This window comes from Alistipes sp. Marseille-P5061 (assembly GCF_900290115.1).
In the GTDB taxonomy this organism is placed as follows: domain Bacteria; phylum Bacteroidota; class Bacteroidia; order Bacteroidales; family Rikenellaceae; genus Alistipes; species Alistipes excrementigallinarum.
In genome coordinates this window covers 576717-634387 of record NZ_LT985748.1, presented here as the reverse complement: position 1 = coordinate 634387, position 57671 = coordinate 576717, and the positions used below count along the sequence as shown (strand labels likewise).

46 protein-coding genes (2 of these 46 cut by a window edge) are annotated in these 57671 nt (G+C 62.6%); 20 read left to right on the top strand and 26 right to left on the bottom strand.

Annotated features, from left to right (window positions below; all coding sequences use genetic code 11):
- The 5 genes from C8267_RS02520 to C8267_RS02500 form a co-directional block, all read right to left on the bottom strand.
- Positions 1 to 537 carry the 5' portion of a hypothetical protein gene (locus tag C8267_RS02520; RefSeq protein WP_106633515.1) on the bottom strand. 1293 nt of this gene lie to the left of the window's left edge, so the window shows 537 of its 1830 coding nt (coding positions 1-537); its start codon is at positions 535 to 537; its stop codon lies beyond the left edge, outside the window.
- Positions 538 to 1206: 669 nt separating this feature from the next.
- On the bottom strand, positions 1207 to 1587 hold the full coding sequence (locus tag C8267_RS02515; protein WP_087360893.1) for a TraR/DksA family transcriptional regulator: 381 nt from the start codon (positions 1585 to 1587) through the stop codon (positions 1207 to 1209).
- A gap of 185 nt (positions 1588 to 1772) precedes the next feature.
- On the bottom strand, positions 1773 to 5264 hold the full coding sequence (ileS, locus tag C8267_RS02510; protein WP_106633514.1) for an isoleucine--tRNA ligase: 3492 nt from the start codon (positions 5262 to 5264) through the stop codon (positions 1773 to 1775).
- A 260-nt stretch (positions 5265 to 5524) separates the two neighbouring features.
- On the bottom strand, positions 5525 to 6079 hold the full coding sequence (locus C8267_RS02505) for a sugar O-acetyltransferase (RefSeq protein WP_087360889.1): 555 nt from the start codon (positions 6077 to 6079) through the stop codon (positions 5525 to 5527).
- Positions 6080 to 6100: 21 nt separating this feature from the next.
- A complete protein-coding gene (locus tag C8267_RS02500) occupies positions 6101 to 7936 on the bottom strand; it encodes an ABC transporter ATP-binding protein (protein ID WP_106633513.1) in 1836 nt (611 codons plus the stop codon).
- A gap of 124 nt (positions 7937 to 8060) precedes the next feature.
- Between C8267_RS02500 and C8267_RS02495 the strand changes: the two genes are divergently transcribed.
- Positions 8061 to 8579 (top strand): flavin reductase family protein, encoded by a 519-nt coding sequence (locus C8267_RS02495; RefSeq protein WP_106633512.1) that lies wholly within the window; start codon positions 8061 to 8063, stop codon positions 8577 to 8579.
- 311 nt (positions 8580 to 8890) lie between these two features.
- Here the strand turns inward: C8267_RS02495 and rnhA are convergent, their stop codons facing one another.
- Both rnhA and C8267_RS02485 read right to left on the bottom strand, forming a co-directional pair.
- On the bottom strand, positions 8891 to 9349 hold the full coding sequence (gene rnhA / locus C8267_RS02490) for a ribonuclease HI (protein ID WP_087360883.1): 459 nt from the start codon (positions 9347 to 9349) through the stop codon (positions 8891 to 8893).
- Between the two features lie 284 nt (positions 9350 to 9633).
- Entirely contained in the window at positions 9634 to 12267 is a 2634-nt protein-coding gene (locus C8267_RS02485; protein ID WP_106633511.1) for a valine--tRNA ligase, read from the bottom strand.
- A gap of 114 nt (positions 12268 to 12381) precedes the next feature.
- On the opposite strand from C8267_RS02485, the gene lon reads away from it, so the two are divergent.
- The 5 genes from lon to C8267_RS02460 all read left to right on the top strand — a co-directional run bounded on the left by lon (position 12382) and on the right by C8267_RS02460 (position 20190).
- Positions 12382 to 14877, top strand: coding sequence for an endopeptidase La (gene lon, locus C8267_RS02480; protein ID WP_234025660.1), 2496 nt, complete (start codon positions 12382 to 12384; stop codon positions 14875 to 14877).
- A gap of 132 nt (positions 14878 to 15009) precedes the next feature.
- A complete protein-coding gene (gene kdsB, locus C8267_RS02475; RefSeq protein ID WP_106633510.1) occupies positions 15010 to 15780 on the top strand; it encodes a 3-deoxy-manno-octulosonate cytidylyltransferase in 771 nt (256 codons plus the stop codon).
- 514 nt (positions 15781 to 16294) lie between these two features.
- Positions 16295 to 17047, top strand: coding sequence for a 3-deoxy-8-phosphooctulonate synthase (gene kdsA / locus C8267_RS02470; protein ID WP_087360877.1), 753 nt, complete (start codon positions 16295 to 16297; stop codon positions 17045 to 17047).
- A gap of 2 nt (positions 17048 to 17049) precedes the next feature.
- Positions 17050 to 18015 (top strand): KpsF/GutQ family sugar-phosphate isomerase, encoded by a 966-nt coding sequence (locus tag C8267_RS02465; protein WP_087360875.1) that lies wholly within the window; start codon positions 17050 to 17052, stop codon positions 18013 to 18015.
- 171 nt (positions 18016 to 18186) lie between these two features.
- On the top strand, positions 18187 to 20190 hold the full coding sequence (locus C8267_RS02460) for a glycoside hydrolase family 97 protein (RefSeq protein WP_106633509.1): 2004 nt from the start codon (positions 18187 to 18189) through the stop codon (positions 20188 to 20190).
- 157 nt (positions 20191 to 20347) lie between these two features.
- Here the strand turns inward: C8267_RS02460 and C8267_RS02455 are convergent, their stop codons facing one another.
- From C8267_RS02455 to trpS, 6 genes are all read right to left on the bottom strand, one after another.
- Complete coding sequence (locus tag C8267_RS02455) at positions 20348 to 20548, bottom strand: helix-turn-helix transcriptional regulator (RefSeq protein WP_087360871.1); 201 nt, start codon at positions 20546 to 20548, stop codon at positions 20348 to 20350.
- Positions 20538 to 20984 carry a hypothetical protein gene (locus C8267_RS02450; RefSeq protein ID WP_087360869.1) on the bottom strand — a complete coding sequence of 149 codons (447 nt, stop codon included), beginning with the start codon at positions 20982 to 20984 and terminating at the stop codon, positions 20538 to 20540. The genes C8267_RS02455 and C8267_RS02450 overlap by 11 nt, the downstream gene beginning before the upstream one ends.
- Positions 20985 to 21170: 186 nt before the next feature.
- The gene (locus tag C8267_RS02445; RefSeq protein WP_106633508.1) at positions 21171 to 22193 is read right to left on the bottom strand and encodes a threonine aldolase family protein; all 1023 of its coding nucleotides are present in this window, start codon (positions 22191 to 22193) and stop codon (positions 21171 to 21173) included.
- 27 nt (positions 22194 to 22220) lie between these two features.
- The gene (locus tag C8267_RS02440) at positions 22221 to 22559 is read right to left on the bottom strand and encodes a PAS sensor protein (RefSeq protein WP_087360865.1); all 339 of its coding nucleotides are present in this window, start codon (positions 22557 to 22559) and stop codon (positions 22221 to 22223) included.
- Between the two features lie 201 nt (positions 22560 to 22760).
- The gene (locus C8267_RS02435; RefSeq protein WP_087360862.1) at positions 22761 to 24545 is read right to left on the bottom strand and encodes a chloride channel protein; all 1785 of its coding nucleotides are present in this window, start codon (positions 24543 to 24545) and stop codon (positions 22761 to 22763) included.
- A 30-nt stretch (positions 24546 to 24575) separates the two neighbouring features.
- Positions 24576 to 25700 (bottom strand): tryptophan--tRNA ligase, encoded by a 1125-nt coding sequence (gene trpS, locus C8267_RS02430; RefSeq protein ID WP_106633507.1) that lies wholly within the window; start codon positions 25698 to 25700, stop codon positions 24576 to 24578.
- 302 nt (positions 25701 to 26002) lie between these two features.
- On the opposite strand from trpS, the gene C8267_RS02425 reads away from it, so the two are divergent.
- The 8 genes from C8267_RS02425 (at position 26003) to ahcY (ending at position 34327) form a co-directional block, all read left to right on the top strand.
- Positions 26003 to 26896: a hydrogen peroxide-inducible genes activator gene (locus C8267_RS02425; RefSeq protein WP_106633506.1), complete on the top strand. Its 894-nt coding sequence runs from the start codon at positions 26003 to 26005 to the stop codon at positions 26894 to 26896.
- Between the two features lie 255 nt (positions 26897 to 27151).
- Positions 27152 to 27502 (top strand): ribosome silencing factor, encoded by a 351-nt coding sequence (gene rsfS / locus C8267_RS02420; protein ID WP_087360856.1) that lies wholly within the window; start codon positions 27152 to 27154, stop codon positions 27500 to 27502.
- A gap of 9 nt (positions 27503 to 27511) precedes the next feature.
- Complete coding sequence (gene ftsH / locus C8267_RS02415) at positions 27512 to 29626, top strand: ATP-dependent zinc metalloprotease FtsH (RefSeq protein ID WP_199792060.1); 2115 nt, start codon at positions 27512 to 27514, stop codon at positions 29624 to 29626.
- Between the two features lie 18 nt (positions 29627 to 29644).
- Positions 29645 to 30478 carry a phosphatidate cytidylyltransferase gene (locus C8267_RS02410; RefSeq protein ID WP_234025658.1) on the top strand — a complete coding sequence of 278 codons (834 nt, stop codon included), beginning with the start codon at positions 29645 to 29647 and terminating at the stop codon, positions 30476 to 30478.
- 31 nt (positions 30479 to 30509) lie between these two features.
- Positions 30510 to 31193 carry a phosphatidylserine decarboxylase family protein gene (locus tag C8267_RS02405; RefSeq protein WP_087360849.1) on the top strand — a complete coding sequence of 228 codons (684 nt, stop codon included), beginning with the start codon at positions 30510 to 30512 and terminating at the stop codon, positions 31191 to 31193.
- 35 nt (positions 31194 to 31228) lie between these two features.
- A complete protein-coding gene (locus tag C8267_RS02400; protein ID WP_106633505.1) occupies positions 31229 to 32335 on the top strand; it encodes an AI-2E family transporter in 1107 nt (368 codons plus the stop codon).
- The gene (locus C8267_RS02395) at positions 32332 to 32721 is read left to right on the top strand and encodes a riboflavin kinase (RefSeq protein WP_106633504.1); all 390 of its coding nucleotides are present in this window, start codon (positions 32332 to 32334) and stop codon (positions 32719 to 32721) included. The genes C8267_RS02400 and C8267_RS02395 overlap by 4 nt, the downstream gene beginning before the upstream one ends.
- Before the next feature lie 196 nt (positions 32722 to 32917).
- Positions 32918 to 34327, top strand: a complete 1410-nt coding sequence (ahcY, locus tag C8267_RS02390; protein WP_087360843.1) for an adenosylhomocysteinase — start codon at positions 32918 to 32920, stop codon at positions 34325 to 34327.
- A gap of 239 nt (positions 34328 to 34566) precedes the next feature.
- Here the strand turns inward: ahcY and C8267_RS02385 are convergent, their stop codons facing one another.
- The 4 genes from C8267_RS02385 to panC form a co-directional block, all read right to left on the bottom strand.
- A complete protein-coding gene (locus C8267_RS02385) occupies positions 34567 to 37467 on the bottom strand; it encodes a M16 family metallopeptidase (RefSeq protein ID WP_199792059.1) in 2901 nt (966 codons plus the stop codon).
- Between the two features lie 12 nt (positions 37468 to 37479).
- Positions 37480 to 37992 (bottom strand): DUF456 domain-containing protein, encoded by a 513-nt coding sequence (locus C8267_RS02380; RefSeq protein ID WP_087360841.1) that lies wholly within the window; start codon positions 37990 to 37992, stop codon positions 37480 to 37482.
- Between the two features lie 159 nt (positions 37993 to 38151).
- On the bottom strand, positions 38152 to 38511 hold the full coding sequence (gene panD, locus C8267_RS02375; RefSeq protein WP_087360839.1) for an aspartate 1-decarboxylase: 360 nt from the start codon (positions 38509 to 38511) through the stop codon (positions 38152 to 38154).
- Positions 38511 to 39347, bottom strand: a complete 837-nt coding sequence (panC, locus tag C8267_RS02370) for a pantoate--beta-alanine ligase (RefSeq protein WP_106633502.1) — start codon at positions 39345 to 39347, stop codon at positions 38511 to 38513. Before panC ends, panD begins: the two co-directional genes overlap by 1 nt.
- Positions 39348 to 39615: 268 nt before the next feature.
- Between panC and C8267_RS02365 the strand changes: the two genes are divergently transcribed.
- Positions 39616 to 40239 (top strand): porin family protein, encoded by a 624-nt coding sequence (locus C8267_RS02365; protein ID WP_158699670.1) that lies wholly within the window; start codon positions 39616 to 39618, stop codon positions 40237 to 40239.
- Positions 40240 to 40382: 143 nt separating this feature from the next.
- Complete coding sequence (locus C8267_RS02360) at positions 40383 to 42401, top strand: dipeptidyl-peptidase 3 family protein (RefSeq protein WP_199792058.1); 2019 nt, start codon at positions 40383 to 40385, stop codon at positions 42399 to 42401.
- A 474-nt stretch (positions 42402 to 42875) separates the two neighbouring features.
- On the opposite strand, the gene rd is transcribed toward C8267_RS02360, so the two are convergent.
- The 4 genes from rd to C8267_RS02340 all read right to left on the bottom strand — a co-directional run bounded on the left by rd (position 42876) and on the right by C8267_RS02340 (position 45952).
- Complete coding sequence (gene rd, locus C8267_RS02355) at positions 42876 to 43040, bottom strand: rubredoxin (protein WP_087360831.1); 165 nt, start codon at positions 43038 to 43040, stop codon at positions 42876 to 42878.
- Positions 43041 to 43105: 65 nt separating this feature from the next.
- Positions 43106 to 43690 carry a PH domain-containing protein gene (locus C8267_RS02350; protein WP_087360829.1) on the bottom strand — a complete coding sequence of 195 codons (585 nt, stop codon included), beginning with the start codon at positions 43688 to 43690 and terminating at the stop codon, positions 43106 to 43108.
- Positions 43691 to 43762: 72 nt separating this feature from the next.
- Positions 43763 to 44521, bottom strand: coding sequence for a 2-C-methyl-D-erythritol 4-phosphate cytidylyltransferase (locus C8267_RS02345; RefSeq protein ID WP_106633499.1), 759 nt, complete (start codon positions 44519 to 44521; stop codon positions 43763 to 43765).
- A gap of 78 nt (positions 44522 to 44599) precedes the next feature.
- Positions 44600 to 45952, bottom strand: coding sequence for a peptidoglycan DD-metalloendopeptidase family protein (locus C8267_RS02340; protein WP_087360825.1), 1353 nt, complete (start codon positions 45950 to 45952; stop codon positions 44600 to 44602).
- 155 nt (positions 45953 to 46107) lie between these two features.
- On the opposite strand from C8267_RS02340, the gene lpxK reads away from it, so the two are divergent.
- From lpxK to C8267_RS02325, 3 genes are read left to right on the top strand one after another with little or no spacing between them, the layout of a single operon-like run.
- Positions 46108 to 47151: a tetraacyldisaccharide 4'-kinase gene (gene lpxK / locus C8267_RS02335; protein ID WP_087360823.1), complete on the top strand. Its 1044-nt coding sequence runs from the start codon at positions 46108 to 46110 to the stop codon at positions 47149 to 47151.
- Positions 47135 to 47941: a purine-nucleoside phosphorylase gene (locus C8267_RS02330; RefSeq protein ID WP_106633498.1), complete on the top strand. Its 807-nt coding sequence runs from the start codon at positions 47135 to 47137 to the stop codon at positions 47939 to 47941. The genes lpxK and C8267_RS02330 overlap by 17 nt, the downstream gene beginning before the upstream one ends.
- A gap of 37 nt (positions 47942 to 47978) precedes the next feature.
- Positions 47979 to 48491, top strand: a complete 513-nt coding sequence (locus C8267_RS02325) for a single-stranded DNA-binding protein (RefSeq protein WP_106633497.1) — start codon at positions 47979 to 47981, stop codon at positions 48489 to 48491.
- A 213-nt stretch (positions 48492 to 48704) separates the two neighbouring features.
- On the opposite strand, the gene C8267_RS02320 is transcribed toward C8267_RS02325, so the two are convergent.
- Entirely contained in the window at positions 48705 to 49724 is a 1020-nt protein-coding gene (locus tag C8267_RS02320; protein ID WP_106633496.1) for a helix-turn-helix domain-containing protein, read from the bottom strand.
- 132 nt (positions 49725 to 49856) lie between these two features.
- Here C8267_RS02320 and C8267_RS02315 point away from each other — a divergent pair, with 132 nt between their 5' ends.
- Entirely contained in the window at positions 49857 to 51173 is a 1317-nt protein-coding gene (locus tag C8267_RS02315) for a cytidylate kinase family protein (RefSeq protein WP_106633495.1), read from the top strand.
- A 111-nt stretch (positions 51174 to 51284) separates the two neighbouring features.
- Here C8267_RS02315 and C8267_RS02310 read toward each other — a convergent pair whose 3' ends face one another.
- The 4 genes from C8267_RS02310 to secA form a co-directional block, all read right to left on the bottom strand.
- Positions 51285 to 53774 carry a DUF4982 domain-containing protein gene (locus tag C8267_RS02310; protein WP_106633494.1) on the bottom strand — a complete coding sequence of 830 codons (2490 nt, stop codon included), beginning with the start codon at positions 53772 to 53774 and terminating at the stop codon, positions 51285 to 51287.
- A 53-nt stretch (positions 53775 to 53827) separates the two neighbouring features.
- On the bottom strand, positions 53828 to 54562 hold the full coding sequence (locus C8267_RS02305; RefSeq protein ID WP_106633493.1) for an SDR family NAD(P)-dependent oxidoreductase: 735 nt from the start codon (positions 54560 to 54562) through the stop codon (positions 53828 to 53830).
- Positions 54563 to 54733: 171 nt separating this feature from the next.
- Positions 54734 to 55171, bottom strand: a complete 438-nt coding sequence (locus C8267_RS02300) for a deoxycytidylate deaminase (protein WP_087360808.1) — start codon at positions 55169 to 55171, stop codon at positions 54734 to 54736.
- Between the two features lie 99 nt (positions 55172 to 55270).
- Positions 55271 to 57671, bottom strand: partial view of a preprotein translocase subunit SecA gene (gene secA / locus C8267_RS02295; RefSeq protein ID WP_106633492.1) — the 3' portion only. It continues 902 nt past the right edge of the window; only the last 2401 of its 3303 coding nucleotides appear in the window; its start codon lies off the right edge, out of view; the stop codon is at positions 55271 to 55273.

Genomic DNA, 57671 nt, shown 5'->3' with positions numbered 1-57671 from the left:
CGAGTCGAGCGAGTCGGGGCGAATCTCCAGCTCGGCGTCCGACACGTAGCTGCGCGAGCGCAGCAGCTGCTGGTTGCGGACCAGCTGCTCGGCATCGAGCGTGTCGCCCGGTCCGAAGAGCAGGTCGCGGCGCAGCACCCGTTCGCGCGTGAGGATGTGGAGGTTGTTGCCGGTCCGTTCGAGCCAGTTGCCGTCGGGGTCGAATACCTGGTTGCGTTCGATGGTGACCGAACCGATGGTCCGTCCCTCGTAGGGGAGGAAGCGCTGGCTTTCGTCCTCGACCGCGCCGCTGCGGGTGGTGTCGATGCGGCTGCGGGTGAAGAGGAGTCCGTAGAGCATGCGGGGCACGGCCCGGCGGCTGGTTTTCGAGCGGATGCTGTCGTAGAGGCGTTCGGTCCGCTCCGAGGGGGAGGTGCGCATGCGGGCCGAGTCGGGCGTAAAGAACTCGGCGCGTGGAGGTTCCGGCCGCTTCATCTGGGGCAAAGCGGTCTGCATCGCCAGCAGTGCTGCGGCGAGGATGAATAACCTCCGGACCATGACCTCAAAGATAACGTTTTTTCGGGTGAAAAAGTATGGTGAATGGGTGCCATTTGGCTTCTTCGACGTTTTGCCCATGCCTTTTTGTGAAGCCGTAAGTCGGGGGCGGTGACGGACCTTCTTCGGTTTTTTGCCTCCGTGTTATGCCGCTCCGGTCCCGCGAGTGGCTCTGAAGAGGGCGTGATTCCCGCAATGAGCCCTCGGTTGCGGCATTTTCCGCAAGGCGGGAATGCAAAAAGCCATTTCCAATGGTGGAAATGGCTTATGAGATGGTTTGCAGTTGTTTCCGTGGCTGCGGGGCTTACGGGTCTTGCTGGTTTTCGGGGCGTGCTTTTGGCGCGACAAGGTCCTCAGTACTCCGAACTTCCACGCCTCAGGCTACAAGAAGTCCGGCTCCTTTCCGTACCTGCTCCAACCCCTCGTCTTCTTGGTCCTCCGGTTCTCCGGTTCTCCGGTTCTTCGGCTTCCGGCTTCCGGCTTCCGGCTCTTGCTACCTGTCCCTCGATTCTTCAGTTCTCCGGTCCTCCGGCTTCTCGGCCTTTTGCCCTTGGTTCCCGGTTCCCCGTTCTCTTGGACCCCTTGGCTCCGGCTCCTTGGCTCCGGCTCCCTAGGACCCTCTTGGCTCTCTTTGCTCCCCCGTTTAGCTCCGCACCGGCACCCGGCCGCAGACTATTTGCGGGCCTCCTTGGCTTCGATGCACTCCGTGGCGTGGGGCACCTTCATCAGACGCTCCTTCGGAATGAGCTTGCCGGTGGTCTTGCAGATGCCGTAGGTCTTGTTCTCGATGCGGACGAGCGCCATCTCGAGGTTGCGGATGAACTTCATCTGATGGGCTGCCAGACGGCCGCTCTCCTCCTTCGAAAGGGTCGTGGCGCCCTCTTCGAGCACCTTGAAGGTCGGCGACGTATCCTCCGTATCGTTGTCGGCCGTATGGGTGATGGTCGCACGCAGAAGCTCATAGTCGGCGCGCGCATTCTCCAGCTTTTTCAGGATGAGCTGCTTGAACTCTTCGAGTTCGGCGTCGCTGTATCTTGTTCTTTCGTCTGCCATGGTTGTTGCTTTTGGTTTTATGTAAAAGTAAAGAATTATTTTCAGAAAACCAAATTTTCCGGTCAATAATGAACCCTTCGTTCCGCCCTGTTTACAGCAGCGGGAGCCGCTCGCTGCGGCCCCCGCTGTACTGTGCAGTTCCGTATGCGGACCGGACGCCCCGGGGGCGCGGCCGCAGCAGCACCCTATCGGATGCGGGTTACGGCGATGCGGAGCGGCTCCTCGTCGATATCGGTTGCGACAACCACCTCGCCCTGAGGCTCGGCCGAGCTCTTCACCTCGACGGCCAGCGTCTGCGAGCCGATGTAGTCGGCGTAGCGGGCCACGGCATCGGCCACGAGCTCCTTCTGCTCGATTTCGACGCGGATTTTGTCCGTCACTTCGAATCCCGAATCCTTGCGGATGTTCTGGATGCGGTTAATCAACTCGCGTGCCACACCTTCGGCGCGCAGCTCGTCCGTAAGGGTGATGTCGAGCGCCACGGTCAGCTTGCCCTCCGATGCCACAAGCCATCCGGGCATGTCCTCCGAGGTGATTTCGAAGTCGGCGGGTGTTACGACAATCTGCTGCCCGTCGATTTCGAGCACGCTCTCGGGGGCCGACTCGATTTCGGCGATGCGCTCCTGCGAGAACTGGGCCGTGAGGGCGGCAATCTGCTTCATGTATTTGCCGTACTTCGGGCCGAGCGTCTTGAAGTTGGGCTTGATGCGCTTGGTGATGATGCCCGTCGTCTGCTCGATGAGCTCCAGCTCCTTGACGTTCACCTCGTTCAGAATCAGGTTGCGCACGGCGTCGATGTGGCGCGCCATGGCGGGGTCGAGCACCGGAATGAGAATCTTGGTCAGCGGCTGGCGCACCTTGATGGAGACCTTGCGGCGCAGGGCCAGCACCATCGACGAGACGCGCTGTGCCAGCGACATCATCTCCTCGAGCGACGAGTCGATGAGCCGCTCGTCGGCCTTCGGATAGGTCGACAGGTGAACCGACGACTCCGTATGGCGTCCGCTCACGGCGTTCAGGTCGCGGAAGATGCGGTCCATCATGAAGGGTGCGAAGGGCGCCGCGAGCTTCGAGACGGTCTCCAGGCAGGTGTAGAGCGTCTGGTAGGCGGCCAGCTTGTCCTCGGTCATTCCGCCGCCCCAGAAACGCTTGCGGTTCAGACGCACGTACCAGTTCGAGAGGTTCTCGCCCACGAACTCCTGGATGGCGCGGGCGGCCGGCGTCGGGTCGTAGTTCTCGAGCGACTCGGTCACGTTCTTGACCAGCGTGTTGAGCAGCGAGATAATCCAGCGGTCGATTTCCGGACGGCGCTCGACGGGCACCTCCTCCTCGCGGCCGGTGAAGCCGTCGACGTTGGCGTAGAGGGCGAAGAAGGAGTAGGTGTTGTAGAGCGTGCCGAAGAACTTGCGGCGCACCTCGTCCACGCCGTCGCGGTCGAACTTGAGGTTGTCCCACGGCTGCGAGTTCGAAATCATGTACCACCGCGTGGCGTCGGGGCCGTAGGTAGAGAGGATGTCGAAGGGGTCGACGGCATTGCCCAGACGTTTCGACATCTTGTTGCCGTTCTTGTCGAGCACCAGACCGTTCGAGATGATGTTGCGGAAGGCCACCGAGTCGAAGAGCATCGTGGCGATGGCGTGCAGCGTGAAGAACCAGCCGCGCGTCTGGTCGACACCCTCGGCGATGAAGTCGGCCGGGTAGACCGTGCGGAAGTAGTCGCCTCCGTGTTCGAAGGGGTAGTGCAGCTGGGCATAGGGCATGGCACCCGAGTCGAACCATACGTCGATGAGGTCCGGTTCGCGGCGCATCGGCTCGCCCTTCGACGAGACGAGCACAATTGAATCGACGTAGGGACGGTGCAGGTCGATGTTTTGGGTCGAGTAGTTCTCGGCCGACATGTCGCCCACCTTGAAGTGGGGGAAGGGGTTCTCCTTCATCACGCCGGCGGCAATCGAACGCTCGATTTCCTGCATGAGCTCCTCAATCGAACCGATGCACTTCATCTCGGAGCGGTCCTCGGTGGCCCAGATGGGTAGTGGCGTGCCCCAGAAGCGCGAACGCGAGAGGTTCCAGTCGTTGAGGTTCTCGAGCCACTTGCCGAAACGGCCCGTGCCGGTCGACTCGGGCTTCCAGCGGATGGTGCGGTTGAGCTCAATCATGCGCTCCTTGGCGGCCGTCGAGCGGATGAACCACGAGTCGAGCGGGTAGTAGAGCACCGGCTTGTCCGTGCGCCAGCAGTGGGGATAGTTGTGGACATGCTTCTCGATTTTGAAGGCCTTGCCCGCCGTCTTGAGCCGCATGCAGATGTAGATGTCCAGCGACTCGGCCGCCTGGGCAGCCTTCTCGTCGTATCGGCCGTCGACGGTGAACTGCGGGTCGTAGGCGTTCTTGACCCAGCGGCCCTCGTACTCGCGGTAGGCCTCCACGTCGACGCACTCGCGGACGAACTGCTCGTCCAGCTCGTCGAGCAGGAAGAACTTGCCCGTGAGGTCGACCATCGGGCGGGTCTCACCCTTGCGCGTGAGCATGAAGAGCGACGGAATGCCTGCTGCGCGGGCCACGTTGGCGTCGTCGGCACCGAACGTCGGGGCGATGTGGACGATACCCGTACCGTCTTCGGTGGTTACGTAGTCACCCGGAATCACGCGGAAGGCCTTGGCCGAGGCGTCGTGCCAGGTGCCCTGCTCGTCCACCTCGATGGGCTTCACCCACGGGAGCAGCTGCTCGTACTCCATGCCGACCAGCTCCGGACCCTTGTACTCGCCCACCACCTCGAAGGGGACGAGCTTGTCGCCCGGCTTGTAGGCGTCGAGCGCCAGCCCTTCGGCCTTGCGGTTGAAGTGGGCGTAGAGCAGCGCCTTGGCCAGCACGACGGTCTGCTTCTCACCGGTATAGGGGTTGTAGGTGCGCACGGCCACGTAGTCGATTTTCGGACCCACGCAGAGGGCCGTGTTCGAGGGCAGCGTCCAGGGTGTGGTGGTCCATGCCAGGAAGTAGGGCGTGCCCCAGCCCGTCATCTCGGGTTTGGGGTTGCGGATGCGGAACTGCGCCACGACGGTGGTATCCTTCACGTCGCGGTAGCAGCCCGGCTGGTTCAGCTCGTGGGTCGAGAGGCCCGTTCCGGCGGCCGGCGAGTAGGGCTGGATGGTGTAGCCCTTGTAGAGCAGCCCCTTCTCGTAGAGCTGCTTCAGAAGCCACCACAGCGACTCGATGTACTTGTTGTCGTAGGTGATGTAAGGGTCGTCCATGTTGACCCAGTAGCCCATCTGGCGGGTGAGCTTCTCCCACACGCCCTTGAACTCCATCACCGCCTCGCGGCAGGTGCGGTTGTACTCCTCGATGGAAATCTTCTTGCCGATGTCCTCTTTGGTGATGCCGAGCTTCTTCTCGACGCCCAGCTCGACGGGGAGTCCGTGGGTGTCCCAGCCCGCCTTGCGGTGGACCAGATAGCCCTGCTGGGTTTTATAGCGGCAGAATACGTCCTTGATGGTACGGGCCATGACGTGGTGGATGCCGGGCATGCCGTTGGCCGAGGGGGGACCCTCGTAGAAGACGAAGGTCGGATGTCCCTCACGCGTGGAGATGCTTTTGTGGAAGGTGTCGTCGGAGTCCCACTCCGCGAGCACGTCGGCGGCCAGACCCGCCAGGTCGAGGCCTTTATACTCCTTGAATTTCATATGGCGTGTTTATGATTGTCGTTGAAACACGCAAAGATAGGAAAAAGAATCGGAAAACGGGGCCTCCGGGGCTCGAAATCGTACTTCGCGGGGCCGAAACGTCGCCTTCGGGGGCATCCCGTGCATGATTGGGGTGTCGGACGGCAGGTGCGGAGCGGGCAGGTGCATGCGCCGCTGTTTCTGTCTCTGGCTTTGTTTCCGCCTCTGTTCCCGCCTCTGTTCTTCCTCTGTTTCCGTCCCTGCTCTTCCTGCCCCTCGGATTATTTGCCCTGGGTGCGGATGACGCGGGCGGGGTTGCCCACGGCCACCGAATCGTCGGGAATGTCGCGCGTGACCACGGCGCCGGCGCCGATGATGACCCGGTTGCCGATGCGGACGCCCGGGCAGACAATCACCCCGCCGCCCAGCCAGCAGTCGTCGCCGATTTCAATCGGACGTCCGGCCTCCAGCCCCGCCGCGCGCTGCTGTACATCGAAGGGGTGGTGCGCCGTGAGCAGCTGCACCTTGGGGCCGATGAGCGTGCGGCACCCGATGCGGACGGAGGCCAGGTCGAGGATGACGCAGTCGAAGTTGAGAAACGTCCCACGGCCCAGCGAGATGTTGTAGCCGTAGTCGCAGTAGAAGGGGGCGCGGATGAAGCCCTCGGAGCCTGGTGCGAGCAGCTCGCGCAGCGTGGTGCGGTAGGCCTCGTCGTCGGCCGTCAGTTCGACGTTGAGGCGGCGCAGCAGGCGCTCCGTGCGCCGGCGTTCGACGGTGAGCTCCTCGTCGGGCGACGAGAACCACTCGCCGGCAAGCATCTTCTCCTTTTCGGTCATGGTCTTCCGCGGGTGTTTGGGTCAGTCGAACGACTGCATCTCGATGAGCTTGGCATAGATGCCGTTGCGGGCCATCAGCTCGGCGTGGGTCCCCTCCTCGGCGATGCGGCCGTGTTCGACGACGATAATCTTGTCGGCGTTGTGGATGGTGCTCAGCCGGTGGGCGATGACCACCGACGTACGGCCTACGAGCAGGTTGTTCAGCGCATCCTGCACCAGCTTCTCGCTCTCGGTGTCGAGGGCCGAGGTGGCCTCGTCGAGAATCAGAATCTCGGGGTTCTTCAGCACGGCGCGGGCAATCGAGAGGCGCTGGCGCTGTCCGCCCGAGAGTTTCGAGCCGCGGTCACCGATGTTGGTGGCATAGCCTTCGGGCGCCTCGCGGATGAAGCTGTCGGCGTTGGCCACCTTGGCCGCCGCGACAATCTCCTCGTGCGTGGCGCCGGGGCGGCCCATGGCGATGTTGTTCTCGATGGTGTCGTTGAAGAGAATCGTATCCTGCGCTACGACGCTCATGTGGGCGCGCAGACTCTCCTGGTCGTAGTCGCGCAGCGAGATGCCGTCGATGAGAATCTCGCCCGCCGTGGGGTCGTAGAAGCGGGGGATAAGTTCGCTGAGCGTCGATTTGCCGCCGCCCGAGGGGCCCACGAGGGCTACGGTCTGGCCGCGGCGAATCTCGAACGATACGCCGTCGATAACCTCGCGGCTGCCGTCGTAGGAGAAGTGCACGTTGCGGAACTCGATTTTGTCGCGCAGCCCCTTCATCTGGATGGCGTCGGGCTTGTCCTCGACCTCGCTGCGGGCGTCGAGCAGCGTGAAGATGCGCTCGCCGGCGGCGATACCCTGGTTGATGGTGGCGAACTGGTCGATGAAGGTGCGGACCGGCCGCGTAATCTGCGAGAACATGGCCAGGAAGGCGACGAAGCCTCCCGCATCGAGCGAGCCGCGCACCACGAGCATGCCGCCGAAGATGAGGATGACGCCGGCGGCCGAGATGCCCAGGAATTCGCTCATGGGCGATGCCAGCTGCTGGCGGCGCACCATCGAGAGCAGCAGCCGCGAGAAATCGGCGTTGATGGCGTGGAACTTCTCCTTGATGTATTCGGTGGCGTTGTAGCTCTTGATGACCTTGATGCCCGAGAGCGACTCGTCGAGCGTGCTCACCATGTCGCCCATGCGCTTCTGGCTGGTCTTGGCCGGGTGGCGCAGCTTCTTGACAATCCGCCCGATGAGCAGCGCCACGACGGGCAGGAAGAGAATCGAGAAGAGAGCCAGCTCCCACGAGATGAGAATCATCGCCACCAGATAGCCGATGATGAGCAGCGGCTCGCGGAAGGCCACCTGCAGCGTGTTGGTGATGCAGAACTGCACGACCGAGACGTCGTTGGTGATTTTCGAGATGACGTCGCCCTTGCGCTGGTCGCTGAAGAAGCCCACGTGCATGTTCATCACGTTGTCGAATACCTCGTTGCGGATACGCTGCAGCGTGCGGGTGCGCATGTTTTCGATGGTCCACGAGCTCAGATAGCGGAACGTGTTGCTCAGCAGGCTGGTGACTATCACCGTGAGGGCCAGCAGCACGAGGATGCGGAAGACGCTGAAGTCGGTGCCGAAGAGCTTCGTGTAGAGGTAGCCGATGAGCTGGGCGAAGGTCTCCTGGTTGATGCCCAGATGGTGGGGCAGTTCGTAGACGGGCTGGAATTCGTATTCGGGGTCGAACAGCGTCGTGAGAATCGGGATAATCAGGACGAAGTTGATGGTGTTGAACAGGGCGTAGAATGCGGCATAGAAGAAGTAGGGGATGGCATATTTCTCGATGGGCTTGGCGAAGCCCAGCAGCCGCAGGTAGGTCTTGAACATCGGGCGATGGGATTATGTTTTTCTAAACGTCTACAAAGATAGGAAGAATAATGTGATTTTCGGAATTCCGGCACATGTTTCCCGATTTTATTCTACTTTTATGGAGTAAAAAAACGAAAAAAACATGCAACACTTTCATGAAATTTCGCCCCTGGACATCACCGACAACTTCATCCGCGCCATCGGACAGGAGTGGATGCTCATCACGGCGGGTGATGCCTCGCGGTGCAACACGATGACCGCCAGCTGGGGCTTCGTGGGTCAGATATGGGGCCATCCGGCCGCCATGGTCGTCATCCGTCCGACGCGCTACACGCGTCAGTTCGTCGAGGCGAACGAGCGGCTGACGCTCTCGTTCTTCGACGAGCGCTACCGCGATGCGCTGCGTTACTGCGGCAGCCATTCGGGGCGCGAGGGGGACAAGTTCGCCGCTTCGGGACTCACCGTCGTGCGGACCGATGCCGGAACGCCGGCCGTGGGCGAGGCGCGTCTGGTGCTGGAGTGCCGCAAGATGTATGTCGGGCGGTTCGAGGCCGAGGGCTTCCTGCAGAAGGAGCTGCTCGAGCGCATGTATCCCGACCACGACCTGCACTACTGCTACATCGTCCAGATTGAGCACGTCTTCGTGCGCGACGGGGAGTAACCCTCAGGTCCGGCGGGGCAATGAAAACCGGAGAGCCCGGGAGGTGAGTCGTAACGGCTCCTCCCGGGCTCTCCGATTCTTGTGCAGCAGGGCCTGGCCTGCTCCTCTGCCTCTTCCTTCTTCTCCGGGGACTCCGCCTTCTCCGTTCCGCCGGGTCTCTTCATTTCCGGAAAATTTCCCCGCTTTACCCGGCAGCCTCCTCCCTCCGGACTTGGGTTGCCCGGCCGTTCGTTGCAAGGTCCCTTCCGGAGCAGGGACCTCTCTTCGAAACTGCACGGTGGATGCAGAACTCCGCCCGACGAGGGCGGCCGTCAGGCGCCGGGCGTGTAGCCCGTATCCTCGAGCAGACGGAGCCGGTCGTTGGCCGCCGCGACGGCCAGCTGGTCGCAGCGGTTGTTCTCGACCGTCTCGGCATGCCCCTTCACCCAGACGAAGCGGACATGGTGGCGGCGGTAGATGCGCAGGAAGCGCATCCAGAGGTCGGGGTTCTTCTTGCCGGCGAAGCCCTTGCGCTCCCAGCCGAAGACCCACCCTTTGGTCACGGCGTCGACCACGTATTTCGAGTCGGAGTAGAGCGTCACGTCGGAGCCCTCGAAGCGGAGCGTCTCGAGCGCCACGCAGACCGCCATGAGCTCCATGCGGTTGTTCGTCGTCAGACGGTAGCCCTGCGAGAGCTCCTTGCGGAAGCGGCCGGCGAGCATCACCACGCCGTAGCCTCCCGGCCCCGGGTTGCCCAGCGCCGAACCGTCGGTATAGATTGTGATTTCCAAAGTCGTGCGGTTGTCTTTTGCTGTTTCGTCGTCTGTCTGTCCAGACAGTCTGTTCTTCGGCCCCGTCTGCCCGTCCGTTGTCTGTCCGGTTGTCTGTCGGACCTTCAGTCCTTCTGTCTTTCAGCCCTTCTGTTTGTCCGTCCGGTTGAGCCCTGTCGCCCCCCCCATGCGGCCAGCCTTTCGCTGTCCCGGGCAAACCAATGCTCCCCGTCCCTTCGGGGGCGAGGAGCATCCGGTTCTGCGGGCCCGCAGGCGGCATCGGCTGTCGCCCGTTGGTGGGGACCCTATTTCGTCAGTGCGGCGAGCTGTTCGCGCAGCGCGACGATTTTCGCCTCGGCGTCGGCCTGCTTGGCCCGCTCGTTGGCCACCACCTTCTCGGGGGCCGACTGCACGAAGCGCTCGTTCGAGAGCTTCTTCATCACCGAGGCGAGGAAGCCTTCGTAGTATTCGAGGTCATGCTGCAGCTTCGCACGCTCGGCCTCCACGTCGATGCGCCCCTCCATCGGGACGAAGTAGCGCGTCGTCTTGACGATGAATGCCGCGGCCGTGTCGTCCTTCTCGGTGACGCACTTTACCTCGCTCAGGTTGAGCATCTTGACCAGCACCGGAGCATACTCTGCGGGGTAGTTCTCGTCGGCCATCACCTCGAGTCGCAGCGCCTCCTTCTGGGGAATGTTCCGCTGCTTGCGGATGTTGCGGACGGCCGTGATGACCTCCTGCACCAGCTCGAAGCGCGCCAGCAACTGCTCGTCCGCCGCCTCGCCGGCTGCGGGCTGCTGTGCCAGCATGATAGTCTCATCCTCGCGGCGCGGTGCGAGGTGCTGCCAGAGCTCCTCGGTGACGAAGGGCATGAAGGGGTGGAGCAGGCGGAGCAGTTCGTCGAAGAACTCCTTCGTGCGGGCGAGCGTCTCGGCGTCGATGGGACACTGGTAGGCGGGCTTCACCAGCTCGAGGTACCAGCCGCTGAAGTCGTCCCAGAAGAGCTTGTAGAGCCGCTTGAAGGCCTCCGAGATGCGGTAGCTGCGGAAGTCGGCCTCCAGCTCGGTGATGTTGCGGCGCATGATGTTGCGGAACCACTCGACGGCAGCGGCGTTCACCTCGTTCTGTGCGAGCTTCTCGTCGACCTGCCAGCCGTTGACCAGCCGGTATGCGTTCCAGATTTTGTTGCCGAAGTTGCGGCCCTGCTCGCAGAGCGCCTCGTCGAACATCACGTCGTTGCCGGCCGACGAGGACATGAGCATCGCCACACGCATGCCGTCGGCGCCGTACTGCGCGATGAGGTCCAGCGGGTCGGGCGAGTTGCCGAGCTGCTTGGACATCTTGCGGCCGATTTTGTCGCGCACGATGCCCGTGAAGTAGACGTTGCCGAAGGGCTTCTCGTGGCGGTATTCATACCCCGCCATAATCATGCGGGCCACCCAGAAGAAGATGATGTCGGGGCCCGTCACCAGGTCGTTGGTGGGGTAGTAGTATTCGATTTCGGGGTTGTGCGGGTGCAGGATGCCGTCGAAGACCGAGATGGGCCAGAGCCACGACGAGAACCACGTGTCGAGCACGTCGTCGTCCTGGCGCAGGTCGCTGGCCTGGAGCGTGGCGTCGCCCGTCTTGGCGCGGGCCTTTTCGAGGGCCTCCTCGGCCGTCTCGGCCACCACGTAGCCTCCCTTCGGAAGGTAGTAGGCCGGGATGCGCTGACCCCACCACAGCTGGCGCGAGATGCACCAGTCCTTGATGTTCTCCATCCAGTGGCGGTAGGTGTTCTTGTACTTTTCGGGGACGAAGCGGATGGCATCCTCCATGACGGCCTTCGTCGCCGGCTCCGCGAGCTCCTGCATCGAGAGGAACCACTGCATCGAGAGCTTGGGCTCGATGGCCACGCCCGTGCGCTCCGAGTAGCCGACGTTGTTCGTATAGTCCTCGGTCTTCTCGAGCAGCCCGGCCGCGTCGAGGTCCTTCTCAATCTGGCGGCGCACGTCGAAGCGGTCCTGGCCCACGTACATGCCCACCTTGTCGTTCACCGTGCCGTCGTCGTTGAAGATGTCAATCGTCTCGAGGTTGTACTTCTCGCCCAGCATGTAGTCGTTCACGTCGTGGGCAGGGGTGACCTTCAGCGCGCCGGTTCCGAAGTCGATGTCGACATACTCGTCGCGGATGACCGGAATAGAGCGGCCGACCAGCGGCACGATGACGCGTGCGTCGGCCGGCAGCGAGGCGTAGCGCGGGTCGTTGGGGTTGACGCAGAGCGCAGTATCGCCCAGAATGGTCTCGGGACGCGTCGTGGCCACGACGATGTACTGCTCCGTGCCCTCAATCTTGTAGCGCAGGTAGTATAGCTTGCCGTGCGACTCCTTGAAGACCACCTCCTCGTCCGAGAGGGCCGTCTTGGCTGCGGGGTCCCAGTTGACCATCCGCACGCCGCGGTAGATTTTGCCCTTTTCGTAGAGGTCGCAGAAGACGTGGATGACGCTGCGCGTGCGCACCTCGTCCATCGTGAAGCAGGTGCGCTCCCAGTCGCACGAGGCGCCCAGCTTGCGCAGCTGGCGGAGAATCATGCCGCCGTACTTCTCCTTCCACTCCCAGGCGTAGCGGAGGAACTCCTCGCGCGTGAGCTGCGACTTTTCAATCCCCTTTTCGTGGAGCATCGCCACCACCTTGGCCTCGGTGGCAATCGAGGCGTGGTCCATGCCCGGCACCCAGCAGGCGTTGCGGCCCGTCATGCGGGCGCGGCGGATGAGCACGTCCTGCAGCGTGTTGTTGAGCATGTGGCCCATGTGGAGCATGCCCGTGACGTTGGGGGGCGGGATGACGATGGTATAGGGTTGCCGCTTGTCGGGTTCCGAGTGGAAGAAGCGGTGCTGAATCCAGAAGTCGTACCATTTGGCCTCGATATCCTGAGGCGCGTATTTGTCTGCGAGCTGCATGATTCGGTTTTTTACGTGATTTGGACTGCAAAGTTATTAACAATCTGCCAAAGATAAAATAAAATTTCTGAAAAATCGTTACCTTTGCAACCATATATATTTTGTAGGAGAACCATGAACGAAAAAGATAAGAAGATTGAAGCCGTCGAAATCGACGACGTGAACGTTTTGCCCGAGGTACTCGACGGCAAGCATCGGGTCATTCCCATCGTGACGGGTGGCGACGAACCGGTGGAGGATACCGAAATCCCCGACGTGATTCCGATTCTCACGCTGCGTTCGTCGGTGCTCTTCCCGGGGGCCATCACCCCCATTACGGTCGGGCGCGACAAGAGCATTTCGCTGGTGCGCGCGGTCAATGCCGAGAACGGCATCCTGGGCGCCGTGCTCCAGCGCGAGAGCGAGGTGGAAGACCCCTCGCCCGACGACATGTACAAGGTGGGCACCGCTGCGCGCATCATCAAGATTCTGGAGATGCCCAACGGCAACCTGACGGTGATTCTCAACGGACTTGAGAAGATTGAAATCGGCGAGTATGTCTCGACGGAGCCCTACTTCAAGGCGCGCGTGACGGCGCTGCGCGACACGATGCCCGACGTGCGGAGCATCGAGTTCGAGGCGCTGGTCGACTCGATTCGCGACGTGGCGCTGGGCATCATCAACATTTCGCCCAACATGCCCAAGGAGGCGGCCTTCGCCATCAAGAACATCGACTCGAAGCGGGGCATCATCAACTTCATCTGCACCAATCTGGAGCTTTCGGACGAGGACCGTCAGTCGCTGCTCGAGGCTCCGGGTCTGCTGGCGCGTGCCCGCAAGCTGCTCGAGATTCTGATTCGCGAACAGCAGCTGGCCGAGCTCAAGAACGAAATCCAGGAGCGCGTCAAGCAGGAAATCGACAAGCAGCAGCGCGACTACTACCTCCAGCAGCAGATGCGCACCATCCAGGACGAACTGGGCGACGGCGCCGATGCCGACATCGAGCGCATGCGCGAGGAGGCCAAGAAGAAGAACTGGCCCAAGGAGGTGGGCGAAACCTTCGAGAAGGAGCTGCAGAAGGTCGAGCGGCTGAACCCCGCCGTGGCGGAGTACTCGGTCCAGATGACCTACCTCCAGCTGCTTCTGGAGCTGCCGTGGAACGACGTGACGAAGGACAACCTCGACCTGAAGTGCGCCCGCGAACAGCTCGACCACGACCACTTCGGACTCGAGGAGGTCAAGGAGCGCATCCTCGAGCATCTGGCCGTCATCAAGCTCAAGGGCGACCTCAAGTCGCCGATTCTCTGCCTCTACGGCCCTCCGGGAGTGGGCAAGACCTCGCTGGGCAAGTCGGTGGCGGCGGCGCTGGGACGCAAGTTCGGGCGCATCTCGCTGGGCGGCCTGCACGACGAGTCGGAGATTCGCGGACACCGCCGCACCTACATCGGTGCCATGCCGGGCCGCATCATCCAGACCATCAAGCGGTGCGGTTCGTCGAATCCGGTCATCATTCTCGACGAGGTTGACAAGGTGACGGTTTCGAACCACGGCGACCCCTCGAGCGCCCTGCTGGAGGTGCTCGACCCCGAGCAGAACACCACCTTCCACGACAACTACATCGACATGGAGTACGACCTGTCGAAGGTACTCTTTATCGCCACGGCCAACAACGTGGGCAACATCGCCCCGGCGCTGCGTGACCGTATGGAGATGATTAACATCCCGGGCTACCTGCTCGAGGAGAAGGTCCGCATTGCGCTGGACCACCTGCTGCCCAAGCAGTGCAAGGCGCACGGCATTCCCGACGGAGAGCTGACGCTGACGCCCGAGGTGGTCGAGCAGCTCATCTCGGGCTACACGCGCGAGGCGGGCGTCCGTTCGCTCGACAAGCATCTGGCCAAGCTGGCCCGTGCCCGTGCCAAGCAGATTGCCTTCGACGAGCCCTATGAGGCGGCCATGTCGGCTGCCGAGGTGGAGCGGATTCTCGGCATGCCCAAGTTCCTCCGTGAAGAGTACGAGGTGGGCGGCATGACGGGCGTCGTGACGGGCCTTGCCTGGACCGAGGTGGGGGGCGACATCCTCTACATCGAGTCGTGCCTGACCCCCGGCAAGGGGCGCATCAGTCTGACGGGCAATCTGGGCGATGTGATGAAGGAGTCGGCCACCATCGCCCACGAGTGGGTAATGGCCCACTACGCCGAGCTGGGCATCGACCCCAAGCTCTTTGAGACGAACGACATCAACATCCACGTCCCCGAGGGGGCCATCCCCAAGGACGGACCATCGGCCGGCATCACGATGGTCACCTCGATTGTCTCGACCTACACGGGCCGCAAGGTGAAGGAGCGGATTGCCATGACGGGCGAAACGACCCTGCGCGGCCGCGTGATGCCCGTGGGCGGCGTCAAGGAGAAGATTCTGGCTGCCAAGCGCGCCGGCATCACCGACCTGATTCTCTCGGAGGAGAACCGCAAGGACATCGCCGAAATCAAGCCCGAGTACATCGAGGGGCTGACGTTCCACTACGTGCGGACGAACGACGACGTGCTGCGTCTGGCGCTCGAGCCGGCCGACCCGGCTGCGGCTCCGGTCGCGCAGGCGGCCCCGTCCGCCAAGGAAGCGGAGCGATAGCCGCCGCGGTTCCGGAAGGCTGAGTGCAATCCGGGAGCATGAGCACATGTTGCGGGACCGGCCGGAGGAGAGGCGCCGACGCGACGCTCCTTCTCGCCGACAGGTTCCGATGAGTTAACCCAATAGAGAACGATGAAGTTTCTTGCAATCATTCCGGCGCGCTATGCGTCGACGCGCTTTCCCGGCAAGCCGCTGGCGGTGCTGGGGGGCAAGCCCGTCATCCGGCGGGTCTACGAACAGGTGACCGATGCGATGGACGACGCCGTGGTGGCAACCGACGACGAGCGGATTTTCGAAGCCGTGCGTGCGTTCGGCGGGCGGGTCGAGATGACCTCGCCGAACCACCGGAGCGGCACGGACCGCTGCCGCGAGGCCTTTGACCGTATCTGCGCGCGCGAAGGAGCCTCCTACGACGTGGTGGTCAACGTGCAGGGCGACGAGCCCTTCATCCAGCGCTCGCAGCTTGAGGCCGTCAAGCGCTGCTTCGACCGCCCGGGTACCGACATCGCCACGCTGGTGAAGCCCTTCACCGAGGCGGACGGCCTTGCGGCGCTCGAGAATCCCAATTCGCCCAAGGTGGTGCTCGACCGCGAGTCGAACGCCCTCTACTTTTCGCGTTCGGTGATTCCCTACCTGCGGGGCGTTCCGCGCGAGGAGTGGCTCTCGAAGCACACCTTCTACAAGCACATCGGGCTCTACGCCTTCCGGGCCGAGGTGTTGCGCGCCGTGACGGCGCTGCCGCAGTCGGTGCTCGAACTGGCCGAATCGCTCGAGCAGCTGCGCTGGCTCGAAAACGGATATAAAATCGGTGTGGGCATCAGCGACGTGGAGACCATCGGCATCGACACGCCCGAAGATTTGGCGCGCGCCGAGGAGTTCCTGGCCCGGATTGACCGGAGGTAGCGGTCGCTGTCGTTCCCCGGCGGCTTGATTCCGGAGTGTCAATTTCGGAATGGGGTTTCCGGACGGGATTTGTTCCGCGGCATGGTCCCGATTTGTAGCAAATTGGAGGCGTCTCTTCTCCATAAGGGAGTGGAGACGCCTTTTTTTGTGCCCGGACCGGACGGGATTGTACGGAATTGGACCGAACCGAACCGAACCGGACCGAACTGGGCTGGGCTGGGCGGATGCCGTCTTGTGGCCTTATCGGCAGGGCCGTCGGAACGGTCCTTTTGCTGCACTCTTCGCCGTGCCTTCGCCGTGCCTTCGCCGTGCCTCCGCCGTGCTCCCGCCGTGCCCCCGCCGTGCTCCCGCCGTGCTCCCGCCGTGCCTCCGCCCGGCGCGCCTCGACTGCTGCGGTGCCTCCTGCTTCGCAGGCGGGTCGGATGCGGCGCGGCAGCACGCTGCGGGTAAAATTACATGCGGAGCGGGGTGAATAAATTTGCCGGATTCGGCTTTTTGCGTTATATTTGTTCCTATGGAAACCAAATTCATCGCTGGTCCCTGCGTGATTGAATCGGCCGAACTGCTCGACGCGGTAGCCGAACGCCTCGTTGCCATCAACCGGGCGCTGGGGACCGACATCATCTTCAAGGCCTCATTTGACAAGGCCAACCGCACCTCCCTTTCGTCGTTTCGCGGCCCCGGCCTGGAGAAGGGGCTGCAGATGCTCGCCGACGTGCGTGCGAAGTGGGGCCTGCGCCTGCTGACCGACATCCACGAGGCGTGGCAGGCGGCTCCCGTGGGCGAGGTGGTCGACGTGATTCAGATTCCGGCCTTCCTCTGCCGCCAGACCGACCTGCTGGTCGCCGCCGCGCGCACGGGCCGGATTGTCAACATCAAGAAGGCGCAGTTCCTCTCGGGTGCCGACATGCGCTACCCCTACGAGAAGGCTTTCGAGTCGGGCGCCCGCGAAATCTGGCTCACGGAGCGGGGCAACATCTACGGCTACAACAACCTGGTGGTCGACTTCCGCAATATCGCCGACATGCTGCACATTGCCCGCACGGTGGTTATGGACTGCACGCACTCGGTACAGCGTCCCGGAGCGGCGGGCGGCAAGACGGGCGGAAACCGCGAGTTCGTCCCCGCCATGGCGCTGGCGGCCAAGGCCTTCGGTGCCAACGGCTACTTCTTCGAGGTGCATCCAGACCCCGACCGGGCCAAGAGCGACGGCCCCAACATGCTGCCGCTCGGCGAACTGGAGAACGTAATCAAATCTTTGCTGTAAACATGACGGACAACAACAAGTCCCAGATTCTGGAGGTGGCCCGCCGGGCCCTGCATACCGAAATGCTGGCACTCGGCCACCTCGAACAGTCGCTGGGCGACAGCTTCGTGCAGGCCGTGGAGGCGATTCTCGCCAGCCGGGGCAAATGCATCGTGACGGGTATGGGCAAATCGGGCCTCGTGGGGCGCAAAATCGCCGCCACGCTCGCCTCGACCGGTACGCCGAGCTTCTTCCTCCACCCCGGAGAGGCCTTCCACGGCGATTTGGGCATGATTTCGAAGGAGGACATCATTCTGGCGCTCTCCTATTCGGGCGAGACGGACGAAATCCTCAAGATTGTCCCCTTCATCCACACCAACGGCAATACGCTCATCTCGATGACGGGCAACGCCGAATCGACGCTGGCCAAGAATTCGGACATTCACCTCGATGTGCGGGTCGAGGAGGAGGCCTGCATCCTCCACCTGGCCCCCACCACCTCGACCACGGCCCAGATAGCCATGGGCGACGCGCTGGCCGTCTCGCTGATGAAGCTGCGCGGCTTCACGAGCATCGACTTCGCGCGGCTGCATCCGGGCGGAAGCCTTGGCCGTCGCCTGCTGATGACCGTCGGCAACGTGATGCGTTCGCACGACCTGCCCATCGTGGGGCCCGACTGCTCGGCCACCGAGATGATTCACACCATCAGCAAGGGCGGTTTGGGACTCATCATCATCTGCGAGGGCGACCGCGTTGAGGGCATCGTGACCGACGGCGACGTACGCCGCACGATGGAGCGCCGCCGGGCCGACTTCTTCAACATCCGCGCGGCGGACATCGCCACGCCCAACCCCAAGAGCATCTGCGCCGATGCGAAGCTCATCGAGGCCGAGAAGATGATGACGCGCAACAAGATTACCTCGCTGCTGGTCAACGACGAGGCCGGCAAGCTGGTGGGTGTCATCCAGATTTACGACATCAAGCTCTGACGGCGGCCGAACGCGCCGCAACGCCTTGCAGGCGACCTTCGGATTGTGCATCCGAAGGCCGCCTGCATTGCGGAGAGCCCGGACGGGGCCGACCCATCGACCTTTTCAGCACGCTTCCGGCCGCTCCTTGAGTCGGCTCCGCCAAACCCCGAAAACCGTAACCGCAACACCATGAAAAGAGTCATTTCCCTTTTGCTTCCGCTGGCGGCGGCACTGCTCCTTGCCGCCTGCTCTTCGGATACCTCGCTCAGCTCGCCCGACGGGCGCTATGAACTTCGCTTTGCGCTCGATGCCCGCGGGGGCATGAGCTACACGCTGCTTGCCGACGGTGAGGAGCTGTTGCTTCCCTCGGCCCTCGGCTTCGAGAGCCGCGAGGCGGTGCTCGATTCGGGCTTCCGCATCCGCGGCGTCGAGCGCCGCACTATCGACGAGCAGTGGAGCCAGCCCTGGGGCGAGAACAAGCAGATGCGCAACCACTGCAACGAGATGGCCGTCCACCTGTCGAACGACGCCGGCACGCGGCTTACGATGCGCTTCCGCCTCTTCGACGACGGCGTCGGCTTCCGCTACGAATACGAAGTCCCCGACGCCGATTCGCTCACCATCACCGACGAGCGGACCGAGTTCCGCTTTGCCGCCGACGGCGACTCGTGGACCATCCCGGCCAACTTCGAGACCTACGAACTGCTCTACCGCCATCTGCCGCTCAGCGAACTGACCGATGCCAACACTCCGGCCACCTTCCACGTGGGGCGGCACTACGGCAGCATCCACGAGGCGGCGCTCTACGACTTCCCCGAGATGACGCTGCTGCGCACCTCGCCGCTCTGCTTCAAGTCGGAGCTGGCGCCTCTTCCCGACGGCACGAAGGCCCGCACGGCGGGCAGCTTCACGACGGCGTGGCGTACGGTGCAGCTGGCCGACGAGGCGGTGGGGCTGATTAATTCGGGGCTGATTCTCAACCTGAACGAACCCTGCAAAATCGAGGACACGAGCTGGATTCGTCCGATGAAGTACGTCGGCGTCTGGTGGGGCATGCACCTCGGGGTCGAGAGCTGGACGATGGACGAACGCCACGGCGCCACGACCGAGAATGCCAAGCGCTACATCGACTTCGCCGCGGCGAACAACATCCAGGGGGTGCTGTTCGAGGGGTGGAACGAAGGCTGGGAGAGCTGGGGCGGCCGCCAGTCGTTCGACTTCACGCGGCCCTATGCCGACTTCGACATGGATGAGGTGGCGCGCTATGCCGCCGAGCGGGGCATCGAAATCATCGGCCACCACGAGACGGGCGGCAACATCCCCAACTACGAGCGGCAGCTCGAACAGGCGATGGCCTGGTATACGGACCACGGGGTGCACAACCTCAAGACGGGCTACGCCGGCGGTTTCCCCGACGGCTACTTCCACCACAGCCAGTACGGCGTGCGCCACTACCAGCAGGTGGTTGAGACGGCGGCGCGCTACCGCATGACGGTCAACGCCCACGAGCCCATCAAGGATTGCGGCATCCGCCGTACGTGGCCCAACATGATGTCGCGCGAGGGGGCCCGCGGCATGGAGTGGAACGCCTGGAGCGACGGCAATCCCCCTTCGCATACGGTGATGCTTCCCTTCACGCGCCTGCTGGGTGGCCCGATGGACTACACGCCCGGCACGTTCGACATCCTCTTCGAAAATACGCGCAACTCGCCCCGCCGCCGCAAGTGGAACGACCTGGACCAGGGGACGAGCCGCGTCAATACGACCCTCGCCAAGCAGATTGCCAACTGGGTGATTCTCTATTCGCCCGTGCAGATGGCCTCCGACATGATTGAGCACTACGAGGGGCACCCCGCCTTCCAGTTCTTCCGCGATTTTGACGCCGACTGCGACTGGTCGCGTGCTCTGGCCGGCGAACCGGGCGAGTTCGTGGCGGTGGTGCGCCGTGCGGGCGACCGCTACTTCCTCGGTGCTGCGACCAACGAGCAGGCGCGGACGCTGACCCTTCCGCTCGATTTCCTCGAGGCGGGTCGCCGCTACCGCGCCACCATCTACGCCGACGGTGCCGATGCCGACTGGCAGAGCAACCCCACGTCGTACACTATCTCGGAGCGTGAGGTGACGGCAGCCGATTCGCTCGAGGTGCGCATGGCGCCGGGCGGCGGTCAGGCCGTAACCCTTATCCCGATGTAGTCGGGAGATTTGCCTTTGCGTCGTATCGGCCGGCTGCGATGACCCGGCTGCGATGTCCAGTTGCGATACCTTCCGGGTGGCTGAATGAAGAGGTCCCCGCTGCTGCATCTTTGCGCAGCAGCGGGGACCTCTCAATATATACGAGCGAGGGGACGGGCTAATCCTCCTCGTCGAGTGTGAAGAGCTCCTCGACCCGCTTTCGGAACTGGCGGGCGAGCTTGAGGGCCAGCAGCGTCGAGGGGATGAACTTCCCGCTCTCGATGGCATTCACCGTCTGGCGGCTTACGCCCACTGCATCGGCCAGCTGTTGTTGGGTCATGCGCACCTCGGCGCGTGCCACACGGATGCTATTCTTCATGTCGGCCCTCCTGTCTGAACCTCCACAGCAGCAGCTGCTCGATGATGAGAAAGAGTACGGGCAGCAGGCAGAGGTTGAAAATCATGAAGTAGAGAAATTCGAAGTCGTAGAGCACGAGGGCGGTTATCAGCGTGAGGCCGAAGGTTGCGTAGAGCGCCCCCAGCAGCGCGTTGAGGCGGATGCGGGCGATGCACTCGTCCTCGATGCGCTCGCGCGAACATGTGATGAAGAGCACTCCGAGCAGAATGCCGAACAGTACGATGTTGTTGCACAGATGGTCGAGCAACTCTCCCCGCGCAACCGCTTCGGGCAGCAGGTACGAAGGGACGCCGTTGAATCCGTCGATTGCCATCAGCAGCCCGAAGAGGGCCGTCGGGATGAAAAGCACCCATCCGATTCTCTTGAACCAATGGGGCAGCAGCAGTGTTTTGTCCATGGTTGTCCTTTTTTGTCGGTGTCGGCAGACCGGCGGAGGTGCGCACTGCTCCCGTCTGCTGCTGCAAATGTAAAGTATATTTTACATTTTAGCAAGTATACGCGACAAAAAATGCTTGTCGGATGGAAAATGCCTCTTTCGCGGAGCAATACTCCGCAATGGGAGGCGGGGCGGAGGCTGCAGCCGTTAGAGTCGGGCAATCAGTTCGTCGACCTGCTGCTCCCCGGTGGCCCAGCTGGTGACGAAGCGGACGACGGACTCCTCCTTGCCGCGGGCACCCCACAGCTCGAAGGTCGCGTATTGGCTCAGACGGTCGATTTCGCTGTTGGGCAGCACGAAGAAGAGCTGGTTGGTCGGCGAGTCGATGTAGGGGCGATACCCCTTCCGGAGCAGCGCCTCCCTGAGGCGTCGGGCCGTCGTGATGGCCTGCCGCGCGATACGCAGATAGAGTCCGTCGGTGAAGAGCGTCTCGAACTGGAGGCCCAGCAGCCGCCCCTTGGCCAGCAGGGCGCCGTGCTGCTTGACGAGGGTGAAGAAGTGGGGCAGCAGTCCCGGGTGGGCTACGACCGCCTCGCCGAAGAGCAGGCCGGTCTTCGTGCCGCCGATGTAGAAGACGTCGCACAGCCGGGCGATGTCGTGCAGCGAGAGCGTGTTCTCCTCCGCAGCCAGGGCGTAGGAGAGTCGGGCGCCGTCCATGTAGAGCGGAATCGCGTGCCGGCGGCAGACCTCGTGCAGCGCCTCCAGCTCCGTGAGGGTGTAGAGCGTGCCGAGTTCCGTGGGGTGCGAGATGTAGAGCATCCCGGGGGCCACCATGTGCTCGCAGGTCTCGTCGCGGTAGAAGTCGTCGATGTAGTGCTCCACCTCCTCGACCCGCACCTTGCCCTCGTGTTCGGGCAGCGTGAGCACCTTGTGGCCCGCCGCCTCGATGGCACCCGCCTCGTGGACGTTGATGTGACCCGTCGTAGCGGCCAGCACCCCTTCGTGACGGCGCAGCAGGCCGTCGATGACCGTGGCGTTGGTCTGCGTGCCGCCCACCAGCAGGTAGACCTCGGCATCGGGAGCGCCGCATGCCCGGCGGATGAGTTCGCGGGCGTGGGCCGTGTGGGGGTCGAGCCCGTATCCCGGGCTCTGTTCCAGGTTGGTCTCGACCAGACGGCGCATCACCTCGGGATGGGCCCCCTCCATGTAGTCGCAATCGAAATGGAGCATCGTGCAGCGTTTTTTAATTGGATGGAATCAGCTTCGTACGTAGTGGGGCATCTTGTCGGGCAGTTCGAGCGAGAACTCGACCAGTCCGCCGATGACCCCCTTGCGGCGCCACGCGGTCTGGTAAATCAGCTTGTGTACGCCGCGCTTCTCGATGGTGTAGACGTTGCGGCCCCCCTCGGCAATGAGGCGGGCGATGATGGCGCGCGAGCGTTCGTTGTGGCAGGGGAGCATCGACCGTCCACGCACGTCGCCGTTGACGGCTATCGAGCGTTCGTTCTGGTAGAGCACGACCCCTTCGGTGTCGCAGAGCGTGACGGCGCAGTCCAGCTCGTCGCTCCACGACGGGGCGTTGAATTCGGGTTCCATGACGTTATGGGTTGTTGGTTCCTATTTACTTTGCACTCCGGCGCCGAGGTCGGTTTCGAGGCCGGTTTCGGTGCCGGTTTCTGTTCCTGTTCAGGTGCCGGTTTTGGTGACGGGTCCGGACCGGAGCCGCGCGCAGCCTCACCGCAGCCTCTTTGCAACCTTCCCGCTGCTTCGCCTCATCCGGCTGGCGTGCCGTGGGGACTACTGCTGAATCTTGACCAGCTGTTCGCGGTAGGCGTTCAGAATCCGCGACTTGGAGATGAAGCCCAGGTAGTGGCCCTGCTTGTCCACCACGGGCAGCATCCACGTGTGCTTGTCCTCGAACTTCTGGAGCACGCTCTGGATGGCCTCATGCTCCATGATGCGGTCGGGCGGGTCAATCATGTAGTGCGAGATGAGCGTGCCGTACTTCTCGCGCTTGAACATGTCCTCGCGCAGGTCGTCCAGCTGGACGATGCCCTGTAGCCGGCCGAAGTTGTCGATGACGGGGAAGATGTTGCGCCGCGCCGTCGAGATGATGTGGACGATGTCGCCCAGCGTGTAGTTCTCCTTGATGCGGTAGAAGTCGGTCTCCATCAACTCGTCGAGCTTCAGGAAGACGAAGACCGACTGGTCCTTGTCGTGGGTGAGCAGCTCGCCGCGCTGGCGCAGCTGCTTGGTGTAGATGGAGTCGGGGTCGAGGTAGTAATCCACCGCGAAGGAGATGCAGGCCGTAATCATCAGCGGGATGAAGAGCCCGTAGCCGTTCGACAGCTCGGCGATGAGGAAGATGGAGGTGAGCGGCGCCTTCATCACGCCGGCCATCACGCCGGCCATGCCCACGAGCGTGAACGAGACGAGCGAGACCTGCCAGTCGAAGAGCAGGTTGCAGAGCAGTGCGAGCAGCGCCCCCGTGAAGGCGCCGACGAAGAGCGATGGGGCGAAGGTTCCGCCCACGCCGCCTGCGGCGTTGGTCGAGGCCATGGCGATGACCTTGAAGAACATCGTGGCGGCGACGAAGAGCAGCACCACCCAGTCAATGTCGCGGAAACGGTAGAAGAACGAGTTGTCGAAGAGCGCCTGCGCGTTGCCGTGCATGAGCGAGGTGAAGCCCTCGTAGCCTTCGCCGTAGAGGGGCGGGAAGATGAAAATCAGGATGCCGAGCACGGCGCCGCCCAGTATCCAGCGCTTGTACTGCCGGTCGATGCGCTTGAAGATGTTGCCCACGCGGGTGTTCATCGTGGTGAAGTACCACGCCATCAGTCCGCAGCAGACCCCCAGCAGGATGAAGAGCGGAATCTGCCACAGCTCAAAGGCGTCGGCCGGCTGCAGCGTGACGGCCAGAATGGGGTCGAAGCCCCGCAGCATGAAGGCGAAGGTGGTGGCCGTGATGGAGGCAATCAGCAGCGGAATGACCGAGCCGGCGGTGATGTCGAGCATCAGAATCTCGAGCACGAAGACCACGCCCGTGATGGGGGCCTTGAAGATGGCGGCCAGCGCTGCGCCGGCGCCGCAGCAGAGCAGCAGCGTCGTATGCTTGTAGTTGAGGCGGGCGAGGCGTCCGACGTTCGAGCCGATGGCGGCACCCGTCAGCACGATGGGGGCCTCGGGACCCACCGAACCGCCGAATCCGATGGTCGTGGCGCCGCCGACGACCGACGTCCAGCAGTTGTGGGCGGCGATGCGCGAATTGCGGCGCGACATGGCATAGAGTACGCGCGTGACCCCTTCGGAGATGTTGTCGCGGACGATGTACTTGACGAAGAGCGACGCCAGCACGATGCCCACCACCGGGTAGACCAGGAAGAGGAAGTGGGCGCTGTCGACCGGGAACCACTGCGTCAGTCCGTTCTTGATGGCGTAGAGCAGAATCTCGAAGAGGTAGGTGCCCACGCCGGCCAGCGCACCCACGATGACGGCCAGAAGCATCAGCATCTGGCGGTCGTTCAGCCGCTTGGTGAGCTTCAGGAAGAGCAGGTAGATGCGTTCCGGGCGGATTCTCTTCATGACCTTCGGTATTGTGCCATCGGGCGGCCGCTATGCGTGGTCGCTGTAGTGACGGGCCTGAGCCTCGATGAGCTCCTTGTCGTCGAAGTAGTTGATGCGCATGGCGTTGCGCACGTCGTGGAGCGTCTGGGCGGCCACCTTGCGGGCCGATTCCGAACCGGCCCGCAGCATCTCGTATACGTCGCTGATGTGCTCCTCGAAGTAGGCCCGGCGTTCGCGAATCGGTTCGAGCGTCTCGTTGAGTATTGCGATGAGGAACTTCTTGACCTTCACGTCGCCCAGGCCGCCGCGGCGGTAGTGGGCCTTCAGCTCGTCGAGCGACTGGTAGTCGGGCAGGTACTTGGCGAAGTGCTCCGGACAGCAGAAGGCGTCGAGGTAGGTGAAGACGGTGTTGCCCTCGACCTTGCCCGGGTCGTCGATGCGCAGATGGTCGGGGTCGGTATACATGCCCATCACCTTCTTGCGCAGCTCCTCGGCCGAATCCGAGAGGTAGATGCAGTTGCCCAGCGACTTGGACATCTTGGCCTTGCCGTCGGTGCCCGGAAGCCGCATGCAGACGGCATTTTCGGGGAGCAGAATCTCCGGCTCGACGAGCGTCGGACCGTAGACCGCATTGAACTTGTGGACGATTTCGCGCGTCTGCTCAATCATCGGCTCCTGGTCCTGTCCGGCCGGCACGGTGGTGGCGCGGAAGGCCGTGATGTCCGAGGCCTGGCTGATGGGGTAGGTGAAGAAGCCCACGGGAATGCCCTGGCGCTGCGGACCCTCCTCCTCGGCGTTGGCATCCGAGAAGCCGCGGAGCTGGATTTCGGCCTTCACCGTCGGGTTGCGCTGCAGACGGGCCACGGTGACCAGGTTCATGTAGTAGAAGGCCAGCTCGCACAGCTCGGGAATCTGCGACTGGATGAAGATGGTGGTGCGCTCGGGGTCGAGGCCGCACGAGAGGTAGTCGAGCGCCACCTCGATGATGTTCTGGCGCACCTTTTCGGGGTTGTCGGCGTTGTCGGTGAGCGCCTGCGCGTCGGCAATCATGACGAAGACGCGCTCGTATTCGCCCGAATTCTGCAGCTCGACGCGGCGGCGCAGCGAGCCTACGTAGTGTCCCAAGTGAAGTTTTCCGGTGGGGCGGTCCCCCGTGAGTATGATTTTTCCCATATCTGTTGTTTTCCGGCGGGTGTGGTGTTTCGTTCTTCCTTGCTTGAGGGGTTGTTGCGGAGCGTCCTGCCGCGGGTGCGCACACGGCGCACTCCGCACGTTCCCCGTCACCCGCATCCGGGGGCGGCGCTCGCTGCCGCGGGCGGCTCACGGTGAAGCCGTTCGCGTCATTTGTGCGGCGTTTCCTTCGGCAGGTACGGCCGCTTTTACGGGCAAAAATACGAAAATCCCGATGCGGGGCGCAAAAATTTGTGGAATATAGATTTTTTTTATATTTTCGTCTTCGCAAATAGAACCCCATTATGACAATCATTCAGCTCGAATACCTGTTGGCCGTGGCCAACTGCGGCAGCTTTTCGCTGGCGGCGGAGCACTGTTTCGTCACGCAGCCCTCGTTGAGCATGCAGGTCAAGTCGCTCGAGGAGGAGCTGGGCGTGGTGCTGCTCGACCGTTCGAAGAAACCCGTCATCCCGACCGAGGCGGGCGAGGTGGTGCTCGAACGGGCCCGCGAGACGCTGCGCGCCTACAACAACATCAAGGAGTCGGTGGCCGAGCTGAAGGGCGAGACGGCCGGACGGCTGCGGCTGGGTGTCATCCCGACCATCGCCCCCTACCTGCTCCACAAGTTCATCCCCTCGTTCGTGCATGACTATCCGAAGGTTGAACTGGAGATTTCCGAGATGATTACGGCCGACATCGTCGAGGCGCTGCGGCGCGACCGCATCGATGCGGCGCTGGTAGCCAGCGGCACCTGCGGCGAGGGCATCCTCGAACAGGAGCTCTTCAACGACCGCTTCTTCGCCTATGTCTCGCCCGAGAATCCGCTCTACGAGCGTTCGAACATCCGCATCGAGGATATCGACCTGCGCGACCTGGTGATTCTGAGCGCCGGCAACTGCATGCGCGACCAGATTATCGAGCTCTGCCAGGCCAAGCGCAACATGCTGTCGCACTTCACCTTCGAGTCGGGTTCGCTCGACACGCTGATGCGTATTGTCGACTGCACCTCCTGCCTGACGATTATTCCCGAGATGGCCATCGAGTACATTCCGGCCGACCACCGCGACCGCCTCAAGATGCTGGCCAAGGGGGCCACGTCGCGCAAAATCGCCGTGGCCGTGCGGCGCACCTACGTCAAGAGTTCGATTATCAAGGCGCTGACACAGACCATTCTGGACAACGTCAAAAAGTCGTAGCCCCGCCGCTGCGCGGGCCTTCCGGTCGGGCACGGCATCCTGCTTCGGAGCGGGTGCCGCGCCTGTTTGTGTTTGGGGGCATCGTTTTGTCCTGCAACCGGTCCGATTCGGCCCGTCTTCCGGCCCTCCGGTACAGCCTCTTCCCTCCTCCTGCCTCCGCCGAACACCCTCCGTTGCCCGATTTTGAGGCACGGATTGTGAATTTTGAATTCTTATTCCTATCTTTGCGAAGTTATAGACACCTATCATTTATTTATGGACAAACTGATTGAAACCATTGTCAGCGCAATCGAGGATAAGAAGGGCAAGAACATCGTCTCGTTGGACCTTTCGGGCTTCGACGGCGCCATCTGCTCGAAGTTCGTGGTCTGCAACGCCGACTCGACTACCCAGGTAGCGGCCATCGCCGCCGGTGTGGAGGAGAAGGTGCTTGAGAAGCTGGGCGAAAAGGTCTGGCGCGTCGAGGGACAGCAGAACGCCTTCTGGATTGCAATGGACTATGTCGACGTGGTGGTGCATATCTTCCAGACCGAGCTGCGCAGCTTCTACCGCCTGGAGGAGCTGTGGGCCGATGCGCCGATGACGCGTTATGAATACGAAGAGTAACGGAATTTTATGGCAAACGTACAGAACGGGAACAAACGCCCCAATATGAATATGCCCCGTCCCTCGTGGATGTGGATTTACGGAATCATCGCCGTGATGATTCTGGGATGGTACTTCCTCAACGGCGGAAGCGACGCTCCGCTGCCGAGCGACTGGACGGCCGTCGAAAAGATGGTCGAACAGGGCGAGGTCGAGAAAATCCAGGTGGTGAACCGCGAGGAGGCCCAGGTCTTCCTCAAGAAGGAGGCCATCGAAAAGTACCGCAACGACGCGGAGCAGCCGCTCTACCGCCACATGCCCGAGCAGGGCATTCAGCTCATCTTCACCATCGGTTCGGTGGACTCCTTCCGTGAGGATTTGAAGGAGGTCGAGCAGCGCACCGGAACGGAGATTCCGGTCGTATACGAGACCCAGCGCAACAACTGGACCAACATTCTGGTGAACGTCCTTCCGTGGGTGCTTATCATCGGCGTGTGGATTTTCCTCATGCGTTCGATGGCTCGCGGAGGCGGCGGTGCCGGCGGCGGCATCATGAACGTCGGCAAGGCCAAGGCCCAGGTCTTCGACAAGGACAACGCCAAGCGCGTGACCTTCAAGGATGTGGCCGGTCTGGCCGAGGCGAAGGTCGAAATCATGGAAATCGTCGACTTCCTCAAGAAGGCCGACAAGTACCGCGAGCTGGGCGCCAAGATTCCGAAGGGAGCCCTTCTGGTAGGCCCTCCGGGAACGGGCAAGACGCTGCTGGCCAAGGCTGTGGCCGGCGAGGCCAACGTCCCCTTCCTCTCGATTTCGGGTTCGGACTTCGTCGAGATGTTCGTCGGCGTGGGTGCTTCGCGCGTGCGTGACCTCTTCGAGCAGGCCAAGCAGAAGGCCCCCTGCATCGTCTTCATCGACGAAATCGACGCCATCGGCCGGGCGCGCGGCAAGAATGCCGGCTTCTCGGGCAACGACGAGCGCGAGAATACGCTCAACCAGCTGCTGACCGAGATGGACGGCTTCCAGACCAACACGGGCGTCATCGTGCTGGCTGCCACCAACCGGGTCGACATTCTGGACAAGGCGCTGACGCGTGCCGGACGGTTCGACCGCCAGATTGAGGTGGGGCTGCCCGACGTCAACGAGCGCAAGGAGATTTTCGACGTCCACCTGCGTCCGCTCAAGCTTGACCCGCAGCTCGACCGCTCGTTCCTGGCGCGCCAGACTCCGGGCTTCTCGGGTGCCGACATTGCCAACGTCTGCAACGAGGCGGCGCTCATTGCCGCCCGTCACAACAAGAAGTTCGTCACGCGCGAGGATTTCCTCGCCGCCATCGACCGCATCGTCGGCGGACTCGAAAAGCCCAACATGCCGATGACGCCCGAGGAGCGGCGCATCACGGCCATCCACGAGGCGGGCCACGCCGTGGTGATGTGGTCGCTGCCCGAGTGCGACCCCGTGCTCAAGGTGACCGTCGTGCCGCGCGGCCGCAGCCTCGGTGCCACCTGGTCGTCGCCCGACGAGGACCGCATCCACGTAACCGACGAGGCGCTCGAGGAGCAGCTGGCCGGCCTGCTCGGCGGCCGCATTGCCGAGGAGGTGAACTACCACACACTCGGTGTCGGTGCGCTGAGCGACCTGGAGCGTGCGACCAAGACGGCTTACGCCATGGTGACCTACTATGGCATGAGCAAGAAAATCGGCCCGTTGAGCTACTACGATTCGACCGGTACGCGCGATACCTTTACCAAACCCTTCAGCGAGCAGACGGCCCACGACATCGACATCGAGGTGCGCCGCTTCGTCGAGGAGGCCTACGCCCGTGCCCGCGCCATCATCGAGGCGAAGAACGCCCAAATCAATGCCATTGCCGACCTGCTGCTCGAGAAGGAGACCATCTACAGCGAGGACCTCGAGCAGATTCTGGGTCCCGCTGCCCAGCAGCCCCGCAACACCGCTGCGAAGGGCGGCGATGCAGCGAAGGGCGATGCTGCTGATACCCGTCCGGCCGACGGCACGGCCGTTGCCTCCGATACGGAGCAGGCCGACGCCTCCGACGCAAAGAACGGCGCGCCGGCCGCATCCGGTGCAACCGAACCTGACGAACCCAAGAGAGAGAATACCCCCGAACCCACCTCGGAACACTAACCTAAAAACGGACACGGAATGGGAGAAACGATGAAGAACCTCGTGGTGCGGACGGTGAGCGGACTGGTGCTGGCCGTCGTGATGCTCGTCTGCATCCTCTATTCGCAGTGGAGCTTCGGCGCACTGCTTCTTGTGCTGCTTGTGGGCGGCATGGTCGAATTCTACGGGCTGGCCCGCCGCCACGGCAACCAGCCGCTGGAGGTGGTCGGCATCGTGGCGGGCGTGGTGCTCTTCGGCCTGAGCTTTGCCATTACGGTCGGCGGCACGCACTCCGAACAGCTGACCGGCATCGGTGTGGTCTTTCTGCTGCTGCTCCTGCCGCTCATGTTCATTTGCGAGCTCTACCGCCGTCAGGCGAACCCGATTGCCGACATCGGTGCGACGCTCGCCGGGCTCTTCTACGTCGCCTTCCCGCTGGCGCTCATGTGCCACATCCCGACGATGTGGGGCGAGCGCCAACCGGTTCTGATGGTCTACTACCTCTTCATGATTTGGGCCAACGACGTCTTCGCCTACCTGGTGGGGATGGCCGTCGGCCGCAACCCGCTCTTCGAGCGCCTCTCGCCCAAGAAGACCTGGGAGGGTTTCTTCGGCGGACTGGTGGGCGCCGTGCTGGTCGGGGTTATCGGAAGCTGGCAGGTGGGTGGCTCTCCGGCCGCATGGATTGGCTTTGCGCTGGTGGCTGCCGTGACGGGTGTGCTGGGCGACCTGGTCGAGTCGATGTTCAAGCGGGCAGCCGGCGTGAAGGACTCGGGCAGCATCATCCCCGGCCATGGCGGACTGCTCGACCGCTTCGATGCGATGCTGCTCTCGGCGCCCTTCGTGACGGTCTACCTCTATTATGTCATGTAACAAGCGTTTTACCCTCTAATACGATTCGAAGATGAGAATCAACAAGGAAGGATACAGAATCATCTGCTTTTCGGGCGTCTTCTGCCTGCTGCTGTGGTGGCTGATTTACCATCTGCTCGTCAACCATGCCAACATCAGCGTCATGTGGCTGTGCGCCGTCCTGCTGCTGCTGTTCTGGTTTTTCATCGTGGCCTTCTTCCGTGAGCCGCGCCGCGTGCGCATCCACGATGCGGACCTGGTCTTCGCGCCGTGCGACGGCCGTGTGGTGGTGACCGAGGTGGTCTGCGAGGAGGAGCACCTCCACCGCGAGATGCTGCAGATTTCGATTTTCATGTCGATTACCAACGTCCACATGAACTGGGTTCCCGTGGGCGGTGTGGTCGAATACTTCAAATACCACCCGGGCCGCTTCCTGGTGGCGTGGCACCCCAAGTCCTCGACCGAGAACGAGCGGACGACGACCGTCGTAAGGATGGATTCGGGCCATCAGGTCCTCTTCCGCCAGATTGCGGGGCTCATTGCACGCCGCATCGTCTCCTACATGAAACCCGGTGAGCGGGTCGAGCAGAACAGCGTGGCGGGCTTCATCAAGTTCGGCTCGCGCGTCGACGTGCTCGTGCCGAAGGATAGCGAGCTGCTCGTCGAAATCGGCGACCCGGTCGTTGGTTCGCAGACGCCCATTGCCCGGCTGAAGTCCCACATTGAAATTGAATAATAAGGATTAAAGGAGCTCCGAAAGAGCAACGCACGATGACAATTACCCCTCAGACCGTTCTTCGTTTCGTGGCCGGCGCCGCCATTACGGCAGCCGTCCTCTTTCTGGTGTGGTATTTCAGCTCCATCGTCGTCTATATCCTGGTCTCGGCCGTGCTGGCCGTCATGGGTAATCCGCTGGTGAAGCTGCTCTCGGGCATCCGTATCCGCGGCTGGCGTGTGCCGCGCTGGCTGGCGGCCTTCACAACGCTGGTGGTCATCTGGGTCGTGCTGGCGGTGCTCTGCACGCTCTTCGTGCCGCTGTTCTTCAACAAGGTGCAGCAGCTGGCAAGTCTCGACTTCACGGCCGTCATGAACTCCATCTCGGAACCCGTTTCGCGCATTCAGTACTACCTTGATGAGCTCTTTGCGCTGCCCGAGAGCACCTTCTCGCTCTCCGAAGCGCTCAGCTCGGGGCTGTGTTCGATGGTCAATTTCGGGTCGCTCAACACGCTCGTCTCGTCGCTCTTCAACGTCGTGCTCTCGTCGGTGGTGGCGATATTCTCGATTTCGTTCATCACCTTCTTCTTCCTCAAGGAGGAGGGGCTCTTCTATGCGATGGTTTCGGCGGTCTTTCCCGAACGTTACCACGAAAACATCACCCGGGCACTCGACTCGATTACGGTGCTGCTGTCCCGCTACTTCACGGGCATCCTCACGGAGAGCCTGCTGTTGATGATTGCCGTCTCGCTGGTGATGATGGCCTTCGGCATGCATACGGTCGACGCCTGCTTCATCGGACTGGTTATGGGTGTGATGAACGTCGTGCCCTATGCCGGCCCGCTCATCGGCGGGGTGATGTCAGTCTGCATCGGTGTGATGACCCCCATCGAGGGGACAACCGTCGGCCATACGGTGCTGGTGATTGTCGCCTCGCTGCTGGTGCTCAAGGGGCTCGACGACTTCGTCCTGCAGCCGACGCTCTATTCGGCGCGGGTCAAGGCGCATCCGCTCGAGGTCTTCATTGTGATTCTCATCGCCGGCTCGGTGGCCGGAATCCTCGGCATGCTGCTGGCGATTCCCTCCTATACGGTGCTGCGTGTCTTCGCCAAGGAGTTCTTCTCGCAGTTCAGCCTGGTGCGCAAACTGACCCGAAAGATATGACGGAGCCTGTGGTGATTGAAGGGACGGTGGTGCACGGCCGCCAGTTGGGGCGCAGGCTTGGCTTTCCGACCGCCAACCTTGCGGTGCCCGATGCGTTGGAGGCCCGGGACGGGGTCTACCTCTCGGAGGCCGAGGTCGACGGGCAGCTCTACGGCGCCATGTCGAACCTGGGGCGCAACCCCTCGGTCGGCGGCACGGAGCGTCGACTGGAGAGCTACCTCTTCGGATTCGAGGGCGAGCTCTACGGCCGGCAGCTGCGGATTCGGCTGCTGCGCCGGCTGCGCGAAGAGCGCAAGTTTGCCTCGGTCGAGGAGCTGCAGCGCCAGATTGAGGCCGACCGCCGCGAGGCCGAAGCCTTCTTCGCCGCACGGAAGGCGGAGCGGTGAGCAGCAGGAGCAGCAGGGTAGTGAGCGGCTGGACGAGCGGCCGGGCAGTGAGCGGCGGAGCGAGAATGGCAGGAGCGTGGGCCGCAGTTGAGAACGGCGGAGCGTCGGGTGTGGAGTCCGGTCGGTACCGCTGAAAAAAAGAGCTGTTAGCATATTCAATGCGTATTCAACATCATAAAGTATAAACCGATTAGTTATGTTTCTGGATTTGAGCATTCCCTACAAGGTGGCCGACATGTCGCTGGCCGAGTGGGGACGTAAGGAGATTGAGGTTTCGGAACACGAGATGCCCGGTCTGATGGCCGTGCGTCGCAAATACGGCCCGCTGAAGCCCCTCAAGGGGGTTCGTGTGATGGGTTCGCTGCACATGACCATCCAGACGGCGATTCTCATCGAGACGCTCGTCGAGCTGGGTGCCGACGTGCGCTGGTGCTCGTGCAACATCTTCTCTACGCAGGACCACGCCGCTGCGGCCATCGCTGCGGCCGGTGTTCCGGTCTTCGCCTGGAAGGGCGAGACGCTGCCCGAGTACTGGTGGTGCACGGCCATGGCGCTCTCGTTCCCCGGCGGCAAGGGCCCGCAGCTCGTCGTCGATGACGGCGGCGATGCGACGCTGCTGATTCACAAGGGCTTCAAGGCCGAGAACGACGCCTCGTCGCTCGACTACGAGCCTTCCTCCTACGAGGAGGAGGTCATCCTCGGCACGCTGAAGCAGATTCTCGCCGAGGACGGCGACAAATGGCATCGCACGGTGGCCGAATGGAAGGGTGTGAGCGAGGAGACCACCACCGGCGTACACCGCCTCTACCAGATGCAGGCTGCCGGCGAGCTGCTCGTGCCGGCCATCAACGTCAACGACTCCTGCACCAAGTCGAAGTTCGACAACCTCTACGGCTGCCGCGAATCGCTGGCCGACGGCATCAAGCGCGCCACTGACGTGATGATTGCCGGCAAGGTGGTCGTTGTCTGCGGCTACGGCGACGTAGGCAAGGGATGCGCCAAGTCGATGCGTTCGTACGGCGCCCGGGTGATTGTGACCGAAATCGACCCGATTTGCGCGCTGCAGGCCGCCATGGAGGGCTTCGAGGTGAAGACCGTCGAGAGCGCTCTGGCCGAAGGCAACATCTATGTGACCTGCACGGGCAACTGCGACATCATCACGCTCGAGCACATGGAGCGGATGCGTGACCAGGCCATCGTCTGCAACATCGGTCACTTCGACAACGAAATCCAGATGGCCCGTCTCGAGAAGTCCAACGCCGTGAAGACCACCATCAAGCCGCAGGTCGACATGTACACCTTCCCCGACGGACACTCGATTTTCATTCTGGCCGAGGGCCGTCTGGTAAACCTGGGCTGCGCTACGGGCCATCCCTCGTTCGTCATGTCGAACTCCTTCACCAACCAGTGCCTGGCCCAGATGGAGCTCTGGCAGAAGAAGCTCGAGGTAGGGGTTTACCGCCTGCCGAAGCACCTCGACGAGGAGGTTGCCCGCCTGCACCTCGACAACCTTGGGGTCGAGCTGACGCACCTGACGCAGAAGCAGGCCGACTACATCGGCGTGCCGGTCGAGGGTCCCTACAAGGCCGACCACTACCGCTATTGATGCCTGCAGCCGGTTGCGGCCGACGGCTACCCGCATGGGAGGCTGTTGCCGCCGGGCTGACCGCAACGAAGCGGACTTTTCCTGATGGAAAGGTCCGCTTCGTTCTTTTTTGCAGTCAGGGAGCAGAGGAGGTTGCGGCTGGCTGTTGCAACGACATGCTGCCGCGACCGGCTGCTAAGGAGCCACGAAAAACGGCAGCCCGTCGGGGCTGCCGTTGTCGTGCATGGATGCCGGAGGCATCAATAGCCGAAGATTTCCTCCTGCGAAACGGTCTTGATGGGACCGAGCGTCTTGAGGTAGTTCAGGTCGAGGTTCTTGATGTCGCCCAGAATGCCGTAGATGTAGTGACGGTCCTTGACCCACTTCTGCTGCGTGGCCTTCACGTCGTCGAGCGTCATGTTCTGCACGCGCTCGAAAATCTGACGGTCGCGGTCCTCCGAGAGGCCGAGACGGCGCAGTGCGATGTAGGAGCTCAGCACGTCGATTCCCGTGGTGCGTTCGGTGCGCAGGCGGCTCAGCACGGCCTCCTTGGCGATGCCGAAGGCAGCCTCCGATTCGGGCATCTGGTTGATGATTTCGTCGAATGCCTCGATGGCGGTCTGCATCTTGTCGTTCTGCGTGGCGATGAAGGCGATGTAGTTGTAGCTGTCGTCGGCATATGCGGGGGTGCCCAGCCATGCCTGTGCCGTGTAGGCCAGACCGCGTGCCTCGCGCATCTCCTGGAAGCAAATCGAGTTCATGCTGCCGCCGAAGTACTCGTTGTAGAGCGTGATTTCGGGGTCGTTCTTCACATCGAAGGCCTCGCCGCGGTTCGAGTACTGCAGGTAGTAGAGCTGGTTGGCGTCGTACTGGGCCAGGATGACGCTGCTCTCATCCGTGCGCAGCGGCTTCGGGTGCGACAGTTCGAGCGGCGTGAGCTCCGCAGCAGCCTTGTGCTTCTCGGCAATGACCGTCTTCACGGCCTCCTGCTCCATGGGACCGTAGTAGAGCACCTCGTGCTGCTTGCCCATGAGCTCCTGAACCGCCGCGATGAGGCTCTTCGAGTCGAGCGACTTCAGCGCGTCGTTCGTCAGGGTCGACTTGCGGATGAACTCCTCGCCGTAGCGCATGTAACGCTGCAGGGCGCCGAAATTCTGCCCCTGGTTGAGCTTCGAGTCGGCGCGCGACTTGAGGAGGTCCTGCTTCAGGTTCTCGAGGATGGCGTCGTTGGCCACCGCTCCGGCAATCAGCCCCTCGACAATCTCCATGGCGCGGGGCATGTTCTCGCTCAGACCCGTAATCGTGATGGTGCTCTGGTTGTTGCCGGCGCCCATGTAGAAGGAGCAGGCGATGTCGTACATCTCCGAGGCAATCTGCTCGGCGCTCATCGTGTCGGTGCCCAGGTAGCTCAGATAGGTGAATGCCGGGCCCAGCGCCGGATTGTTCTCCGTGCCCGTGTCGAAGGTGTACCGCAGCGTGAAGATGTCGTTCAGCTCGTTCTTCTTGTAGAGCACATGGATGCCGTCACGCACGTCGAACTGCGCCATATCCTTCTGGTAGTCGACGAAGACGGGCTCGATGGGCTTTACCTTCGACTGCTGGATTTCCGTGAGGAAGGCGCTCTGCTTGTCGCGGTTGGTGACAATCGGGGTGATTTTCGGAGCGGCGATTTTCTGTACGCTCTTGTCCTCGCCCTCGCGCTTGAAGACGATGGCGTAGCTCTTCTCGCCGAGGTACTTGTTGGCCCAGTCGACGACGTCCTGCTTGGTGATTTTCGACATGCGGTCGAGCTGTGCGACCTCGTCGGCCCAGTTGGTGCCGGCGATGAACGACTGCACGTACATGTCGGCGCGCGAGTCGTTGTCCTCGTAGGCCCTCATCTGGTAGAGCTTGAAGTTGTTGATGGAGGCCTCGATGAGCTTCTCGTCGAAGTCGCCCGAGCGGAGCTTGGCCACCTCCGCAAGCAGCAGGTCGCGCACCTCCTCGAGCGTCTGGCCCGCCTTGGGGCTGCCGCCCACGAGGAACGTGCTGTAGTCGGGCTGGCCCGAGTAGCCGCCGTAGGCGCCGAGCACCTTCTGCTGTTGCGTGATGTCGAGGTCAATCAGACCTGCCTGGCCGTTGTAGAGAATGGCGCTGGCGATCTGTGCCACATCGTTCGGGTCGGTCGAGCCGCCCGGCAGACGCCATCCGAGCAGCACGTTGGCTGCCTCCAGACCGTATACCTCGCGTACGACGGGCTCGGTGATGGGCTCCTCGGGCTGGAACTGCAGTTTCGGCAGCTCGGGGTTGGGCTGCATGTCGCCGAAGTACTTCTTGATGACCGAGAGCATCTGCTCGGGGTCGAAGTCACCCGAGAGGCAGATGGCCATGTTGTTGGGCACGTAGTAGGTCTTGTGGTAGTTCCGCACGTTGGTAATCGAGGGGTTCTTCAGATGCTCCTGCGTACCGAGCACGGTCTGCGTGCCGTAGGGGTGGTGGGGGAAGAGTGCCGCGTCAAGCGCCTCCCATACCTTGCGCGCATCGCGCGTGAGCGACATGTTCTTCTCCTCGTAGATGGTCTCCAGCTCGGTGTGGAAGCCGCGGATGACGGGGTTGCGGAAGCGGTCGGCCTCAATCTTCGCCCAGTTCTCAATCTCGTTCGAGGGGATGTTCTCGACGTAGACGGTCATGTCCTGCGACGTGTAGGCGTTGGTGCCCGTGGCGCCGATGGCGGCCATCAGCTTGTCGTACTCGTTGGGAATGGCGATTTTCGATGCCTCGTAGCTGATTGAGTCGATGCGGTGGTAGATGGCTGCGCGCTCCTGTTCGTCGGTGGTCTTGCGGTAGACCTCGAAGAGCTGCTCGATTTCGTCGAGCATCGGCTTCTCGGCGGCGTAGTCCGAGGTGCCGTAGTTGGGCGTGCCCTTGAACATGAGGTGCTCGAAGTAGTGCGCCAGACCGGTGGTCTCGGCGGGGTCGTTCTTACCGCCCACGCGTACGGCGATGTAGGTCTGGATGCGCGGCGTTTCGCGGTTGACGCTCATGTAGACCTTCAGTCCGTTGTCGAGCGTGTAGATGCGGGTGCCCAGCGGGTCGCCGGTCACCGATTCGTACTTGTCTCCCGAACAAGCGGCTGCCAGCATCGCTGCGATGCAGACGGCCAGGAATCTGAGTTTTTTCATCTATGGTTTGGTTTAGAAAATGGAGGCGAACCACTCCCGCACGACCGGATAGGTGTCGGCGGAGATATGTACGAACATGCCCACGGCGGCAATGAGCTTGAGCCCCGTGCCGACGATGAACGAAAGGAACGAGCCGAAGCCGACGAGGAAGGCCTTTGAAATATCCTCCCGGTTGTGGCACAACTCGCCGATGACGGCACCGACGAAGGGCCCCAGCAGGATGCCCAGCGGCGGGATGAAGAAGAAGCCGACGACGGTGCCGATGGTGGCACCGATGGCGCCGGCGCGCGAGCCGCCGAAGCGGCGGGTCATGTAGGCAGGCAGAAAATAGTCGGCCACCGAGACGAAGAGCGTGACGGCGAGCCAGATGAGCAGTGCGGCGGTCGAAATCTGCGAGTAGGAGCAGAAGTAGGCGCAGACCAGCCCCGCGTAGCTGAGGATGACGCCCGGAAGCGCCGGAACAATGCACCCGGCGATGCCGATGAGTGCGAAGAGGAAGGCGAGGATGGCGAGCGTGGTGTCCATACGAATCTGCGGGCCGGGGATGGGTCCGCGGCGGACCGTCCCGGTTTCCCGTCAGCAAATATAACGATTAGAAACAAAAAAACTCCCCGACGCAGGGAGTTTTTCATTTTTCGGGCTTTTTTTCTTCCGAACAGACCTTGCAGCGGCCCTCGGTCGCCTCTATTTCACCAGACGGTTGGTCTCCGTGTCGGGGAAGATGACCCAGGGGCGGAACTGTTTGGCATCCTCGAAATCCATCAGGGCGTAGGAGGCGATGATGACCACGTCGCCCACCTGGACCTTGCGTGCCGCGGCGCCGTTGAGGCAGATGCAGCCGCTGTCGCGCTCGCCCTTGATGATGTAGGTCTCGAAACGCTCGCCGTTGTTGATGTCCATGATTTGGACCTTCTCGCCCTCAATCATGTTGGCAGCCTCCAGCAGCGCTTCGTCGATGGTGATGCTGCCCACGTAGTTCAAATCCGCCTGCGTGACCTTCACGCGGTGAATCTTGGATTTGATGACTTCGATTTGGAATTTCATTATCGGATACGGATGTTATCGATTAGACGAATCTGTCCGGCCATGACGGCGATGCAGCCCTGGATGCGCGGAGCGTCGTTCCAGTCGTGTACCTCCTGCATCGTTGCGGCGTCGACCGACTGATAGTAGACCACCTTGAGCAGCGGATTGCGCTCGACTTCGGCCGTAACCCAGGCCTTCAGCTCGTCGGGCGTCATCTCGTGCGACTTCTCGACGGCGGCGCGCAGCGTGGCGTAGACGTGAGGTGCAGCGGCGCGATGCTCCTTGTCGAGCAGCGTGTTGCGCGACGAGAGGGCCAGACCGTCCTCGCCGCGGACGATGGGGCACTCGACAATCTGCACGGGGAGTCCCAGCTGGTGGACCATCGCCTTGACGACGGCGATTTGCTGGAAGTCCTTCTCGCCGAAGTAGGCGCGCGCCGGGCGGACGATGTCGAAGAGCCGGCTGACAACCTGGGCCACGCCGTTGAAGTGACCCGGACGCGTGGCGCCCTCCATCACCTTGTCCACCGCACCGAACTCGAAGGTGCGGGTGTCGGGCTCGGGGTAAATCTCCTCGACCGAGGGCATCAGCACGAAGTCGGCGCCGGCCTGCTCCAGTACGCGGGCGTCGGCCTCGGGGGTACGGGGGTAGCGGTGCAGGTCGTTCTTGTCGTTGAACTGCGTCGGGTTGACGAAGACGCTCACCACGACGGTGGAGTTCTCCTTGCGGGCGCGCTCCACCAGCGAACGGTGGCCTGCATGCAGGGCGCCCATCGTGGGAACGAAGCCGATTCCGGCCTGTTCCCTCTTGTCCAGCTCCTCGCGGAGCTCGTTGACACGGGTAAAGATTTTCATCGCTTTGGCAACAAATTGCGGGGCAAAGGTAGAAAAGATAATCATAAGAATGAAAAAAACCGGAAAAAAACGTCGTCCGGGTGTGCTTCTTCGTTCAAAGAGGCGGCCGAAAGTTTGGAATGTCGCGGAAAAAGTCGTAACTTGGGGTGTGCAAATGTGGCCGGAGCCGGGATGCCCCCTCCATCCGTACCGTCCGGAGCCGGCCCAACCAACCCCTAACCATCAAACGACCCCGGTCGGTACGGGTCGAACCTTAAAAACCGAGAGTATGAAGAAACTCGTTGCTCTGCTCTGCGCGCTCTGCGTTGCGGGCACGCTCTCCGCTCAGGAGAAGCACATTGTCGGTATTCGCGCCGGTATGAATGTCTCCAACATGACCTTCAAGCAGGACGGCATGTCCATTTCGCCTTCGTCGCGCGTTTCGTTCCAGGTGGGCGGCTCCTATCAGTACAATTTCCTGGAGTCGATGCCCTTCTATCTGGAGACGGGCCTCTACCTCTCGCTCAAGGGAGCCGAGCAGAAAGTGGAGCGGACGACCACGACCATCCGCATGACCTACCTCGAGGTGCCCATTATGGTCAACTACCATTGGAACATTTCGGACAAGATTTCGATTATCCCGGCCGCGGGCTTCTACTATTCGCTCGGACTGGGCGGCACCACCGAAGCCCAGTCGGGCGACACCTCGGTTAAGGCCGATACCTTCGGAACCGACTCCAACGTCAAGCGCTCCGAATTCGGCATGCGCTTCGGTGCGAGCGTCGAATTCCTCGAAAACTTCTTTGCCGGAGTGGGCTACGACGTGGGTTTCAACAACCTGTCGAAGGATGCCGACGTGAAGCTGCACAACGGCTGCTTCTTCGTCCTGGTAGGCTACAACTTCAAGTTCTGAGCCTGACATTGGCGACGTAACGGACGCATCTTCCTGCGGGGAGATGCGTTTTTTTGCGGGATTTTCGTATATTTGGAGTTCGAACCCGACATGCTTCGTGCCGGCGAGGCACGGAAAATGGAGCAAACACATTTAATTATTGTATGAAAAAAAATCTACCGATTCCCGTTACCATGACATTGCTTGGCGCTGTGCTGGCTTCGTGCGGAGAACATCCGAAGAGCGAGGCCCCCTGGGTGGTCGACCGTTTCGACGACATCAAGGTGATTCGTTACGAGGTTCCCGGCTTCGAGCAGCTGCCGCTCGAGCAGAAGGAGCTGATTTACTACCTCTCGGAGGCGGCCAAGTGCGGCCGTGACATCCTCTACGACCAGAACTTCAAGTACAACCTGGCCGTGCGCCGCACGCTGGAGACCGTCTATGAGCACTTCAAGGGCGACCGTACGACGCCCGAATGGAAGGCTCTGGAGAAGTACCTCAAGAAGGTCTGGTTCGCCAACGGCATCCACCACCACTACTCGAACGACAAGTTTGTCCCCGAATTTACGGAGGGCTACCTGCTCGACGTCATCGAGACCATCCCCGAGGAGTGCTTCGGCGAGCTGAACGCCCTGCGCGGCGAGGTCTGCAAGGCGATTTTCGACCCGACGCTCTACGTCACGCGTCTGAACCAGGCGGCGGGTGCGGACCTGGTGGCCACCTCGTCGAACAACTACTACGAGGGGGTAACCCAGGCCGAGGTCGAGCAGTTCTACGCCGCAATGGCCGACCCCAACGACCCGGAGCCCATTTCCTACGGACTCAACTCGAAGCTGGTCAAGGAGAACGGCAAGGTGTGCGAGCGGGTCTGGAAGGTGGGCGGCATGTACTCGCCGGCCATCGAGCGGATTGTCTACTGGCTCGAAAAGGCCGAGGCGGTGGCCAACGAACCCCAGAAGTCGAACATCGCCGCGCTGATATCCTACTACCGCTCGGGCGACCTGCGTGAGTTCGAACGCTTCAACATCGGCTGGGTGCGCGACACGGTGTCGAACGTCGACTTCGTCAACGGCTTCATCGAGGATTACGGTGACCCGCTGGGCCGCAAGGCTTCGTGGGAGGCGATTGTCAACTTCGTCGACTCGACGGCCAGCCACCGCACGACGGTCATCTCGGAGAACGCACAGTGGTTCGAGGACCACTCGCCCGTTGCTCCCGAGTACCGCAAGAAGCAGGTGAAGGGCGTCTCGGCCAAGGTCATCACCGTGGCGATGCTCGGCGGCGACTGCTACCCCTCGACGCCCATCGGCATCAACCTGCCCAACGCCGACTGGATTCGCAAGGAGTACGGCTCGAAGTCGGTGACCATCGACAACATTACCTATGCCTATGACATGGCGGCCCACGGCAACGGCTTCAACGAGGAGTTCGTCCTGCGCGCCGAGGACCGCGAGCGGATGGACCGCTACGGCAAGCTGGCCGACGACCTGCATACCGACCTGCACGAGTGTCTCGGCCACGGCTCGGGCCAGTTGGCTCCGGGCGTCAAGGGCGGCGAGCTGAAGAGCTACGGCTCGACGCTCGAGGAGGCGCGTGCCGACCTCTTCGGTCTCTACTACCTGGGCGACCCCAAGATGGTCGAGCTGGGACTCGTTCCCTCGTTCGACGTGGCCAAGGCGGGCTATGCCAAGTACATCCTCAACGGCATGATGACGCAGCTGGCGCGCATCGAGCCGGGCAAGAATGTCGAGGAGTCGCACATGCGCAACCGCAAGCTCATCTCGGAGTGGTGCTACGAGCAGGGGCGTGCCGACAACGTCATCGAGTGGGTCACGAAGGATGGCAAGCGCTACGTGGTGGTGAACGACTTCGAGAAGCTGCGTGAGCTCTTCGGCCGCATGCTGGGTGAGATTCAGCGTATCAAGTCCGAGGGCGACTACGAGGCGGGCCGCGAGCTGGTGGAGCGTTACGCCGTCAAGGTCGACCCCGAGCTCCATCGCGAGGTACTCGAGCGCTATTCGGCCCTCAACATCGAGCCCTACGGCGGATTTGTCAATCCGGAGTTCGAGCTGGTGGAGCAGGACGGCAAGGTGGTCGACGTGAAGATTTCCTACCCGAACAACTACGTCGAGCAGATGCTCAACTACTCGAAGAACTACTCCTACCTGCCCAACATCAACTGATGCGGCCGTGGCGAAGCGGTGCGTCCTGGTGACGCCCCTCCGCAGCCTGAATTCAACGGGAAGCCCCATGTCGGGGCGTCCCGTTTTTTTGTTTATGGCTGCGCATGGGGGCATGGGGCTGGGTACACGGCACGTTATGGCTGCGCAGTCGTTGAGGACGTCCGTTTCCCTCTGTCGTTTTCCGCGCCTGGTTTCCGCGCTTGGTTTCCGCGCTTGGTTTCCGCGCTTGGTTTCCGCGGCTGGTTTCCGCGGCTGGTTTCCGCCGCCGTTTCCTGCACGCTGTTTTCCGCTGCTGTTTCCTGCTGCTGTTGCCCGCGGCTGTTTTCCCGCACGTCCGTCTGTTTCGCCGCGACCGTTCCGTTTCGCCGCACGCACCGCACGGTCTCCGTGCTCCGCAGTGCTCCGTACGGCACAAAAAAAGGGCGTATCCGTCGAACGGATACGCCCGCATGGCCGTATGCGGCAGGTCGGGGATTACTCCTCGACTACCTCGAACTGGTCCTTGCCAACGCCGCAAAGCGGGCAAACCCAATCCTCGGGAATATCTTCGAATGCCGTGCCGGGGGCGATGCCACCTTCGGGGTCGCCGACTGCAGGGTCATAAATCCAATCGCATACGGTGCAACGATACTTTTTCATCTTTTTTTGATTTTTTAAAAGGTTTGTAAATAGTGGGTTTTCTGTGTGATGGTGAGAAGACCGGCCTATCTTCCGGTTCCGTTCACCTTTGCCGAATCCTCAGCTGCGGCCTCATCGTCCTCTTCGTTCTCCTCGTCATCGTCCTCGGGACGGTTGCCCGTCGGCGGGGTGAGCTCCTCGACCAGACGGTCCGCCTCGGCGCACGAGACGAAGAGCCGCTCCTCGTAGATGTCGGTAATCTCGACGAAGTTGCGCCACTCGGAGGCGTAGAGCTTCACCCGCTCGAAACGCCTCAGGTCGAGGTAGTGGCCGTAGTATCCGAAGAATCCGTAGCCGCCGAAGAGGGGGATGAACCACTTCATGCGCCGGTTGTCGACCCGTCGCACCGAGGCAATCTCCTCGCGGCGCACCTCGGTGATGTCGAGCAGGCAGCGCACCTCGACCTTCTCCTCCGTGACGACAATTCGCCGCGGAATCGAGAGCGCCATCAGGGCGATGAGCGCCACGACGCACGAGGTGAACCATGCCGAGATGAACCCGCCCGCATAGAGGTGGTAGAGCAGCCATCCGAGCAGGATGAAGACGCCGATGAAGGCGGCTGCCCGGTAGTACATCGACCGGCTGAAGCGGTATGTGTAGATGTGTTCCATCTTTGGTTCGTTCCTGCGGGACGCCTCCTCTTCGTCCGTATCTCTTTTCTGTTCTGTTCTGTCGTCTCTCTGTTATCGTTCGCCGGCGCCGTCCGCCGCTTCGGCCGCGTCCTCCGGCGCAGTCCCTCCCTGCTCCGCACGCTGTCGCTGCTCCTCTTCGTCGCGCATTTCGAGCAGCGCTGCGGCTACGACCAGGTCCTCGCGCGTGGTGATTTTCAGATTGGCGCGCTCCCCCTCGCAGAGGTGTATCGGACAGCCCGAGGCCTCGACCACCGAGGCGTCGTCGGTGAACTCCGGCCGGTAGCCGACCCGGTAGGCGTCGCGCAGCAGTTCGCCGCGGAAGACCTGGGGGGTCTGCACGATGCGCAGCCTGCGGCGGTCGACGATGATTGAATCATCCTCGCCCTCCACGCTGCGGAACGAGTCGACCGGCGCCACGACGGGAATCGCCGCGCCGTATTGCTCGGCCGCCTCGAACATGCGTCGGATGAGCCCGCGCGAGACGAGCGGCCGCACGCCGTCCTGTACGGCGATGAGCTCCGTCTCCGAAGGCAGCGCCTCGAGTCCCCGGAGCACCGAGTCGAAGCGCTCACGCCCGCCTGCTACCATGCGGTGCGGCGCCACGTCGAAGCGTGCCGAGAGGTTGCGCCAGTAGTCGATGTGTTCGGCCGGGAGCACGACCACGAGCGCCGCACGCGGCAGTGCCCGGGCAAATGCGTCGATGGTGTGGGCCAGCACGGGGCGATTGCCCAGGAAGAGGAACTGCTTGGGGATGCTGCTCCCCATTCGGTTCCCGCTTCCGCCCGCTACGATTATAACGCCTGTGGTCATCGTGGTAGTATGCTTCTCTGAAAATACCGTGCCGCACCGGGGTGCGTCACCCTGTTCCGTGCTCCGACTTTGCCGCAATCAGCTCTTCTTGCTTTCCGCTTTCCCTTCCGACGAGGCCTTTTTTTCAGCGGCCGGAGCCTCCAGCTGCTTCGCTACGAACCCTTCGGGAACGACCAGCGAGTCGAGCTGCACGATGCGCTCCTCGGCGGGAACGTCGCCGTTGAGCTCGGCCATGATGCGGTCGCGGACGAACTCAAAGGTCCGGCGGTTCTCCTTCGAAATGGGCTCCGAAGGCTCCTGCGGGATGGTGAGCGGGTTGATGGGCTTGCCGTTGCGCCATACGCGGTAGTCGAGGTGCGGACCCGTCGAGGCACCCGTCGAGCCCACGTAGCCGATGAGCTGGCCCTGCGTCACGTGCTTGCCCTGCGTGATGCCCTTGGCAAAGCCGCTCAGGTGGAGATAGCCGGTCATCATGTTGCCCGGATGCTTGATTTTGAGCGTGTTGCCGCCTCCGCCGCCCCAGCCTCTGAAGACTACGACGCCGTCGGCCACGGCATGTACGGGCGTACCCTTCGGGGCGGCGTAGTCGACGCCCGTGTGGGGACGGTAGACCTTGTAAATCGGGTGCTTGCGCGCATAGGTGAACTTCGAGCTGATGCGCGTATACTTGAGCGGCGCCTTGAGCATCTGCTTGCGCAGGCTGGCCCCGTCGGCCTCCCAGTATTGGAGCTTCCCGCCCTGGCGGAACGGGATGGCGTAGTACTCCTTGCCGGCATGGTTGAAGCGGGCGCCCCAGATGCGGCCGATGCCTATCGAAACCGTGTCGTCGATGAAGCGCTCGTCGTAGATGACCGTGAAGCTGTCACCCTTCTGGATGCCGAAGAAGTCGACCGTCCACTGGTAGATGTCCTCCAGCTCGGCGGCCAGCGCGTAGGGGAGGTTCTTCTCCATGATGGAGCCCCAGAGCGAGGAGGTGATGACGGCGCTCTTCTTCGAGCGTCGCGTGGTGAACTCCTTTTCGCCCGTGCGGACGGCTACCGAGTCGCCCATGAACTCGAAGACCACGTAGTCCGACAGACTGCGCTCGTAGGCCAGGTAGTCCAGATGGGGCGCGTAGAGCGAATCCTCGTGGATGAAGGCCACATACTTCTGGCCGGCGCGGATGTTGCGTAAGGGGAAGGTCTTCTCGGCCACCTTGTCCAGCCGGTCGATGACGGCGGCCGAGATGCCGTAGCGGTTGAGAATCTTGCCCATGGTCTCGCCCTGGGCCACTTCGTTCTCTTCGAGGCGGTAGTCGTCGGCGATGATGCCGTATCGGATGTCGTGCAGGGGTTCGGCTTCGGCCTCCTCCTGCGAGGAGGCCGTGTTGCGGTTGCACGATGCCGCAGCCGAGAGCAGCAGCGCGCAGAGGGTGAGTCGGAATAGTTTCATAGATGTGAGCAAAGATAGTGAAAAAACGGATTCGCGCCGCATTTTATTGCCCGATTCTCGCAGGCGGCGAGTTTTGTCGGGATTTGTTTTGCGGTCCGGGGATTTATTCCTACCTTTGAAACTTGGAAGACCGTGTATCTAAACGAATTGTCCGGATGCTCAAACAGTTGCTCGCCCCCGCCTCATGGCTCTACGGCATGGCCGTGACGTTGCGTCACCGCCTGTTCGACTGGGGTGTGCTCAAGAGCGAGAAGTTCGACATCCCGATTATCTGCATCGGCAACATCACGGTCGGCGGTACGGGCAAAACCCCAATGGCCGAGATGGTCATCGGCTACATGTCGCAGATGCACCGCGTGGCGCTGCTCTCGCGCGGCTACGGCCGCCGGACGAAGGGCTACCTCGAGGTGGAGCCTACGTCGCACTACCGCGACGTGGGCGACGAACCGCTGCAAATCAAGCGCAAGTTCCCCGAGACGCTGGTGGTGGTCTGCGAGAAGCGGGCCGACGCCATCCGGCGCATCCAGACGGAGCATCCCGAGATAGATCTCATCGTCATGGACGACGGTTTCCAGCACCGCTACGTCGAGCCGAAAATCAACATCGTGATGGTCGACGCCACGCGTCCCATCCAGCACGACCGGATGCTGCCGGCCGGTACGCTGCGCGACCTGCCTGAGGCGCTGCACCGCGCCCACTACTTCATCGTGACGAAGTGTCCCGAGAAGATGGCCCCCATCGACCGGCGCATCCTGCGCAAGGTGCTCATCCAGGTGGCCTACCAGAAGGTCTACTTCACCCGTTTCGAGAGTTTCATGCCCCAGCCGCTCTTCCCCGGCGAGGCGCTCGCGCCGTCGCCCGCTCCGGGCGGCAAGGTCATTGCACTGTCGGGGATTGGCAATCCGAAGCCCTTCGTCGCCTCGCTGCGCGAGTACTACGACGTGGTCGAGGAGGTGTCGCTCGACGACCACCATGTATATAAGGTGCGCGACATGTCGATGCTGGCCCGCATGGTGGGGCAGTGCCCCGAGGCGTCGATTGTCACCACGGAGAAGGATGCGGTCAAGATGGTGGGCAGCTCGAAGATTCCGGAGGAGGTGCGCCGGCGATTGTATTATATGCCCATAAATATTTCATTCATAGAGGATTCGGCAACGGATTTTCTGCAAAAACTCGAAGAAGATGTTAGAGGAAATTAAAAAGACGGCAGCCTTCCTGGAGCAGGCGACCGAGTCGTTCCGCCCCGAAGTGGGCATCATTCTCGGAACCGGTCTGGGCGATTTCGCCGACCAGATTGAGACGAAATACACCATCGACTACCACGACATTCCCAATTTCCCCGTCTCGACGGTCGAGGGCCACAAGGGACGGCTTATTTTCGGCCTGGTCGAGGGTCATCGCGTGGTGGCCATGCAGGGCCGCTTCCACTACTACGAGGGCTACGGCATGCAGCAGGTGACCTTCCCCGTGCGGGTGATGAAGCTGCTGGGCATTCGCTACCTCTTTGTCTCGAACGCTTCGGGAGGCATCAACACCTCGTTCCGCGTGGGCGACCTGATGGTCATCACCGACCACATCAACCTGATGCCCAACCCGCTCATCGGCCCCAACATGGCCGAACTGGGCCCCCGCTTCCCCGACATGCACAACTGCTACGACCGCGAGCTGATTGCCCGCGCGACGGCCATCGCCCAGGAGGAGCACATCAAGCTGCAGTACGGCGTCTACGTGGGCGGCACGGGTCCGACCTTCGAGACGCAGGCCGAATACCGCTACTTCAAGGCCATCGGCGGCGATGCCGCGGGCATGTCGACCGTTCCGGAGGTGATTGTGGCGCGCCACATGTCGGTTCCGGTCTTCGGCATCTCGGTCATCACCAACTGCGGCCTGTCGGACGAGGTGGGCGACCACGAGGATGTACAGCGTCAGGGCCGGCTGGCCGGAACGCGCATGGCCGTGCTCTTCAAGCGGATGATTCGCTCGCTCTGAGCATCGGCCGAGGTATGGAACACATAAGGATTCACATATGGTAAACAAGGTAATTCTGATTGGCAACGTGGGCATTGACCCCGAAGTGCGGAGCCTCGAGAACGGCACGAAGGTGGCTCGCGTGCGTCTGGCGACGACCGAGCGTCTGTTCGACCGGCAGACCAACGAAACGAAGGAGCACACCGAGTGGCACACCATTACGCTGTGGCGCGGTTTGGCCGACGTGGTGGACCGCTACGTGCGCAAGGGGACGCAGCTCTACATCGAGGGGCGTCTGCGTACGCGCGAGTGGATGGACAAGGATGGCAACAAGCGCTATACGACCGAGATTCTGGCCGATACGATGAACCTGCTGGGACGTCGCAGCGACAACCCCGCCTCGTCCGAAGGGGCTTCGGGGTACGGAGGCTCCCAGGCGCAGAACGGCGCCTACGGCCAGCCGGCGCAGAGTGCGCAGCCCCGGCCGGCAGCCGCTCAGCCTCAGCCGCAGTCTCAGCCCGCTCAGGCGCCCGTCATGCCCGAGGAGGACCCCGACGACCTTCCCTTCTGAGGCCGCCGCAGCGGACCCTGCTGTAAGCGAGCCTGCACGACCCGAGTGTCGTGCGGGCTCGCTTCGTTTTCGGAGGAGAGGTGAGCCGCGTGACGACGAGACGGAACGGGATACAGGGTAGGGGAGCCGAGAGACGACGTGGAGGAGTAAAAAGGTGCGGGAGGGGGCCGGAGCTGAGTGCCGCTGGAGGCCCGACCGGTATGGAAAAGGGGCTCAGCGCGTTGCCCGTTCGCGGCGGAAGCGGAGCGGCGAGCAGCCGGTCTGCCGGGCGAAGAACTTTCCGAAGGCCGACTGGTCGGAGAAGCCGAGCGTATCGGCAATCTCCTTGATGTCCAGGTCCGAGCAGCTCAGCAGCCGCCGGGCGTCGGCGCAGAGCAGTTCCGCCAGATGGGCCTTGACCGTGTGGCCCGTCACCTGCTTCACAATCCGTGAGAGGTAGGTGGACGAGATGTGGAGCCGTCCGGCGTAGAAGGCGATGTCGTGGGCCGTGCGGTAGTTCTTGACGGCCAGACGCTTGAAGCTGCGGAAAATTTCGTTGGGCCGCTTGACGAATGCCGGGGCGTTGGCCCGGTGGCGATAGAGCAGCCCGGCCGTCTGGAGCAGGAAGAGGCTGCAGAGGTGGCGGAGGATGGCTTCGTCGTAGAGCCCGCTCCCGGCCGGATGGGCCGGAAAGAGCGATGCGGTGAGCCGCAGTGCCCCGTATTGTGTCCCGTCGAGCCGAACGACCGGCAGCCGGTCGTCGCCCAGATACCCCGAAAGCTGGTTGTAGAGGGGCTGTCCGTCGGGCAGCGTGTCGAAGTAGTCGGGGTCGATGCAGATGCACTCCAGCGTGTCGTGCGCTCCGTCGAGCCGCAACGTTGCCGTGCGGCTGGGCGAGAGCAGCAGCAGGTCGCCCTGCTGCAGCCTCCGTTCCCCTTTGCGGGGCTTCGACCCGGCGGCGCCTCCCTTGTCGCCCATCTCGTTTCTGTGGCCCTTGTCGGTGTTCCCGGGTGTCGGCATGTTTGGTTCGTCGGTGTCCCGGCTTTCGGCTGCGTGGGGTAGCTCTGCAACTTTTCGGGCGGCCGTGTCGGCCCCTTCGACGACCAGTGCGCTGCCTCCGGTGCAGAGTACGAAGTGAAACCCCCGCTCCAGCACCATGCTCCGGCCTGGTGTGCCTCCGCCGGAGGCCGTGCCGCAGTAGACCGGCGCGCCGGCTGTTACGGGGTGCAGAAAGTCGGGAAGCGGAATTTGCATGCGGATGGACGGAGATTTGTTCCGTAAAGGTACGATTTGTTTCGTTTTTTACCAAACTGAGTCGCATATTTGTGTCGGAATGACCGAAAACTGTGCGAACTTTGTCGCCTGAACATTCAAACGGGAATACCCATGGACCGATATCTTTTCCGGCGCTATGCCCTCTTCGTCCTGTCGCTCTTCATCAATGCGCTGGGCGTGGCCTTCATCACCAAGGCGTTGCTGGGCACCTCACCCATCACGAGCGTGAACTACGTGCTGAGCATGTTCACGCCGCTCACGATGGGGCAGTGGACCATCCTGCTCAACCTCACCTTCGTGCTGCTGGACCTCCTCTTCATGACGCGCGAGGATTTGCGCCGCGAACGCACCTCCTACCTGCTGCAGATTCCCATCTCGCTCAGCTTCGGACTCTTCATCGACTGCGCCATGTTGATGCTCTTCTGGCTCGAGCCTGTGGCCTATGCGGCCAAGCTGCTGTGGCTCATCGTCGGGTGCTTCATTCTGGCGGCGGGCATCGCGCTCGAGGTGCGGGTCAACGTGGCGATGACGGCCGGCGAATATCTGGTCCAGGTCATCTGCCGCCGCCACCACTTCGACTTCGGCTATACGAAGCTGGCCTTCGACCTGACGCTGGTGCTGCTGGCCTGCCTGCTCTCCTACCTCTTCATGGCCGATATCCGCGGTGTGCGCGAGGGTACGGTCGTGGCGGCGCTCGCCGTGGGGCCCATCGTCCACTTTTTGACCCCCTGCTTCCGGCGGCTCGACCATTGGACGGGGCTCGATGGTGCGGCGGGCCAAGGAACGGCCGCAGCTCCGGATGCCGACCATGCCGTGATAACGATTGCCCGCGAATTCGGCAGCGGCGGCCACCGCCTGGGCGAGCTGCTTGCGCGTGAGCTGCACCTGCCGCTCTACGACCGTCAGTTCATCCGTCTGGCGGCGCAGAAGAGCGGCGTTGACGAGCGCTACATCGTCGAGAACGAGCAGTCAATCCCCTCCTTCTGGCTCAAGTGCATCCTCTCGTCGGGCACACGGGCCGGACGCGGCCTCTCTACCGACGACGTGCTCTTCGTTGCCGAGAGCAAGATTGTGCAGGAGCTGGCCGCCAAGGGGCCCTGCATCATCGTCGGCCGCTGCGCCGACTTCGTGCTGCGCTCCTCGCCGCGGGTGCTCCGCATCTTCTGCTGCTGCGACCGGGCGGATGCCGTGGCCCGCTGCGTCGAGGAGTATGACCTTCCCGAATCGGAGGCCGAGGCCGAAATCGAGCGCGTCAACCGCAACCGCAGCAACCACTATGAGTTCTATACCGGGCAGCGGTGGTCCGACCCGCACCACTACGACCTGATGGTCAATACGGGGCATGTTTCGCTTGAGGCCGCTGCCGCCCTCATTCGGACGATGTACCGCGAGCGGTGCGGCAGCGCGAAGCCGAGCGGCACGAAGTAGAGCGGCGAGAAGTAACGGCTGTGTGACCGAAGCGCCGAAAACGGTACGGGCCGGAATCCCCATGATGGATTCCGGCCCGTATTGCGTTTCCTTTCGTTGGGCGTGCGTCCGCTACTCGCCGCGGAGGGTCAGCCGCGCCCGTTTGAGCCCCGGCGAGGTGGCCTCCACCGTGATTTCGCCCGGCGTGCCGTCCGAGACGATGATGGCGGTCATCATGCCCGAGAAGAGCTTCATGTGCGGCTCCTGGAACGATTCGAGCGATGTGGGGTCGCCGTTGGCTCCGGCGCGGTAGCAGCCGTTGCCCGTCACGCGGAACCGGATTTCGTTGTCGGCCGTCGGGCAGGGGTTCCCGTTGCGGTCGACGACGCTCACCGTCACGAAGATGAGGTCCTTGCCGTCGGCCGCCATCCGTTCGCGGTCGGGCGTCAGCACAATCCGGCTGGGCTTGCCCGCCGTGCGGAGCTCGCGCTCGGCCACGGGACGCCCTTCGGCGTCGTAGGCCACCACACGCAGCGTGCCGGGCTCGTAGCGCGTATCCATCCACATGAGCCGGTAGCGGCGCTGACGGGCGAAGCTGTTGAGCGAGAGCGAGTCGCCGCTGTTGTCGACCTTTACGGAGAAATCCTTGCTGCGGCGTCCCTGGCTCTTGCCGTTGATGAAGAGCTCGGCCGAGGGGTAGTTCGTGTAGACGAAGACGGGGGTCGTCTCCCCCTCGCGTCCGGGCCAGGTCCAGTGGGGCAGGATGTGGAGCGTCTCTACCTCGGGATTCCAGTGGCTGCGGTAGAGCCAGTAGCGGTCCTTCGGCAGACCCGCCAGGTCGATGATGCCGAAGAGCGACGAGTGGCTCGGCCAGTCGGAGTAGTAGGGGGTCGGCTCGCCCAGATAGTCGAAGCCCGTCCAGACGAATTCGCCCATGCAGTAGGGCAGGTCGTCGTGCTGGATGAAGTCATCCTCCGGAAGGTTCGACCAGCCGCAGTGCTCCACATCGTACGACGAGGCCTGATGGTCGTCGTAGCGGTGCATCGAACGCCGCACGACGGGGAACTTGTAGACGCCGCGCGAACTGAGCGTCGAGGCGGTCTCGCTGCCCAGAATCATCCGCTGCGGCAGCTTGGCGTAGTTCTCGGGATACTTGTGCGGGCGGTAGTTGAAGCCGGGGATGTCCATCACGGCGGCCATGTTGTTGTTCACCACCGCATCGGGGGCATCCATGCCCTGCGTCACGGGGCGTGTCGGGTCCTCGCGGTGGCAGATGCTCTGGAGCCGGAGCGTGAGCTTCGGACCCCGGTCGCCGTCCCACTGGTCGGGCACCTCGTTGCCGATGCACCACATCACCACGCTGGGGGAGTTGCGGAAGTGGCGTACCAGATTGACCAGGTCGCGTTCGACCCACTCGTCGAAGTGGAGGTGGTAGCCGTTCTCGACCTTCGGGGCCTTCCATTCGTCGAACGATTCGGCCATCACCATCATTCCCATCTCGTCGCAGGCGGCCACCAGCTCCGGGGCGGGCATGTTGTGCGAGGTGCGGATGGCGTTGCAGCCCATCTCCTTGAGCAGCCGGACCTGACGCCGGAGGCCCGCCTCGTTGGCAATGCCGCCCAGCGGGCCGAGGTCGTGGTGGTTGCAGACGCCGCGGAACTTCACCGGTTGGCCGTTGAGCAGGAAGCCCCGGCCCGGTACCGCTTCGACGGTGCGGATGCCGAAGCGCGTCGTATACTCGTCGCAGAGGCGGTCACCCTCGTAGAGCCGTGTGACGGAGGTGTAGAGTGCCGGCGTTTCGGGGCTCCACAGCGCGGGGTGCTCGACGATGAACTCCTGCTCGACGGCGTGGTTGTCGTAGCGCGTGCCGTCGGTGCGCGCCGAGGCGACGACCTCTCCCGCGGCGTTGCGCAGCTCCGTTGCGAGCGTATAGTCGGCCAGCGTCCGCCCCTCGGGCAGCACCACCTCGGTCCGCTGCCGTACGCGGGCGTGGTCGCCGGCGATGACGGGCGTGGTGATTTGCGTTCCCCAGACCGGGATGTAGGCCTCGCCCGTGGTGAGCAGATGTACGTTGCGCAGCAGTCCGGCGCCGGGGTACCAGCGCGACGACTCGGGCAGATTCTCGAGCCGCACGGCCAGCAGGTTCTCCCCGTCGGGACGGAGGTAGGGGGTGATGTCGACGTGGAAGGCGTTGTAGCCGTTGGGCCAGTAGATGGCCTCGTGGCCGTTGACGTAGACTCGGGCGTGGCTCATCGCGCCGTCGAAGAGCATCGTACAGTGGCCCCCTTCGCGCAGTTCGGGCGTCGTGAAGCGGAGCCGGTACCACCCCGTGCCGACAAAGGGCAGGCCGCCCGTGCGGCCGGCATGCTCCATCGCCTGGGTCTGGCCGTCCTGGGCGATGGCCGTGAGCTGGAGGTCGTTGCCGACGCTGAAGGGGCCGTAGATGGCCCAGTCGTGGGGCACGGTGACCGCCTGCCACGAGGAGTCGTCGAAGTCGTTGCGGGCAAATTCGGGCGCATCTTCGCGCGTGAAGAGCCAGCCCTGTTCGAGCAGCCGTTCGGTGCGCGGCTGCGCGAGGGCGGCGAGCGGAAGCAGCGCCAGCATCAGAAGCAGTTTTTTCATGGTGGGGAAATTCTGGTTTCGGGTGAGGTTTTGGTTGAGGCTTGGGTGTTGTTTCAAACCGTGGTGCGGACGTTGAGCCGCTCCCAGAGCCATTCGGGCAGCCGCCGCCAGAAGAAGACCATCACGGCGTAGCGCCGGTCGATGACGATGCGCCGGCGGCGGTGTTCGAGCGCATGGACGATGCAGTCGGCAACCCGTCCGACGGGCATGAGCATCGGATAGTGGTTGGCCTTGTTCAGCAGCGGCGTTGCGACGAATCCCGGGCGGATGTCCGTCAGGCGGATGTTGAGCCGCTCCATGTGGCTGAGCTGGGCCAGTGCGTCGATGTAGGTGTTCTGCATCCGCTTGGTGGCCGAGTAGGCCGGCGAGCTGCCCAGCCCCCGCGTCCCGGCAATCGAGCTGATGACGGCCAGATGGCCTCCGCCGTGGGCGCGGAACCAACCGAAGGCGGCCGTCACCATCCGCACGAAGCCCTCGCCGTTGGTGCGCAGCGTCGCTACCTCAAGCGCGGGGTCGAGTTCTATGTTGCGGTAGCCGATTCCCGAGCAGTGGAGGTAGAGCTCCATCCCTCCGAGCCGCTCGATGAGCTCCTCGAGCCGTTGAGGTGCATCGTCCGACGTGACGTCGAGCGTTTGGTACTCCACGCGGTCGGGTGCCAGTGCGTGCAGCTCCTCGAGCGGTTCGATGCGGCGGCCGGCGACGCCCACGCGCCACCCCTTGCCGATGAAGCGTTTGGCCGTCTCGAGTCCGATGCCCGAGGTGGCGCCCACGATGACGATTCGTTTCATCTCCGGTTGCAATTTTATTTGTTGCAAGGTACGGATTTTCGGCCGATTTTCAAGCAGCCGGCCGCAAAAAGCGCGCAGCAAAATATCCCCCGTCACAAGTCGTATACAAAAAAAGGAGCCTCCCGTCGGTCGGAAGACTCCCTGTTTGTATTCGCGTGCAGTCGTCTGCACTCACTCTTCGTCGATGGAGCGCTGCACGCACTCGATGCCCACCTTGCGCAACAGGTTGAGCCCCTCCTCCGAGCGGTATTCGTCGCTGTATACCACCCGCTTGATGCCGGCCTGGATGATGAGCTTCGAACACTCGATGCAGGGGGCTGCCGTGATGTAGAGCGTCGAGCCGTCGCAGTTGTTGGCCGACTTGGCCACCTTCGTGATGGCGTTGGCCTCGGCATGCAGCACGTAGGACTTCGTCTTGCCCGTCTCGTCCTCGCAGATGTTCTCGAAGCCCGAGGGGGTGCCGTTGTAGCCGTCCGAGATAATCATCTTGTCCTTGACGATGAGCGCCCCCACCTTGCGGCGGACGCAGTACGAATTCTCGGCCCAGATGCGGGCCATTCTCAGATAGCGCAAGTCCAGCTGGCGCTGCTTCTCTTCCTGGTATCCCATGTGGCGGTGGTTTGTCCAACGGAGGAGGCGACGTGACGGACGCTCCCGTCCCCGCCGCCTCGCTCCGTCGGTTGTTGACGTTCGTTCAGGGTCGTGCTGCTACAGCCCCTTGCCGTGGCAGTTCTTGTACTTCTTGCCGCTGCCGCAGGGGCAGGGGTCGTTGCGGCCCACCTTCTTCTCGACGTGGATGGGCATCGGCTTCTGTTTCTCGCCCTGTCCGGCCTGTGCGGCAGCCTGCATGCGCGATGCCTGCAGACGGTTCACGTCGACCTTCGCCCGCTCGCGCTGCTGTTGCTGGCGCTGTGCGGCGGCCTCCGAGGCGCTGTCGCGCACCGGAATGTAGGAGCGGTTGAGTATCGAGAGCACCTCGCGGTTGACGCGGATGAGCATCTTCGAGAAGAGGCCGAACGACTCGAACTTGTAAATCAGCAGCGGGTCCTTCTGCTCGTAGGTGGCGTTCTGCACGCTCTGGCGCAGGTCGTCCATCTCGCGCAGATGCTCGCGCCAGGCGTCGTCGATGGTGGTGAACATTACCACCTTCGAGAATACCTTGTAGATTTCCGCACCGTCCGTCTCCTTGCACTTGCGCAGGTTGACCGGGACGTTGTAGCCCAGATGGCCGTTCGTCAGCGGGAAGTAGATGTCCGAATCGAGCTGCTCCTTGCGGTCCTCGTAGATGCGTTCCATGACCGGACGCACCGTGTCGGCCACCGCCTTCGCGCGGCGGGCATAGGCAGCCTTGAGGTCCTTGACAATCGCCTCGACCAGCTCGCCGGGCTTGGCCGCCTCGTAGGCCGCCTCGTCGAGCGAGGGCTCGATGGCCACCTCGCGGATGAGCTCCATGCGGAAGTCCTCGTAGCCGATGCCGCGGTTGGTCTCCACGAAGTTCTCGGCATAGTCGTACATGATGTTGTTCAGGTCAATCTCGATGCGCTCGCCGTAGAGTGCATGGCGGCGGCGCGTGTAGATGACCTCACGCTGCGAGTTCATCACGTCGTCGTACTCGAGCAGACGCTTGCGGATGCCGAAGTTGTTCTCCTCGACCTTCTTCTGGGCGCGTTCGATGGCGCGCGTCATCATGCCGGCCTGAATCACCTCGCCCTCCTTCAGACCCATGCGGTCCATCATCGAGGCGATGCGGCCCGAACCGAACAGACGCATCAGGTCATCTTCGAGCGAGACGAAGAACTGCGACGAACCCGGGTCGCCCTGACGTCCGGCACGACCGCGCAGCTGACGGTCCACGCGACGGCTCTCGTGGCGCTCCGTGCCGATGATGGCCAGACCGCCTGCGGCCTTCACCTCGGGCGTCAGCTTGATGTCGGTACCACGACCGGCCATGTTGGTGGCGATGGTCACCTGGCCCGTACGACCGGCCTCGGCAACAACCTGTGCCTCCAGTGCGTGCTGCTTGGCGTTCAGCACGTTGTGCTTGATGCCGCGGAGCTTGAGCATGCGGCTCAGCAGCTCCGAAATCTCGACCGACGTGGTGCCGACCAGTACCGGACGGCCCTGGCCCACCAGACGGACAATCTCCTCGATGACGGCGTTGTACTTCTCGCGCTTGGTCTTGTAGACGAGGTCCTGGCGGTCGTCGCGGATGACGGGGCGGTTGGTCGGGATGACCACCACGTCGAGCTTGTAGATGCTCCAGAACTCCGAAGCCTCCGTCTCGGCCGTACCGGTCATACCGGCCAGCTTGTGGTACATGCGGAAGTAGTTCTGCAGCGTGATGGTGGCGAAGGTCTGCGTGGCGGCCTCGACCTTGACGTGCTCCTTGGCCTCGATGGCCTGGTGCAGACCGTCCGAATAGCGGCGGCCGTCGAGAATACGGCCCGTCTGCTCGTCGACAATCTTCACCTTGTTGTCCATCACCACATACTCGACATCCTTCTCGAACATGGCGTAGGCCTTCAGCAGCTGGATGACCGTATGGACGCGCTCCGACTTGATGGAGTAGTCGTTGATGACCTCGTCGCGCTTCTGCGCCTTCTCCTCGGGCGAGAGCGAACTCTTCTCGAGCTCGGCCACCTCGGCGCCGATGTCGGGCAGCACGAAGAAGCCGTCCTCGTTGAAGTATTTCGAGAGCACCTCGTGACCCTTGTCGGTGAGCTCCACCGAGTTGAGCTTCTCGTCGATGACGAAGTAGAGGTCGTCGGTGATTTCGGGCATGCGGCGGTTGTTGTCCTGCATGTAGATGTTCTCGGTCTTCTGCATCAGCGCCTTGATACCCGTCTCCGAGAGGTACTTAATCAGCGGCTTGTACTTGGGCAGACCCTTGTGCACGCGGTAGAGCTTCACGCCGCCCTCCTCGGTCTTGCCCTCCGAGATGAGCTGCCGCGCCTCGGCCAGCAGCGAGGTGACCAGCGCGCGCTGGAGGTTGTAGAGGTGCTCGATGGCGGGGTTGTACTGCTCGAAGAGCTGGTCGTCGCCCTTGGGCACGGGGCCCGAGATGATGAGCGGCGTACGGGCGTCGTCGATGAGCACCGAGTCGACCTCG

Bases quoted from the DNA above. Each gene is read 5' to 3' on its own strand.
- C8267_RS02465 (WP_087360875.1), top strand. From the start codon at position 17,050: ATGACGGACAACAACAAGTCCCAGATTCTGGAGGTGGCCCGCCGGGCC.
- C8267_RS02460 (WP_106633509.1), top strand. From the start codon at position 18,187: ATGAAAAGAGTCATTTCCCTTTTGCTTCCGCTGGCGGCGGCACTGCTC.
- C8267_RS02425 (WP_106633506.1), top strand. From the start codon at position 26,003: ATGACAATCATTCAGCTCGAATACCTGTTGGCCGTGGCCAACTGCGGC.
- C8267_RS02305 (WP_106633493.1), bottom strand. From the start codon at position 54,562: ATGAAACGAATCGTCATCGTGGGCGCCACCTCGGGCATCGGACTCGAG.
- rsfS (WP_087360856.1), top strand. From the start codon at position 27,152: ATGGACAAACTGATTGAAACCATTGTCAGCGCAATCGAGGATAAGAAG.
- C8267_RS02350 (WP_087360829.1), bottom strand. From the start codon at position 43,690: ATGGAACACATCTACACATACCGCTTCAGCCGGTCGATGTACTACCGG.
- C8267_RS02445 (WP_106633508.1), bottom strand. From the start codon at position 22,193: ATGCTCCATTTCGATTGCGACTACATGGAGGGGGCCCATCCCGAGGTG.
- C8267_RS02360 (WP_199792058.1), top strand. From the start codon at position 40,383: ATGAAAAAAAATCTACCGATTCCCGTTACCATGACATTGCTTGGCGCT.
- kdsA (WP_087360877.1), top strand. From the start codon at position 16,295: ATGGAAACCAAATTCATCGCTGGTCCCTGCGTGATTGAATCGGCCGAA.
- rd (WP_087360831.1), bottom strand. From the start codon at position 43,040: ATGAAAAAGTATCGTTGCACCGTATGCGATTGGATTTATGACCCTGCA.
- C8267_RS02340 (WP_087360825.1), bottom strand. From the start codon at position 45,952: ATGAAACTATTCCGACTCACCCTCTGCGCGCTGCTGCTCTCGGCTGCG.
- C8267_RS02320 (WP_106633496.1), bottom strand. From the start codon at position 49,724: ATGCAAATTCCGCTTCCCGACTTTCTGCACCCCGTAACAGCCGGCGCG.
- ahcY (WP_087360843.1), top strand. From the start codon at position 32,918: ATGTTTCTGGATTTGAGCATTCCCTACAAGGTGGCCGACATGTCGCTG.
- C8267_RS02325 (WP_106633497.1), top strand. From the start codon at position 47,979: ATGGTAAACAAGGTAATTCTGATTGGCAACGTGGGCATTGACCCCGAA.
- C8267_RS02495 (WP_106633512.1), top strand. From the start codon at position 8,061: ATGCAACACTTTCATGAAATTTCGCCCCTGGACATCACCGACAACTTC.
- C8267_RS02345 (WP_106633499.1), bottom strand. From the start codon at position 44,521: ATGACCACAGGCGTTATAATCGTAGCGGGCGGAAGCGGGAACCGAATG.
- lon (WP_234025660.1), top strand. From the start codon at position 12,382: ATGAACGAAAAAGATAAGAAGATTGAAGCCGTCGAAATCGACGACGTG.
- panC (WP_106633502.1), bottom strand. From the start codon at position 39,347: ATGAAAATCTTTACCCGTGTCAACGAGCTCCGCGAGGAGCTGGACAAG.
- C8267_RS02300 (WP_087360808.1), bottom strand. From the start codon at position 55,171: ATGGGATACCAGGAAGAGAAGCAGCGCCAGCTGGACTTGCGCTATCTG.
- panD (WP_087360839.1), bottom strand. From the start codon at position 38,511: ATGAAATTCCAAATCGAAGTCATCAAATCCAAGATTCACCGCGTGAAG.
- lpxK (WP_087360823.1), top strand. From the start codon at position 46,108: ATGCTCAAACAGTTGCTCGCCCCCGCCTCATGGCTCTACGGCATGGCC.
- kdsB (WP_106633510.1), top strand. From the start codon at position 15,010: ATGAAGTTTCTTGCAATCATTCCGGCGCGCTATGCGTCGACGCGCTTT.
- C8267_RS02505 (WP_087360889.1), bottom strand. From the start codon at position 6,079: ATGACCGAAAAGGAGAAGATGCTTGCCGGCGAGTGGTTCTCGTCGCCC.
- C8267_RS02440 (WP_087360865.1), bottom strand. From the start codon at position 22,559: ATGGAACCCGAATTCAACGCCCCGTCGTGGAGCGACGAGCTGGACTGC.
- C8267_RS02455 (WP_087360871.1), bottom strand. From the start codon at position 20,548: ATGAAGAATAGCATCCGTGTGGCACGCGCCGAGGTGCGCATGACCCAA.
- ileS (WP_106633514.1), bottom strand. From the start codon at position 5,264: ATGAAATTCAAGGAGTATAAAGGCCTCGACCTGGCGGGTCTGGCCGCC.
- C8267_RS02405 (WP_087360849.1), top strand. From the start codon at position 30,510: ATGAGAATCAACAAGGAAGGATACAGAATCATCTGCTTTTCGGGCGTC.
- C8267_RS02315 (WP_106633495.1), top strand. From the start codon at position 49,857: ATGGACCGATATCTTTTCCGGCGCTATGCCCTCTTCGTCCTGTCGCTC.
- C8267_RS02485 (WP_106633511.1), bottom strand. From the start codon at position 12,267: ATGCAGCTCGCAGACAAATACGCGCCTCAGGATATCGAGGCCAAATGG.
- trpS (WP_106633507.1), bottom strand. From the start codon at position 25,700: ATGGGAAAAATCATACTCACGGGGGACCGCCCCACCGGAAAACTTCAC.
- C8267_RS02400 (WP_106633505.1), top strand. From the start codon at position 31,229: ATGACAATTACCCCTCAGACCGTTCTTCGTTTCGTGGCCGGCGCCGCC.
- C8267_RS02380 (WP_087360841.1), bottom strand. From the start codon at position 37,992: ATGGACACCACGCTCGCCATCCTCGCCTTCCTCTTCGCACTCATCGGC.
- C8267_RS02515 (WP_087360893.1), bottom strand. From the start codon at position 1,587: ATGGCAGACGAAAGAACAAGATACAGCGACGCCGAACTCGAAGAGTTC.
- ftsH (WP_199792060.1), top strand. From the start codon at position 27,512: ATGGCAAACGTACAGAACGGGAACAAACGCCCCAATATGAATATGCCC.
- C8267_RS02330 (WP_106633498.1), top strand. From the start codon at position 47,135: ATGTTAGAGGAAATTAAAAAGACGGCAGCCTTCCTGGAGCAGGCGACC.
- C8267_RS02450 (WP_087360869.1), bottom strand. From the start codon at position 20,984: ATGGACAAAACACTGCTGCTGCCCCATTGGTTCAAGAGAATCGGATGG.
- C8267_RS02395 (WP_106633504.1), top strand. From the start codon at position 32,332: ATGACGGAGCCTGTGGTGATTGAAGGGACGGTGGTGCACGGCCGCCAG.
- C8267_RS02500 (WP_106633513.1), bottom strand. From the start codon at position 7,936: ATGTTCAAGACCTACCTGCGGCTGCTGGGCTTCGCCAAGCCCATCGAG.
- C8267_RS02410 (WP_234025658.1), top strand. From the start codon at position 29,645: ATGGGAGAAACGATGAAGAACCTCGTGGTGCGGACGGTGAGCGGACTG.
- C8267_RS02435 (WP_087360862.1), bottom strand. From the start codon at position 24,545: ATGAAGAGAATCCGCCCGGAACGCATCTACCTGCTCTTCCTGAAGCTC.
- C8267_RS02365 (WP_158699670.1), top strand. From the start codon at position 39,616: ATGAAGAAACTCGTTGCTCTGCTCTGCGCGCTCTGCGTTGCGGGCACG.
- C8267_RS02310 (WP_106633494.1), bottom strand. From the start codon at position 53,774: ATGAAAAAACTGCTTCTGATGCTGGCGCTGCTTCCGCTCGCCGCCCTC.
- C8267_RS02385 (WP_199792059.1), bottom strand. From the start codon at position 37,467: ATGAAAAAACTCAGATTCCTGGCCGTCTGCATCGCAGCGATGCTGGCA.